We start from the raw sequence: 56,143 nt of genomic DNA, 5'->3' as shown, positions 1-56,143 counted from the left end.
AAACTCCATCTAAAGAAACAAATAGCAGATTATCGTAAAAGACTAAACACATTAATTGAAAATGAGGCTTTTGAAGAAGCTGCTGTTGTAAGAGATGAAATAAAGGAATTAGAGTCTAAAGTTAAGGAAAAGAAAGATGGTGATGAAGCTTGACTTATGAACAGTTCATGGATAAGGCGACAAGCCCCTGGATGTTAAAGAATGGCCCAGATCACGATATCGTCTTAAGTAGTCGAATTCGCTTAGCTAGAAACTTAGCGGATAAGCGTTTTCCGACTGTCGCTCCTTCCGAAGAATTGGAAGAGATTATGGAATTTTTCCAAAGAGAATATGAGCATACTCCATATCATGATAATGAAACATTTCATTTCGTACCGATGAGTCAATTAAGCAGTATTGAAAAAAGGGTATTGATTGAAAAACATTTAATCAGTCCACTATTGACGAAAAATAAAGAAACAGCAGCATCCCTTATCTCCACAAATGAGCAAGTATCCATCATGATTAATGAAGAGGACCATCTACGAATACAACTTTATGATCCAGGTTTTCAATTGGAAAAGTCATTAAAGAAAACATTTGAAATTGATGATTGGATAGAAGAAAAGGTTAACTATGCCTTTGATGAATCAAGAGGTTATTTAACAAGCTGTCCGACAAATGTTGGTACGGGAATGCGTGCATCTGTTATGATGCATTTACCAGCACTTGTTCTTACAAAACAGATAAATCGTATGATTCCAGCAATTAACCATTTAGGTCTTGTTGTAAGAGGTATTTATGGTGAAGGGAGTGAAGCGTTAGGTAATTTGTTTCAAATCTCTAATCAAATTACACTTGGGAAATCAGAAGAGAATATTATTCGTGACCTAGAAGGGGTTGCGCAGCAATTAATCGAACATGAACGTCTCCAAAGAGGAAGGCTATTGGAAAACTTAGGTACAAGACTAGAAGATCGTATATTCCGTTCATTGGGACTTTTAACATACAGTAGAATTATGAATACAAAAGAAGTTGCAGGTCGATTGTCAAATGTTCGACTTGGAGTTGATCTAGGCCTTATTAAAAATGTTCCTCGAAATGTATTAACCGAATTAACAGTATTGACACAGCCTGGATTTTTACAATATCATGCACAAAAGACATTAACACCGACAGAACGTGACATCCTTCGTGCTTCAATTATTCGAGAAAAGCTACATGAGGTAGAATGAATAATGAATAAAATGGCTTATTAACGATTATGAATCATAAGATAGACAATAATAGTAGAATTATTAAATAATGAAAAGGATTTGCGTTCATTGAATGTGGGAGGTTATATTAATATGATGTTTGGACGTTTTACAGAAAGAGCACAAAAAGTTTTAGCTCTGTCACAAGAAGAAGCAGTAAGGCTAGGACATAATAATATTGGTACAGAACATATATTGCTAGGTCTTGTTCGAGAAGGTGATGGAATTGCTGCAAAAGCATTACAATCCCTTGGACTTGAAGTGAGTAAAATTCAAGAAGAGGTGCAAAAATTAATTGGGAAAGGTAAACACCCAATGCAATCAATTCATTATACTCCTAGAGCAAAAAAAGTTGTTGAACTTTCTCAAGATGAAGCAAGAAAGCTAGGCCATTCTTATGTTGGCACAGAACATATATTACTAGGATTAATTCGAGAAGGAGAAGGGGTTGCTGCTAGGGTATTAAATAATTTAGGTGTCAGTTTAAATAAGGCAAGACAACAAGTATTACAATTATTAGGTAGTAATGAATCACAGGCTGCTAAGCAAGGGCGTGGAAGATCTGCTAGTGTGAACACTCCAACACTTGATTCTTTAGCTAGAGATTTAACAGAAAGTGCAAAGGAAGGGAAAGTAGATCCAGTCATTGGCCGCAATAAAGAAATTGAACGAGTGATTCAAGTACTTAGTCGTCGGACAAAGAATAATCCGGTTTTAATTGGTGAACCAGGTGTAGGAAAAACAGCAGTTGCAGAAGGATTAGCGCAACAAATAGTAAATAATGAAGTTCCCGAAACATTACGGGATAAGCGTGTAATGACATTAGATATGGGAACAGTTGTCGCTGGCACGAAGTATCGTGGAGAATTTGAAGATCGATTGAAAAAAGTAATGGAAGAAATTCGGCAAGCAAATAATGTCATTTTATTTATAGATGAGTTGCATACATTAATTGGAGCAGGTGGAGCAGAGGGAGCGATTGATGCTTCCAATATTTTAAAACCTTCTTTATCGCGTGGTGAATTGCAGTGTATTGGAGCGACTACTTTAGATGAGTATCGGAAATATATTGAAAAGGATGCTGCATTAGAACGTAGATTTCAACCAATTCAAGTTGATGAGCCTTCCGTAGAAGAAACAATGCAAATTTTAAAAGGACTACGTGATCGCTATGAAGCACATCACCGTGTAACTATTACAGATGAGGCAATTGAAGCAGCAGTAGGTTTCTCTGATCGTTATATTACAGATCGCTTTTTACCAGATAAAGCAATTGATTTAATTGATGAGGCAGGTTCTAAAGTTCGACTACGTTCTTATACTATTCCGCCAAACTTAAAACAATTAGAACATAAGTTAGAAGAAGTTCGAAAAGAAAAAGATGCTGCTGTGCAGAGCCAGGAATTTGAAAAGGCAGCTTCCTTACGTGATTCAGAACAGCGTTTACGTGAAGAGTTAACAAATACGAGAGAAAAGTGGAAAGAAAAGCAAGGCCAAGAAGATTCGAAGGTAACGAAAGAAGATATTGCGGATGTGGTTTCTAGTTGGACTGGTGTACCTGTTAAAAGTATGACACAAGATGAATCAGAACGTCTACTTAATCTAGAAAAAGTTTTACATGAACGTTTGGTTGGTCAAGAAGAAGCGGTTAAGGCTGTTTCAACAGCCATTCGCCGTGCACGTGCAGGGTTAAAAGACCCGGAACGACCAATTGGTTCATTTATTTTCCTAGGGCCTACAGGTGTTGGTAAGACAGAGCTTGCACGTGCATTGGCAGAAGCAATGTTTGAAGATGAGGATGCCATGATTCGAATCGATATGTCTGAGTATATGGAAAAACATGCAACCTCACGTTTAGTTGGCTCTCCCCCAGGATATGTCGGGTATGAAGAGGGAGGTCAATTAACTGAAAAGGTCCGTAGAAAACCATATTCAGTTGTATTGTTAGATGAAGTTGAAAAGGCTCATCCAGAAGTATTTAATATCTTATTACAAGTATTGGAGGATGGGCGTTTAACAGATTCTAAAGGTAGACTTGTTGATTTCCGAAACACGGTATTAATTATGACATCGAATGTTGGGGCAAGTGAATTAAGGCGAAATAAATATGTTGGATTTACCTTAGATGATGAAGGTCAGGAATATAAAGATATGAAATCAAAAGTGTTGGAAGAATTGAAAAAGGCATTTCGCCCAGAATTTTTAAATCGAATTGATGAAACAATTGTTTTCCATACATTAGAGAGAAAGCATATGAATGATATTGTAATACGAATGATAAAACAATTAAAGGAACGATTGAAAGAGCAGGGAATAGACTTTACATTAACGGATAAGGCAATTGATAAAATCGCTGAAAAAGGATTTGAACCGGAGTATGGTGCACGTCCATTGCGTCGTTCCATACAGAAAAATATTGAAGATCTACTATCTGAAGAACTGTTAAAGGGAAATATTACGAAAGGCCAACATGTAAAAATTGGCTTAAATAATAAAGGTGATTTTATCGTTCTTCCATAGGATTAAGGTGTAAAGTTTAAAAACAGCTGGAAGCAGGTAAATTTCCAGCTGTTTTTTTATTCCTTTATTCATAAATGTGACATATAAAGTTGATTTGTGGCAAAAGTATGTGACTTAACCAAATAATTGATATGTAATTGTAACTTCATAGTAACGTATTTCGTATACAATAAAATTAAGGGAGTAAAAAGGAGGAAATTGATATTTTGTAGAAAGATATCAAGGAAACTTTTTTCTGCCTAGAAGGGAACGAGTAAAGTGGCAAAACGTAAGACGAAATTTGTTTGTCAAACATGTGGATATGAATCACCAAAATGGATGGGAAAATGTCCTAGCTGTAATAATTGGAATTCATTAGTGGAAGAAATAGAGAAGAAAAATAATGTAAAACGACCAACAACAGGGATTACTTCTGGAGAACCGGTCAAAATTACAGCTATTGAATCACAGAAAGAACCACGTGTAACAACCTCAATGAGAGAATTTAACCGTGTCCTTGGTGGAGGTATTGTGCCAGGCTCGCTTGTATTAATTGGTGGAGATCCGGGGATTGGTAAATCAACATTATTATTACAAATATCATCACAGCTTGCAGATAAAGAATTACCTGTTTTATATATATCTGGAGAAGAATCTACAAGGCAAACAAAGCTTCGGGCTGATCGACTTGGCGTTTCTTCCGACTTATTATATGTTTTAGCAGAAACAAATCTATTTGATATTGCTAATCAAATTGAATTACTAAAACCAGCATTAGTGGTTGTCGATTCTATTCAAACTATATTCCGTGATGAAGTTGCTAGTGCTCCGGGCAGTGTATCACAAGTGAGGGAATGTACAAGTGAACTAATGCGTATTGCTAAGACAAATAATATCCCTATTTTTATCGTTGGTCATGTAACGAAAGAAGGAGCAATTGCTGGACCAAGAATTTTAGAACATATGGTTGATGCTGTTCTTTATTTTGAAGGGGAACGTCATCATACATATCGGATTTTAAGAAGTGTGAAAAATCGATTTGGTAGTACAAATGAAATGGGAATTTTTGAAATGAAGGAAGCAGGCCTTCGGGAAGTAATGAATCCATCGGAAATTTTCCTAGAAGAACGTTCAAAAGGTGCTGCAGGTTCAACTGTTGTAGCATCCATGGAAGGAACACGCCCCGTCTTAGTGGAAATTCAAGCATTGATTTCACCAACAAGTTTTGGAAATCCTCGTCGTATGGCTACAGGGGTAGACAATAATCGAATTCCATTATTAATGGCTGTTTTAGAAAAACGGGTTGGATTAATGCTTCAAAATCAAGATGCCTATGTAAAAGTAGCAGGTGGAGTAAAATTAGATGAACCAGCTATTGATCTCGCAATTAGCATTAGCATTGCATCTAGTTTCCGCAACCAGCCAACTAGACCAGATGATATTTTCATAGGAGAAGTAGGGTTGACAGGTGAAGTAAGACGTGTTTCTAGAATAGAACAACGTGTACAAGAAGCAGCTAAATTAGGATTTAAAAGAGTGATTTGTCCACAGAAAAACTTGGATGGTTGGGTCGTTCCAAATACGATTCAAGTAATCGGGGTAAATACGGTGCAAGAAGCCCTGAATGTTGGCCTTGCACGATAATAGCCACTCCCTTTTATTTTATTGACAAACATAATTCAATGTGATAAAATTTACTATTTTGCTAAATTGAATGTTTTATAGACCTATGCTATTATTTATTTGAAATCATATAAAGAATTTTAAGATAAAGGTTATTTTTTATAAGAAAGGGCAATAATATGCTTAGGAGGTGACGAAATGCTAAGGAAAATTGTCCATTTATTTTTTATCATTACTGGTGCGACAGTTGGTTATGTGTATGTACCTGAAATCATTCATTTATTAGGAATTACAGATGTAGCCTGGCTACAGTCTGCTTATCTAGGATTGGTTGTCGGTGCAGTAATTTTCTTTGTTATTTCGTATTTAATTACAGACTATATTATTGGATTTTTAAAATGGGTAGAGGAAGCACTTATTAAAATTCCTTTAGGAGATTTAGCCTTTGGGACGCTCGGATTAATAGTCGGTTTATTTGTTGCGTATTTAATTAATATCACTATACAAGATATTAATATTCGGGTCGTGTCTCAAGTTATTCCACCATTCATTATGATTACTCTTGGTTATCTAGGATTCCAAGTAGGCTTTCGTAGACGTGAAGAATTTGTACAGTTATTAAGTACGAAAAAGGATCGTGAGAAAAAACGTGCCACACCTGAAGAACGAGTAGAAAAAACGTACCAAAAACCGAAGATCTTAGATACAAGTGTTATTATTGATGGCCGGATTGCAGATATTTGTCAAACAGAATTTCTGGAAGGTACATTGGTTATTCCGCAATTTGTGCTTGGAGAATTACAACATATTGCAGATTCATCAGATGTATTAAAAAGAAATCGAGGGCGACGTGGTTTAGATGTTTTAAATCGAATCCAGAAGGAATTACCTATTGAAGTAAAGATTTATGAAGGTGATTTCGAGGATATTCCAGAAGTAGATAGTAAATTAATTAAACTAGCTAAAGTAATCGATGGAACCGTTGTAACAAATGATTTTAATTTAAATAAGGTATGTGATCTTCAAGGTGTGCATGTATTAAATATTAATGATTTAGCAAATGCGGTGAAACCAGTAGTTTTACCAGGTGAAGAATTAGCTGTTCAAGTCATTAAAGACGGTAAAGAACATAATCAAGGTATTGCTTACTTGGATGATGGTACAATGATTGTTGTAGAAGAAGGTATGCGTTATATCGGAAAGAAAATAGAGGTAATCATAACAAGTGTGTTACAAACATCTGCAGGTAGAATGATTTTTGCAAAACCAAAACTACTTGAAAAAGCATTGTAAAAAAGGTATAACATATATTAGATGTATTCAGACAGAAAGTGATAACAGTTTTTGTTATCGCTTTTTGTTATACTGAGGAAGAACACTTTTTAGAGAAGACTGTTTGAATTTATATTTTAGGAAGGGGTACCACCATGACAAAAGAAGTTCGTGTACGTTATGCACCAAGTCCAACTGGGCATTTACATATTGGAAATGCACGTACAGCTTTATTTAATTACTTATTTGCAAGACACTTTGATGGGAAATTTATTATTCGTATTGAGGATACAGATCAAAAGCGAAATGTTGCTGGAGGGGAAGAAAGCCAGTTAAAATATTTAAAGTGGCTCGGTTTGGATTGGGATGAAGGTGCAGATGTCGGTGGTGATGTTGGGCCATATCGACAAATGGAACGCCTTGATATTTATAATAAGTATATCAATGAATTGCTAGAAAAGGGATTAGTATATAAATGTTATATGACAGAAGAGGAATTAGAAGAGGAACGTGAAGAGCAGCGGGCACGTGGAGAAATGCCGAAGTATTCTGGTGCCCACCGTGACTTAACAGACGAGCAGATTGCTCAATTTGAAAGTGAAGGAAGAAAACCGAGTATTCGTATTCGTGTCCCTGAAAATGTAACCTATACATTTAATGATATTGTGCGAGGGCAAATATCCTTTGAATCAAATGATATTGGAGACTGGGTCATAGTAAAGAAAAATGGGATTCCTACATATAATTTTGCAGTAGTAGTGGATGACCATTTAATGGGAATTTCGCATGTTCTCCGTGGAGAAGAACATATTTCTAACACACCACGTCAAATGATGATTTATGAAGCATTTGGTTGGGAGCCTCCTAAGTTTGGGCATATGACTCTTATTTTAAATGAAGAGCGTAAGAAATTAAGTAAACGAGACCAACATATCGTGCAATTTATTGAACAGTATAAAGATATGGGATATTTACCAGAGAGCTTATTTAACTTCATTACATTACTTGGTTGGTCACCCGTTGGTGAAGAGGAAATTTTTGATCAAAAAACATTGATTGAGATTTTTGACCCTGAGCGTTTGTCTACATCTGCGGCTATTTTTGATCAACAAAAACTCAAATGGATGAATGGGGAATATATTAAAAAACTCACTCCAGAAGCAGCCGTTTCTTTAGCGTTACCATATTTAATAGAAGAAGGTAAATTACCAGAAGAAATGGATGAAGAAAAGAAAAGATGGGCAGAGAAGATTATTCACTTGTATCAAGAACAATTGCACTATGGACAAGAAATTGTTTCTCTAACAGAGATGTTTTTCAAAGACTCTATTGCCTATGATGAAGCAGCGATGGAAGTATTAAAGGAAGAACAAGTACCAGAAGTATTACAAGTATTTGCCGATAAGTTAATTCATTTAGATGATTTTCAACATGATGCAATTAAAGGAGAAATCAAAGCAACACAGAAAGAAACAGGGTATCGTGGTAAAAAATTATTTATGCCGATCCGTGTAGCAACAACCGGTCAAAAACATGGTCCAGAATTACCATTAGCAATTGAATTACTGGGAAAAGATGTTGTTGTGGGTCGTTTAGATGAAGTATTGAGCAAATTAAATGCATAATCTAAAGGAAATAGATGAATTCAAATCTATTTGTTCACATATATCAAAAAATGTAATATAGTATTATACAATACAGAGCATGGATGAGGGAAAGTAGGAAATAAAAAGGTTACCCAGAGAGAATCACCTTGGCTGGAAGTGATTTTAACCATTATTTTTGAAATGCTCCTCAGAGCCCGTCATGGAATTAAAGTATATGGCGGCGGCACTCTACCGTTATAAAGAGATAAAGATGGGGAGGTATCTCCCTAATCAGAGTGGAACCGCGCTTCATAAGCGCCTCTGTGTATATATTACACAGAGGTGTTTTTTTATTCTTAAAAACTAAATAAAAAAAAGGGAGGTAGGAAAAATACATGGGAATCTTTAAGCGAATGAAGGAAGATATGGATGTTGTTTTTGAACAGGATCCAGCAGCTCGGACATATTTTGAAGTGTTTTTAACGTATTCTGGTCTACATGCCGTATGGTGGCACCGGATTGCCCATGCCTTTTTTAAGCGAAAAATGTTTTTTATTGCCCGGGCTATATCACAATTCAGCAGATTTCTTACAGGAATTGAAATCCATCCAGGTGCAAAAATAGGAAGGCGTTTTTTTATAGACCATGGTATGGGAGTTGTTATAGGTGAAACATGCGAAATTGGGGATGATGTTACGGTCTTCCAGGGAGTAACCTTAGGTGGTACTGGAAAAGAAAAGGGAAAGAGACACCCAACCGTTCATGATCATGCGTTAATTGCTACAGGAGCAAAAGTGCTTGGCTCCATTACAATTGGCGAATATGCTCGAATTGGTGCAGGATCAGTTGTCTTAAAAGATGTCCCAGAACATTCGACAGTTGTTGGTATTCCGGGTCGAGTTGTAAGACAATATGGTAAAAAAGTGCAACATACAAAATTAGATCACCATAAATTACCTGACCCAGTGGAAGACCGTTGTGACCGACTGCAAAAAGAAATTGATGCATTGAGAGAGGAACTTGCGAAGAGAAAGGATGGGGAAATAGATGACAATTAAAATTTATAACACATTAACAAGAGAAAAAGAGGACTTCAAACCAATTGAAGACAGAAAGGTTCGTATGTATGTTTGTGGTCCGACTGTTTATAATTATATCCATATCGGAAATGCAAGACCTGCTATCGTTTTTGATACAGTAAGAAGATATCTGGAGTACCGCGATTATGAAGTGACCTATGTACTTAATTTTACAGATGTGGACGATAAGATTATTAAAGCGGCAAATGATATGAGTGAAGATGTAAAAGTAGTAGCAGATCGCTTTATTAAAGCGTATATGGAAGATGTAGAAGCACTTGGAGTTAAAAAAGCAACATACCATCCACGTGTAACGGAAACAATTGATGATATAATTACATTTATTGAAGGGTTAATTGAAAAGGAATTTGCGTATGAAGTAGATGGAGATGTCTATTTTAAACCACGTGCATTTGAGGATTATGGAAAACTATCTCACCAGTCTATAGATGAATTACGGGCAGGTGCAAGAATTCAAGTTGGGGAGAAGAAAAATGATCCGTTAGATTTTGCATTATGGAAAAAAGCAAAAGCGAATGAAGTAGCATGGGATTCACCATGGGGGAAAGGACGTCCTGGTTGGCATATTGAATGTTCAACAATGGCAAAGAAATATCTAGGAGAAACCATTGATATTCATGCCGGAGGACAAGATTTATCATTTCCACATCATGAAAATGAAATTGCTCAATCTGAAGCAAAAACGGGAAAAACTTTTGCAAATTATTGGATGCATAATGGATATATTAATATCAATAATGAGAAAATGTCTAAGTCCCTAGGTAATTTTGTATTAACAAGGGAATTATTGCAGAAGCATGATCCACGAGTAATTCGCTTTTTTATGCTTAGTGTGCATTATCGTCATCCAATTAATTTTTCAGAAGAACTACTAAACGGTGCAAAAAATAGTTTTGAGCGGATTCAAACAACTTATTTTAATTTAGAACATCGCAAACAAACTAGTATGAATCTAACACAAGATAATGAACAATGGCTACAGAAAATAGATGAATTTAACCATCAATTTACAAATGTAATGGATGATGACTTTAATACAGCAAATGCTATTTCTGTTTTATTTGATGTAACAAAAACTGCTAATCTTTATCTAGAAGAAGCTCAAACTTCATCAGAAGTATTAGAATCCTTCCAAACAACGATAGAAACGATTCTACATGTTCTAGGAATTTCATTAGAAAAAGAAACAGATTTACTAGATGAAGATATTGAAGCATTAATTGTGGAAAGAAATGAAGCGCGTAAAAATCGTAATTTCGAGAGAGCCGATGAGATACGTGATTTATTAAAGGATAAAAATATTATATTAGAAGATACGCCTCAAGGTGTGCGCTGGAAAAGAGGATAAAGATGTCTCTAGATGTTAAGCAGATGAAAAGTCTTGCACTTGCCTATATGGGTGATGCTGTTTACGAAGTATTTGTAAGAGAACATTTATTACAAAGTGGTGAAGTGAAACCTAATCAACTCCATCAGCAAGCAATTACATTTGTCTCAGCAAAGGCCCAGGCTAAGGTAATGCTAGCCTGGCTTGAGACAGATTTTCTGACTGAAGAAGAACAGAAGGTAGCAAATCGTGGTCGAAATGCTAAATCTGGCTCTATACCGAAAAACACAAGTGTACAAGTTTACCGATATGGAACAGCCTTTGAAACATTAATCGGTTACCATTACTTATTAAAAAATAAAGAACGTGTCGAAATGTTAATGCGTCATGCAGTTGAATACCTAGAAAATCATTAGGATGATAACTAGAAGGGAGGAAGCTAGAGGGTGGAAGAAATTATTATTGGAAGAAACCCAGTGATGGAAGCTTTGAAATCTGGAAGAACCATTCATAAAATACTTTTATCAGAACAGGTAAATCCAAACATTAGAAAAAAAATACAGCAAATGAGTAAACAAGCAAATGCAGTTGTTCAACAAGTACCCAAGCATAAATTAAATCAAATGACAAAGGGAAATCACCAAGGAATCATCGCATATGTTGCTTCCTATCATTATGCACAATTAGACGATTTATTTGCCATAGCAAAAGAGAGAGAGGAAGCACCGTTCTTCATAATTTTAGATGAATTAGAGGACCCACATAATCTTGGTTCTATTTTAAGAACAGCTGATGCAACCGGTGCTCATGGGGTAATTATTCCTAAGCGGCGTGCAGTAGGATTAACAGCTACTGTTGCGAAAACATCTGCTGGAGCGATTGAATATATACCAGTTGTTCGTGTTACAAATATTGCCCAGACAATTGACATGCTAAAGGAACAAAACGTATGGGTTATCGGTACTGCAGGTGAAACAAAAGAGGACTATCGTTCCATTGATGGGAAGCTGCCACTCGCAATTGTTATTGGCAACGAGGGAAAAGGAATTAGTCGATTGGTAAAGAAGAAATGTGATTGGTTAGTAAATTTACCAATGGTTGGACAAGTTTCATCTTTAAACGCATCTGTAGCTTGTAGCTTATTACTTTATGAAGTGTTTAGACATAGAAATCCTCTTGGCGCAGGAAAATGATTTACCTTGTTGTGGACGGTTATAATATTATTGGTGCCTGGGAGGAGTTAAAAAAGCTAAAAGAAAAAGACATGGCCCAAGCGCGTGATCGTTTAATCGATATAATGGCAGAATACCAAGCATATTTTGGTTATCAAGTAATTATTGTCTTTGATGCCTATTATATTAAGGGAAAAGAATCGAAGTATCGTAAATACAAACTAGATGTTGTTTTTACAAAAGAAAAAGAGACAGCTGATGAATGTATTGAAAGACTTGTGAAAGAATTACAGAATGTGCGAGATAAAGTATATGTTGCAACTTCTGATTATGATGAACAACGAACAATCTTTGGTAGTGGTGCATTGCGTAAATCTGCTCGGGAACTATTAATTGAAATAGAGAGCATGGATCAGGAAATACATGACCACTTGCAAGTTCAGAAACAAATGAAACCAACATCGACTATCCCTCTTGAGCCAGAAGTACAAGCAATATTTGAAAAATGGCGTCGTGATGTAAAGTGAGTAATGCTAAATTTTCACGAGTATATCACGTTATTATTATAAATTTTTCAAATTGATAGAAAATACCCACAAAATTTCATTGAAGAATTGTCGGGCGTATTGTATAATAGTCACATAATTGCAAACATCCTGGTCAGGAGGTCATTATGGGTGAGGACAAAGCAACTTAAAGCACATTCTGAACATATCAATGGACTTACTGATGAAGAAATTATAATGCTAATCCATCAAGGGAGTGGACAAGCATTAGATTACTTAATTCATAAATATAAAAACTTCGTTCGTGCGAAGTCACGCGCATACTTTCTTATTGGTGCAGACAGAGAAGATATTATTCAAGAGGGTATGATTGGATTATATAAAGCAATTCGTGATTACGATGGGAAAAAATTGGCCTCTTTTAGAGGGTTTGCTGAGCTGTGTATTACAAGGCAAATGATAACTGCTATTAAGTCAGCAACAAGAAAGAAACATACTCCATTGAATTCATCTATCTCATTAGATAAACCGATTTATGACGAGGAATCTGAACGAACATTGTTGGATATTATTGCAGGACAGGCGGCAACAGACCCCCAGGATCTTCTCGTTAAAAGAGAAAAACAAGGGTATGTTCAATTGAAAATCATGGAATCATTGAGTGACTTAGAAAGAAAGGTACTTCATTTATACCTCGATGGGAAAACCTACGAAGAGATTTCAGTAGAGTTGAAAAGGCATGTCAAATCAATTGATAATGCACTACAGCGTGTAAAACGAAAACTCGAACAATTCAATGATACAAATGAGATTCTCTTATCTTTCATAGAGTATGAGGACTATTGACAATTATAGGAAGGCCATGCTACATTTATAAAGAGAAACTCCCGAAATCGGGGTGACAAAATGGGTGAAAAAGTAACTTTAGCGTGTGAAAATTGTGCGAGTCGAAATTATACGACAAACAAAAATGTATCTAAGCAATCTACACGCTTGGAAGTTAGAAAGTTTTGTAAAACATGCGGTAAACACACATTACATCGTGAAACAAAATGATAAACTGCTTACTTCAGGCGAAGATTGGGGAGGTACAATGGATTATGATTAAGTTTTTAAAAGAAGTATCGCGGGAAATGAAAAAGGTTTCCTGGCCAAAAAGTCGTGAACTAACAAGCTACACTATTACTGTAATTGCAACAGTAGCGTTTGTGTCGATCTTCTTTTTTCTTGTTGATTTAGGCATTACACAAATAATTGAGCTGATTCGCTAAAGGTAGAATACTTATTTGAATAAAATAAATAGGAATATGTTATAATGATAATATACATTTTAGAAAAACCCGACTTAACGGGTTTTTTAAATTGCTTAAAAATAATAATGGATATTTATCGCAGATTAACAGCCAGTAAAGGCCCGATTCGTTCAACTAACAATCAGTGAGAGAAGAAGAAAACTCCCACTGATTGAAGTTTCACTTTATATCGATATTGACTTTTATCGCTGGTTAATTAGCTGTAGGATCCTATTTTTAATAATTCAAGGATAGCCTAACTGGAGAATAAACAACAGTAAACGTTCGATTTATTCAACTAACAATCAATGATGGATGAAAAAAGTCCAAAGATTGGAAGTTTCACATTATAAATAAGGGGGGAAGGACAAGGCGTTGTCCGGTTTAATATGGAAAAAAACTGGTATGTGATTCATACGTATTCTGGATATGAAAATAAAGTAAAAACAAATCTTGAAAAACGTGTAGAAACAATGGGAATGGAAGATAAGATATTTCGGGTAATTGTACCAGAAGAAGAAAAGACAGAAGTGAAAGATGGCAAAAAGAAAGTAGCTAAAAAGAAAGTTTTTCCTGGTTATGTCATAACAGAGATGATTATGACAGATGATTCTTGGTATGTTGTTAGAAATACACCTGGTGTAACTGGATTTATTGGCTCAAGTGGTGGAGGAACAAAACCAACTCCGCTTTTACCACATGAGGTAGACCATATTTTAAAACAAATGGGATTAGCAGATAAAGTATACCAAGTAGACTTTGAAGTAAAAGAGAATGTTCGTGTGACAGATGGCCCATTTGCAAACTTTACGGGGACCATTGAAAATATAGATACAGATAAACAAAAAGTAAAAGTACATGTGAATATGTTTGGGAGAGATACTCCCGTGGAATTAGATTTTGGACAAATTGAGAAATTATAGATTTTATGTTAAATAGTAATGCTTGCATAAATGGTGAAATCATGCTAAAATTCTCTTGTTATTCATGTTCTATGAAGTAGATCTGAATAGAAGAGTGGGAGGGGATATATCACCCCTATTACCACATCACGGACTTTAAGGAGGTGTGTCTCGTGGCTAAAAAAGTTATTCAAGTTGTTAAATTACAAATTCCAGCTGGTAAAGCTAACCCAGCACCACCGGTAGGACCTGCATTAGGTCAAGCGGGTATTAATATCATGGGATTTTGTAAAGAATTTAATGCGCGTACTCAAGAACAAACAGGATTAATTATCCCTGTTGAAATTACAGTATTTGAAGACCGTTCATTCACATTTATTACTAAAACTCCACCTGCTGCAGTGTTACTTAAAAAAGAAGCGGGTATCGATAAAGCTTCTGGTGAGCCGAACCGTAATAAAGTAGCAACGGTAAAACGCGATAAAGTCAAAGAAATTGCTGAAATGAAAATGCAAGACCTTAACGCGGCTGATGTAGAAGCGGCAATGCGGATGGTTGAAGGTACAGCACGTAGCATGGGTATTACGATTGAAGACTAATTTTGGAGTCTATCAGGTTGCGACATAAAAAATTCGCAACCTTTTCGTATGAACATGTAACATCGAGCAAATTCGATGCAAAATACGGATATAAAAAACCCTATAGATGATGAATCGCTCATCTACATTATAAAAGTCTAGAGTGGCTTTTATAAGTGGGAGGTCAAACCGTTATAACCACAATAGAGGAGGAAACAAAATGGCTAAAAGAGGTAAAAAGTATCAAGAAGCTACGAAATTAGTTGATCGCTCAAAAAGCTACCAAATTGAAGAAGCTGTTGAGCTTTTAAAACAAATGCCAAAAGCAAAGTTTGATGAAACAGTTGAAGTTGCCTTTCGCTTAGGAGTGGATCCGAAGAAAGCGGATCAACAAATTCGCGGTGCAATGGTTCTGCCGCATGGAACTGGTAAAACACAACGAGTACTTGTGTTTGCGAAAGGTGAAAAAGCAAAAGAAGCAGAAGCTGCAGGTGCAGACTATGTGGGAGAACAAGATTTTATTGAAAAAATTAACCAAGGTTGGTTAGAGTTCGATGTAATTGTTGCAACTCCTGATATGATGGCAGAAGTGGGTAAATTAGGGCGAGTTCTTGGACCAAAAGGATTAATGCCTAACCCTAAAACAGGCACAGTTACTTTTGAAGTCGAGAAAGCTGTGAAAGAAATCAAAGCAGGTAAAGTTGAATACCGCGTTGATAAAGCTTCTAACTTACATGTTCCAGTTGGTAAACTGTCATTCGACACAGAAAAGCTTGTTGAAAACTTTGAAGCATTGGCAGAAACAATTGTGAAAGTTAGACCACAATCAGTTAAAGGGAAATATTTACTAAATATGGCGATTTCTAAAACAATGGGTCCTGGTATCAAAATTGACGTTTCTAATTATCGTCCATAAGGCTTGACATTTATAAAATAAGCCGATATAATAAATCAGGTTTTAAAATTAAATACGTTATACCGTAGACAGTAGGGGCGTTTGCTTAATCATCCTGCCGAGGTTTTTTTCTAATAAATTGGATAATGCGTGATTATTATCTTTTATGAAGGGAGCCTCCGCCTAAAGGCTCCCTTATTTTATAAGCTTTTTTACGGTATGATGATCCTTTTAGGGGGTGGAATAATGTCTAAAGTAATGGAAAGTAAAAAACAAATCGTTGAAGAAATTACAGAAAAATTTCGTTCAAGCCAATCAACTGTTCTTGTAAACTACCGTGGACTTGATGTTTCAGAAGTGACAGAACTTCGTAAACAACTTCGTGAAGCAGGTGTAGATTATAAAGTTTATAAAAACACCATGGCACGTCGCGCGGCAGAGGCAGCTGGCCTGGAAGAATTAACAGATACTTTAGTTGGTCCAACAGCAATCGCGTTTAGTGATGAGGATGTTGTTGCGCCAGCACGTATTTTAAATGACTTCGCTAAAGATCATGAAGCATTAGAAATTAAAGGCGGTGTCATCGAAGGGAATATTGCATCCCTAGATGAAATTACAGAACTTGCAAGCCTACCGAACTACGAAGGTATGGTTTCTATGTTGCTTAGTGTTCTACAAGCTCCAATCCGCAACTTTGCGTACGCTACAAAAGCCGTGGCAGAACAAAAAGAAGAACAAGGTGCTTAATTTTTATAGATTCGTTGTATAAATAAAACTATAGGAGGAAATAACATGACTAAAGAACAAATTATTGATGCAATTAAAGAAATGTCTGTTTTAGAATTAAATGACTTAGTAAAAGCAATTGAAGAGGAATTTGGTGTAACAGCTGCAGCTCCAGTAGCAGTTGCTGGTGGCGCAGGTGGCGGAGATGCTGCTGAAGAACAATCAGAATTTGATGTAGTACTTGCAGGTGCTGGATCATCAAAAATTAAAGTTATCAAAGTTGTTCGTGAAATCACAGGCCTTGGCTTGAAAGATGCGAAAGAACTAGTTGATAATGCTCCAAAAGCAGTAAAAGAAGGCGTTGCAAAAGAAGAAGCAGAAGAAATTAAAGAAAAATTAGAAGAAGTTGGCGCATCTGTAGAATTAAAATAAGTTAATTGTTAAAAATTCATTATATAAGCTCGTCGTAAAACGGCGAGCTTTAAATTTACACCTAGGATATTTCTTTTATTTCAGAAAAAAGAAAGGTGTTAAAACATGTCAGAACATTACTTTTCTCAAAAACCTCAATCAAAAAGTTCACCCAAGACATGGAAGTACAGATTACGGCAAAAAGAATTTACTTTCATAAGTGATTATGGCGTATTTTCAAAAGGAGAAGTAGATTATGGTACTAGGCTTCTAATTGAACATTTTAATCCACCTTCTGTTAAGGGAGATATCTTAGATTTAGGGTGTGGATATGGACCAATTGGAATTGCGCTAGCATCCAGTTTTCCAGATTGCCAAGTAACTATGGTAGATGTTAATGAAAGGGCAATATTATTAGCTAAACAAAATGCTCATCTTAATGATGTGAAGAACGTGGAAATTTTAAAGAGTGATCGCTTAAAACAATTAAATGAACGCATGTTTGCATCTATCTTAACAAATCCACCTATTAGAGCAGGAAAAAAAGTCGTGCATGCTATGTTCGAGGAAAGCGCATTGTCATTATATTCTGGTGGAGAATTGTGGATTGTTATTCAAAAAAAGCAAGGTGCACCGTCAGCGAAGAAAAAGCTAGAGCAGTTGTTTGGTAATGTAGAAGTGGTAGTGAAAAGCAAAGGATACTATATTTTACGTTCGATAAAAATTTGACGATAGTCTTATGTTATGATAGTATTATTAAATGCTAACATGGGATTTCTTTTGTCAAGCATTTTTTATAAAAATACATGAGGTATAATCTATCAAGAATCGGAAACAATGATAAAATGGTTGGAAATAATTTGTTTTCCGATTTTTTATTCAGTACCTTTACGAAAAATTCTTTTTTATTTTAAGATAACTCATTACGGAGTGGATAGCAAGTATATTTTCCTTTGCTCCAATGAGAATTTTAAAAGGATAAAGTATTTTATATGTGGGGAATCCCTTTAATAGTGCATCATATTGCATGTTTTAGATTTGTATCATTTGTTATAAAGGAAAACCAAAATGATTATATGTATCGGTTTTTCTGAAAATATATTATACATTTTTGTATGTATACATAGTTTACATGCAAACAATGCAAGATTTGAGAGGTGAAGCAGTTGGCAGGTCAACTAGTTCAGTATGGGCAACATCGCAAGCGTAGAAGTTATGCTCGAATCAGTGAAGTATTAGAATTACCGAATTTAATTGAGATTCAAACCGCTTCTTACCAATGGTTTTTAGAAGAGGGAATGCGAGAGATGTTTCGTGATATCTCTCCTATTGAGGATTTTACGGGAAATCTTTCATTAGAATTTGTCGATTATACAATGGCTGATCCAAAGTATCCTGTAGAAGAATCGAAAGAAAGGGATGTAACCTATGACGCACCCCTTCGTGTTAAAGTTCGATTGATTAACAATGAAACAGGTGAAGTAAAAGAACAGGAAGTTTTTATGGGCGATTTTCCATTGATGACAGATACAGGGACATTTATCATCAATGGTGCAGAACGTGTCATCGTTTCACAGTTAGTACGTTCTCCTAGTGTTTATTACAACGAAAAAATAGACAAAAATGGGAAAAGAGGTTTAACTGCAACCGTTATACCTAACCGTGGTGCATGGCTTGAATTTGAAACAGATGCCAAAGATGTTGTGCACGTCAGAATAGATCGCACAAGGAAATTGCCGATTACCGTTTTATTACGTGCACTTGGGTTTAATTCTGATGAGGAGATTATCGATTTAATAGGAGACAATGAATACCTATTAAATACATTAGAAAAAGATAATACCGAAACAACTGAAAAAGCCTTGCTAGAAATATATGAACGTTTGCGACCAGGTGAACCACCTACAGTAGAAAATGCAAAAAGTTTGCTTGTATCACGATTTTTCGATCCGAAACGTTATGATCTTGCGTATGTTGGTCGATATAAAATAAATAAAAAGTTACATTTACAGAACAGATTATTCAATCAGGTGCTTGCAGAACCGATTGTTGATCCAGAAACAGGGGAAGTTTTAGCACAAAAAGGGGATAAGCTAGAGCGAAAACTACTCAATAAAATCATCCCGTATTTAGATGATGAAACGTCATTGGTAGGGGAAAAAGTTTTTGATTCAGAAGAAGCTATCCTAGATGAACCTGTTAGACTTCAATCTATTAAAATCTTTGACCCGACAGATCCTGAAAGGGAACGTATCTTAAATGTAATTGGTAATGGAAATGTAGGATCAGATGTGAAAAATATTACACCTGCAGATATTTTATCATCTATTGGCTACTTTTTTAATTTATTACATCAGGTAGGATACACAGATGATATTGACCATTTAGGAAACCGTCGACTACGTTCAGTAGGTGAACTATTACAAAATCAATTTCGAATCGGTTTGTCCCGTATGGAACGTGTTGTAAGAGAAAGAATGTCCATTCAGGATACTTCAAGTATTACACCACAACAACTGATTAATATTCGACCAGTTATTGCATCGATTAAAGAATTTTTCGGAAGTTCTCAGTTATCTCAGTTTATGGATCAAACAAATCCATTAGCTGAATTAACTCATAAACGTCGTTTATCAGCACTTGGACCAGGTGGTTTAACTCGTGAGCGGGCAGGATTTGAAGTGCGAGACGTTCACTACTCACACTATGGGAGAATGTGTCCGATCGAAACGCCAGAAGGTCCAAACATCGGTTTAATTAACTCACTGTCATCCTATGCGAAGGTAAATAAGTTTGGATTTATCGAAACACCTTATCGCCGAGTTGATCCGGAAACAGGAAAAGTAACTGGCCATATTGATTATTTGACAGCTGATGAAGAAGATAATTACGTTGTTGCGCAAGCGAACGCACCACTCGATGAAAATGGCGTTTTCATTGATGAAGAAGTAATTGCCAGATTTCGTGGAGAGAACATTGAGGTGAAATATACTCAAATCGATTATATGGACGTATCACCTAAGCAGGTAGTATCAGCTGCAACCGCTTGTGTACCGTTCTTAGAAAATGATGACTCGAACCGTGCTCTAATGGGTGCAAACATGCAACGCCAGGCAGTACCACTGTTGGAGCCTGAATCTCCAATTGTAGGAACAGGAATGGAATATGTGTCTGGAAAGGACTCTGGTGCTGCTATTATTTGCCGTCATGCTGGAATTGTTGAGAGTGTAGAAGCGAAAGAAGTTGTTGTTCGTCGGATTTCAGAAGTTGATGGAAAAGAAGTAAAAGGCGATGTAGATCGATATGGTTTACGGAAATATGAACGTTCTAACCAAGGTTCATGCTATAATCAACGCCCAATTGTAAAAGCGGGAGATCGTGTGGCAAAAGGAGAAATCCTTGCAGATGGTCCGTCTATGGAAAAAGGTGAATTAGCATTAGGACGTAATATCTTAATCGGCTTTATGGCATGGGAAGGATATAACTATGAGGACGCGATTATTATGAGTGAGCGTCTTGTTAAAGATGATGTGTATACATCAATTCATATTGAAGAATATGAATCAGAATCCCGTGATACAAAATTAGGGCCTGAAGAAATTACAAGAGATATACCTAATGTTGGTGAAGATGCACTGAAAAACTTAAATGAGCAAGGAATTATCCGTATTGGTGCAGAAGTAAAGGATGGCGATATCCTAGTTGGGAAAGTAACACCAAAAGGAGTAACAGAACTCTCAGCAGAAGAACGTTTATTACATGCTATTTTTGGTGAAAAGGCTCGCGAGGTTCGTGATACTTCATTGCGTGTACCACATGGTGCAGGTGGAATTGTATTAGACGTTAAAGTATTCAACCGTGAAGACGGTGACGAATTACCTCCAGGTGTAAATAAACTTGTTCGTGTATATATTGTTCAAAAGCGTAAAATCAAAGAAGGAGACAAGATGGCAGGTAGACACGGAAACAAAGGTGTTATATCCAGAATTCTACCAGAAGAAGATATGCCATATTTACCAGATGGAAATCCAATCGATATTATGTTGAATCCACTTGGAGTTCCTTCACGAATGAACATTGGGCAAGTTTTTGAATTGCATCTAGGAATGGCAGCTCGTAAACTAGGTATTCATGTTGCTTCTCCGGTATTTGATGGAGCGACAGAACAAGATGTTTGGGAAGCACTGGATGAAGCGGGAATGCCAAGAGATGCCAAAACGGTTCTCTATGATGGAAGGACAGGTGAACCGTTTGACAATCGTGTATCTGTAGGTGTAATGTACATGATTAAATTAGCACATATGGTTGATGACAAACTACATGCTCGTTCAACTGGACCATATTCTTTAGTTACACAACAGCCATTGGGTGGTAAGGCCCAATTTGGTGGACAACGTTTTGGTGAAATGGAGGTATGGGCTCTAGAGGCATATGGAGCGGCATACACGTTACAAGAATTACTAACCGTTAAATCAGATGACGTTGTTGGGCGTGTGCAAACATATGAGTCAATTGTAAAAGGCGAAAATGCCCCAGAACCAGGTATACCAGAATCTTTTAAAGTTCTAATTAAAGAATTACAAAGTTTAGGGATTGATGTGAAAATCCTTTCAAGTGATAAGGAAGAAATTGAACTTCGCGAATTGGAAAAGGAAGACTCACAGCAAGCAAGTAAGCTTAACTTAGACTTAGAACAAAGTAAGAAATAAAGATGAATTAAACAAAATATGATAATTCCACTGATGAGATGACTTTTCCCATCAGTGGATAACCAATTTCAATGGGTAAAATCATACATTAAAAAGGGAGGTAGCCCCTTGTTAGATGTAAATAATTTTGAGTATATGAAAATAGGATTGGCTTCACCAGAAAAAATTCGTTCCTGGTCATACGGTGAGGTAAAGAAACCAGAAACAATTAATTACCGTACATTGAAACCAGAGAAAGATGGGCTCTTTTGTGAGCGGATTTTTGGACCTGCGAAAGACTGGGAATGTCATTGTGGAAAATATAAACGAATTCGTTATAAAGGTATTGTATGTGATCGTTGCGGGGTTGAGGTAACCAAAGCATCTGTGCGTCGTGAACGCATGGGACATATTGAACTTGCTGCACCCGTATCACATATATGGTATTTCAAAGGGATTCCGAGTAGAATGGGACTTCTTTTAGATATGTCGCCAAGAGCATTAGAAGAGGTTATTTATTTTGCGGCATACATTGTAACAGAATCAGGTAATACTCCGTTAGAGAAAAAACAATTATTATCTGAAAAAGAGTTCCGCTCTTATTATGATAAATACGGAAACACCTTTCATGCACAAATGGGAGCAGAAGCGATTCGTAAATTACTTCAAGATATTGATTTAGATAAAGAAGTAAACACAATCAAAGAAGAATTAAAAACTATTCAAGGTCAACGTAGAACGCGTGCAATCAGACGACTAGAAGTGTTAGAGGCATTTCGTAATTCTGGAAATGACCCATCGTGGATGGTATTGGATGTTCTTCCAGTTATTCCGCCAGAAATTCGCCCAATGGTGCAATTAGATGGTGGTCGATTTGCAACTTCCGATTTAAATGATTTATATCGTCGTGTTATTAATCGTAATAATCGATTAAAACGATTACTTGATCTTGGTGCTCCAGGAATCATTGTCCAAAACGAAAAAAGAATGCTTCAAGAAGCGGTTGATGCATTAATTGATAACGGACGTCGTGGTCGTCCAGTAACTGGTCCAGGTAACCGACCATTGAAATCACTGTCCCATATGTTAAAAGGGAAGCAAGGTCGTTTTCGTCAGAACTTACTTGGAAAACGTGTTGACTATTCCGGTAGATCAGTTATTGTTGTAGGACCAAATTTAAAAATGTATCAATGTGGACTACCTAAAGAAATGGCTCTAGAATTATTTAAACCATTTGTTATGAAGGAGCTTGTTGAAAAAGGGATTGCTCATAATATAAAGTCTTCTAAACGTAAAATTGAGCGTATGCATCCAGATGTTTGGGGTGTTTTAGAAGAGGTAATTAAGGAACATCCGGTACTCCTAAATAGGGCACCAACCTTACACCGCTTGGGTATTCAAGCGTTTGAACCGACATTGGTTGAAGGACGTGCCATCCACTTACATCCACTTGTTTGTACGGCGTATAACGCGGACTTCGATGGAGATCAGATGGCTGTTCACGTTCCTTTATCAGCTGAGGCACAGGCGGAAGCGCGTATTTTAATGCTAGCTGCTCAAAATATTTTGAATCCGAAAGATGGAAAACCTGTTGTTACACCTTCACAAGACATGGTTTTAGGTAACTATTACTTAACACTCGAACGAGAAGGTGCTCTTGGAGAAGGGAAAGTTTTTAAAGACATAAACGAAGCTTTGATGGCTTATCAAGCAAATTATGTACATTTACACACAAGAGTAGCAGTAAGAGCATCCAGTTTTAATAATGAAACATTCACAGAAGAACAAAATAATCAATTGTTATTAACAACAATTGGAAAGTTGATCTTTAATGAGATGCTTCCAAACTCATTCCCATACATTAATGAACCAACAAGGATGAATCTGGAAGTACAAACCCCTGAAAAATACTTTGTCGAGCGTGGGGCGAATATCCATGAAGAGATTCAATCAAGGGAATTGGTAAAACCATTTAAAAAAGGTTTCTTAGGTGATATTATCGCTGAGGTCTTTAAACGCTTTAAAATTAGCGAAACATCTCGAATGCTAGACTTAATGAAAGATTTAGGCTTCCATTATGCGACTGTTGCTGGTATGACTGTCGGGATATCTGATGTTGTTGTTCTTGCAGAAAAAGAAGAATTATTAAATGAAGCTCAGGAGAAAGTGGACCGTGTGTTGAAACAATTTAGACGCGGACTAATTACAGAAGAAGAACGTTATGAGCGTGTCATTTCAATTTGGTCAGATGTAAAAGATGTTGTTCAGGACAAATTAATGGACTCCTTAGATCGCATGAATCCAATCTTTATGATGAGTGATTCTGGTGCAAGGGGTAACCCATCTAACTTTACACAGCTTGCAGGTATGCGTGGTCTAATGGCGAACCCGTCAGGTCGTATTATTGAGCTACCAATTAAATCAAGTTTCCGTGAAGGTTTAACTGTATTAGAATACTTTATCTCAACACACGGGGCACGAAAAGGACTTGCGGATACAGCATTGAAAACTGCTGACTCGGGATATTTAACCCGTCGTCTTGTTGATGTTGCGCAAGATGTTATTATTCGTGAGAATGATTGTGGAACAGATCGTGGTTCCAGAGTTGCTGCCCTTACAGAAGGCGCAGAAGTCATTGAACCACTATATGACCGCTTAGTTGGAAGGACTGCATTTGAAAATGTAATAATGCCGGACACAGATGAAGTCATTGTTGCTGTAAATGAGGTTATTTCAGAAGATCAAGCAAAACAAATTGTTGAGGCGGGAATTGAATCGGTTGTGATTCGAACAGCCTTTAATTGTAATACACGTCACGGTGTATGTAAAAAATGTTATGGTCGAAACCTTGCTACAGGATCTGAAGTGGAGGTTGGTGAAGCAGTTGGAATCATTGCTGCTCAATCCATCGGTGAACCAGGTACACAGTTAACCATGCGTACATTCCACACAGGTGGTGTAGCTGGAGATGACATTACCCAAGGTTTACCACGTATTCAAGAATTGTTTGAAGCGCGTAATCCGAAAGGTAAGGCAACCATTACTGAAATTCACGGATTTGTTCATGATATTACAACCGAAAAGGACAAACAAGAAATTATCGTAAAAAGCGATATAGAAGAAAAATCATATAATGTTCCGTATAATGCACGATTAAAGGTATCCGTCGGTGATGAGGTCACTGCAGGACAAGAATTAAATGAAGGATCGATAGACCCGAAAGAACTCATAAAAGTACAAGGTGTAGAAGGAGTTCAAAATTACTTACTTCGAGAAGTACAACGTGTATACCGTTTGCAAGGTGTAGAAATTGGTGACAAACACGTCGAAGTAATGGTTCGTCAAATGCTTCGTAAAATCCGTGTTCTAGATGCTGGTGAAACAGATCTACTGCCGGGATCATTGATGGAAATCCATCAATTTAAAGATGCAAACCGAAAATCACTAGAAGAAGGTAAGCAACTTGCAGTAGGAAAACCAGTATTATTAGGAATTACGAAAGCTTCCTTGGAAACAGATTCATTCTTATCTGCAGCTTCTTTCCAAGAAACAACTCGAGTGCTAACAGATGCCACTATAAAGGGAAAAGTGGATGAATTATTAGGATTAAAAGAAAATGTTATTATTGGAAAGCTTGTCCCAGCTGGAACTGGTATCGAGCGATATCGTAAAATTGAAGCTCCTGTATTTGAAGAAGAAAAAGAAGAAGTAGAGGAAACAGTATAACTCAAGGAATATAATTGATAGGAGAACAGGAAACTGGCATATAAAGCTGGTTTCCCCTGTCCTATCACTTTTCTTCTGTTAATTTTGATATAAAAGTAAATAAACACATAAATATAGTTGACAACAAAAAAAGAGAATGATAATATATTCAAGGTGATTCAGTTTTAGACTTGTTGCTTTGGAGGATATGAAAGAAATGTCTTATGAAAAAGTAACTCAAGTTAAATCGCGTTTAATTATTGGAACAAAGCAATCGTTAAAAGCTTTGAAAACTGGTATAATTAGCGAAGTTTTTATTGCTGTAGATGCTGACCAAGAAGTCACACAAGGGGTTGTTGATATAGCGAATGAATTAGAAGTCCCCGTTCACTATGTAAACTCTAAGGAAGATTTAGGTCGAGCGTGTGGAATAGATGTCCATGCAGCAACGGTTTCCATTAAGAAACCATAGTTTTGTGGAGGATTACACAAAACATTTTGTTTTTTGTCAAAAGATGAACCACCTGGATGTGTGGGATTAGAAAACACATCCTTTATTGTGGATTATAATCTTAAAGAAGGAAGGGGGAAAAAACATGCCTACAATTAATCAGTTAATTCGTAAAGGCCGTACAAGCAAACCAAAGAAATACGGTTCACCAGCATTGAGCAGAAACTATAACAGTTTCAAAAAGCAATTTACACGCGTTAACTCACCACAAAAACGTGGAGTTTGTACACGTGTTGGTACATTAACACCGAAAAAACCAAACTCAGCTTTACGTAAATATGCTCGTGTTCGTTTGTCAAATAACATGGAAGTAACTGCATATATCCCGGGAATCGGACACAACCTTCAAGAGCACAACGTTGTGCTACTTCGTGGAGGACGTGTTAAAGACTTACCTGGTGTTCGTTATCACGTTGTTCGTGGTGCATTGGATACCGCAGGGGTAGAAGGACGTATGCAAGGACGTTCTAAATACGGTGCAAAAAAACCTAAAAAATAATAAATAAGAAATTTCAACAGAAGGGAGGACTATAAATGCCACGTAAAGGACCAGTACCAAAAAGAGATGTGCTACCAGATCCAATGTATGATTCAAAATTAGTAACTCGTCTAATTAACCAAATCATGGTTGACGGTAAACGAGGGAAAGCACAAAAAATTCTTTATAATGCATTTGAGTTAGTGAAAGAAAGAAGCGACCAACAACCAATGGACGTTTTTGAAGAAGCAATGAAAAATATTATGCCAGTACTAGAAGTTCGCGCACGCCGAGTTGGGGGTTCAAACTACCTTGTTCCAATGGAAGTTCGCCCTGAACGACGTCAAGCACTAGGTCTTCGTTTCCTTGTAAGCTATTCTCGCTTACGCGGAGAAAAATCAATGGAAGAACGTTTAGCAAATGAAATTCTAGATGCTTCCAACAACACAGGTGCAGCAGTGAAAAGACGTGAAGAATTGCATAAACAAGCAGAAGCTAACAAAGCATTCGCACACTATCGCTGGTAATAATATTATATTATTTATAATAAAAGATTTCACATAGGAAGGAGAAAAATATATGGCTAGAAAGTTCTCCTTGGAAAAGACGCGGAATATTGGTATTATGGCACATATAGATGCTGGTAAAACCACTACTACAGAGCGTATTCTTTTCTACACAGGACGTATCCATAAGCTTGGTGAAACACATGAAGGTGCTTCCCAAATGGACTGGATGGAACAGGAACAAGAACGCGGAATTACAATTACTTCCGCAGCAACCACTGCTGAGTGGGATGGCCATCGTATCAACATCATTGATACACCGGGACACGTAGACTTCACTGTAGAGGTTGAGCGTTCGTTACGTGTACTTGATGGAGCAGTTACTGTACTTGATGCACAATCAGGTGTAGAACCGCAAACAGAAACAGTATGGCGTCAAGCAACAACATATGGGGTACCTAGAATTGTCTTTATCAACAAAATGGATAAAACTGGTGCAGACTTTCTATATGCTACAAGCACACTGAAAGACCGCCTTGGAGCGAATGCTCACCCAGTACAATTACCAATTGGTGCTGAGGATCAATTTGAAGGTATTATTGACTTAATTGAAATGGAAGCACATTTCTATCTCGACGATTTAGGTACAAAATCAGATTCTGGTGAAATTCCTGCTGAATACCAAGATAAAGCACAGGAACTTCGTGAATCGTTAGTTGAAGCAGTAGCTGAACTTGACGAAGAATTAATGATGAAGTACTTAGAGGGAGAAGAAATCTCCAATGAAGAACTAAGAAATGCTATTCGTAATGCAACATTAAGTGTTGAATTTTACCCGGTATTTTGTGGGTCAGCATTTAAAAACAAGGGTGTTCAATTATTATTAAACGGTGTTATTAGCTATCTACCAGCACCAACAGATATTCCTCCGATCCAAGGTATTACACCTGATACAGAGGAAGAGGTAGAGAGACCATCTGATGATAACGCACCATTTTCAGCATTAGCATTTAAAGTAATGACTGACCCATATGTTGGTAAATTAACATTCTTCCGTGTATATTCAGGTACATTGAATGCAGGATCATATGTTCAAAACCCAACGAAGGATAAAAGAGAACGTGTTGGACGTATCCTACAGATGCATGCGAACCACCGTGAAGAGATCCCAGTAATCCACAGTGGTGAAATTGCTGCTGCAGTTGGTTTGAAAGATACTGGAACAGGGGATACACTATGTGATGCAGATAATTTAGTTATCTTAGAATCCATGGAATTTCCAGAACCAGTTATTTCAGTTGCTATTGAACCGAAAACAAAAGCTGACCAAGATAAAATGGGTACTGCACTAGGTAAGCTAGCTGAGGAAGATCCAACATTCAGAACAGAAATGAACCCTGAAACTGGTCAAACAATTATTTCAGGAATGGGTGAACTCCACCTTGATGTAATCGTGGATCGTTTGAAACGTGAATTTAAAGTAGAAGCGAATGTTGGTGCACCACAAGTTGCTTATCGTGAGACATTCCGTCAAGAAGCAGAAGTTGAAGGTAAATTCATTCGTCAATCTGGTGGACGTGGACAGTACGGTCATGTTTGGGTTAAATTTGAACCACTTGAACAAGGTTCAGGTTTCGAATTTGAAAACAAAATTGTTGGTGGTGTCGTCCCACGTGAATACGTACCTGCTGTTGAAGCTGGTATTAAAGAAGCAATGGAAAATGGTGTCCTAGCAGGATATCCATTAATTGATGTTAGAGCATCTCTTTATGATGGAAGTTACCATGATGTTGACTCAAATGAGATGGCATTTAAAATCGCAGCATCTATGGCATTAAAAGCAGCGAAAAATAAATGTAACCCAGTTCTTTTAGAACCAATGATGAAAGTTGAAATTGTGATTCCAGAAGAATATATGGGTGATATCATGGGTGATGTAACATCACGTCGTGGTAGAGTAGAAGGTATGGAAGCACGTGGAAATGCACAATTAGTAAAAGCATTTGTACCACTTGCAGAAATGTTTGGCTATGCCACAGCGCTTCGTTCTAATACACAAGGTCGTGGAACATATACCATGTACTTTGATCATTATGAAGAAGTACCTAAAAGCATTTCGGAAGAAATTATTGAAAAAAATACAGGTGAATAATTGATTTTTTCGCCAATGTCAAGTATAACTTTTAGTGAAGACTTAGATATTCTAAGTTAAAATATAAAAAACATTCTTTTTAATTTGAAGGAGGAATTATAAATGGCTAAAGAAAAATTTGACCGCTCTAAACAGCACGTTAATATTGGTACTATTGGACACGTTGACCATGGTAAAACAACATTAACTGCTGCAATCACAAACGTTATGAACAAAAAAAATGGTTCTGGTGAAGCAAAAGCATATGATGAAATTGACGGTGCACCAGAAGAAAGAGAACGTGGAATCACAATCGCTACTTCTCACGTAGAGTACGAAACTGAAACACGTCACTATGCACACGTTGACTGCCCAGGACACGCTGACTATGTTAAAAACATGATCACAGGTGCTGCACAAATGGATGGTGCTATTCTAGTAGTATCAGCTGCAGATGGCCCAATGCCACAAACTCGTGAGCATATCCTTTTATCCCGTAACGTAGGTGTTCCTGCAATCGTAGTATTCATGAACAAAGTAGATATGGTTGACGATGAAGAGCTACTAGAACTAGTAGAAATGGAAATCCGTGAACTATTATCAGAATATGACTTCCCAGGTGACGATATTCCAATCGTAGCTGGTTCTGCACTTAAAGCATTAGAAGGTGTAGAAGAATACGAAGAAAAAATCGTTGAATTAATGAAGGAAGTTGACCAATATGTACCAACTCCAGAACGTGATACAGACAAACCATTCATGATGCCAGTTGAAGACGTATTCTCTATCACTGGTCGTGGAACTGTTGCAACTGGTCGTGTTGAACGCGGTCAAGTTAAAGTTGGAGATGAAGTTGATATTATCGGTCTAGCTGAAGATGCTAAGAAAACAACTGTTACTGGTGTTGAAATGTTCCGTAAGCTTCTTGACTATGCAGAAGCAGGAGATAACATCGGTGCACTACTTCGTGGGGTAGAGCGTGAAGATATTAAACGTGGTCAAGTACTTGCAAAGCCAGGTACAATTACACCACATACAAAATTTAAAGCTGAAGTATATGTTCTTTCTAAAGAAGAAGGTGGACGTCACACTGCATTTTTCTCTAACTACCGTCCACAATTCTACTTCCGTACAACAGACGTAACAGGCGTTGTTAGCCTACCAGAAGGTGTTGAAATGGTTATGCCTGGAGATAACGTAGAAATGGAAGTTGATCTAATCGCACCAATCGCTATTGAAGACGGTACACGTTTCTCTATCCGTGAGGGTGGACGTACTGTAGGATCAGGCGTTGTAACTGAAATCATTAAGTAATTAATTTACAACGAATAGAAATATAAAAGACAGGTGGCAAACCCGGGAAATGCCACCTGTCTTTTTTAATAAAAGATTTACTTTAATAGCATTTTGGTATGAATATAGAAAATATTATTTAAGCTAGAAAACTTGAATTAAACCTTGCATTTTATATTAATAGTTTGTATAATAAGTAAATGTGCAATCCGATATAATGTATTAAAAAGGTTGCATTACCAACATCACTTATGTATAATGGTACCGTTGGTCTAAAGATAGGCAATGAAACGGAAGGTTGTTGGCACACCCGGCCCCTTTGCCATGGCGGTGGGCTAAGAAATTTTCGTGGAGCAAGTCTATTAAAAAATGGACGAAAAGGAGGGAAAATAATGGCAAAAGAAAAAATCAGAATCCGTTTGAAAGCATATGATCACAGAGTTTTAGATCAATCATCAGAAAAAATTGTAAACACTGCAAAACGCTCTGGTGCGAAGGTATCTGGACCAATTCCATTACCTACGGAAAAATCCGTTTATACAATATTACGAGCAGTTCACAAGTATAAAGACTCTCGTGAACAATTCGAAATGCGCACACATAAACGATTAATTGATATTGTCAACCCAACACCACAAACAGTTGATTCGCTAATGCGTCTTGATTTACCATCTGGTGTTGATATAGAAATTAAATTGTAATTCAGATATATATATAGGAGGTGTAACGGATGACGAAAGGAATCTTAGGCCGCAAAATCGGCATGACTCAATTGTTTACAGAAAACGGAGAACTAATCCCAGTAACCGTTGTTCAAGCTGAACCTAACATCGTGCTACAGAAACGCACAGAGGAAAATGACGGCTACAAAGCAATTCAACTCGGTTTTGCAGATCAAAAGGAATCACGTACAAATAAAGCCGCAAAGGGCCATGCTGAAAAAGCAAACACAACCCCTAAGCGCTACATTCGTGAGATCCGTAACGCAAATCTCGATGAATATGAAGTGGGTCAAGAAATTAAAGTAGATACATTTGAAGCTGGTGAAAAAATCGACGTAACAGGAACATCCAAAGGGAAAGGGTTCCAAGGATCCATTAAACGTCACAACTATTCACGTGGTTTAATGACACACGGTTCTAGATATCATAGAGGCCACGGTACAATGGGACCAGTTGACCCGGCGCGTGTTTTGCCTGGTAAAAAACTTCCAGGGCAAATGGGATCAGAACAAGTAACTATTCAAAATCTGGAAATTGCAAAAGTAGATGTTGAACGTAATCTACTATTAATCAAAGGGAATGTTCCAGGTGCAAAAAAATCATTCGTGAAAATTACGAGTGCAATTAAGGCTAACTAATCACTATATACGAAGGGAGGAAATGTCATGCCTAAAGTAGCACTATATAAACAAGACGGTACACAAGCAGGAGATATTGAATTAAATGATGCCGTGTTTGGTATCGAACCAAATAAACATGTTTTACATGAAGCAGTAGCTATGCAACGTGCATCACAACGACAAGGTACACATAAAGTGAAAAACCGTTCTGATGTACGAGGAGGCGGACGTAAACCATGGCGTCAAAAAGGAACTGGTCGTGCACGTCAAGGTTCCATTCGCTCACCACAATGGGTTGGAGGCGGAGTTGTCTTTGGACCGACACCACGTAGCTACAGCTATAAACTTCCTAAGAAAGTACGCCGTCTAGCATTGAAATCTGCTTTATCTACAAAAACAAAAGGTGAAAACCTCATTGTTTTAGATGCTTTATCATTTGAGGCACCAAAAACAAAGCAACTTGTTGAAATGCTAAACAAATTAGACGTTGACACTAAAACATTAATTGTGACAACAGAGAAAGATGAAAATGTAACACGCTCAGCAAATAACCTTCAAGGAGTAAAAGTGCTTACAGTTAATGAAGTAAATGTATATGATTTGCTGGCGCATGACAAATTGGTCTTAACTAAAGACGCAGCGGAAAAAGCAGGGGAGGTGTTCGCGTAATGAAAGACCCTCGTGACATTATTAAACGCCCTGTCATTACAGAACATTCTGCTGATATGATGGCAGACAAAAAATACACATTTGAAGTAAGTCCAAAAGCAAACAAAGCTGAAATTAAGCATGCAATTGAGGTTATCTTCGATGTGAAAGTTGATAAAGTAAATACAATGAATCTAAAAGGAAAGTTCAAACGAATGGGCCGCTATGGCGGATATCGCCCAAATCGTAAAAAAGCGGTTGTTCAACTTTCTGAGGATAGTAAAGAACTAGATTTCTTATAATCAAGAGAAGGAGGGAAAACAATGGCGATTAAAAAATTCAGACCTACCACTGGTGGTAGACGTACAATGACGGTATCAACTTTTTCAGACATCACAACAGATCAGTCTGAAAAATCATTACTAAGCTCTTTGAATAAACGTGCTGGCCGTAACAACCAAGGAAGAACAACTGCACGTTTTAGAGGAGGCGGCCACAAACGTAAATATCGTTTGATTGATTTTAAACGTAATAAAGATGGAATACCAGGACGCGTTGCTACGATTGAGTATGATCCAAACCGTTCTGCAAACATCGCACTTGTTCACTATGCAGATGGTGAAAAACGTTATATTTTAGCACCAAAAGGTCTAAAAGTAGGCGATGCAATCGAATCTGGTGAACAAGCAGACATTAAAGTGGGAAATGCTTTACCGCTAAAAAGCATTCCAGTTGGAACAATCATTCATAACGTGGAATTAAAACCAGGTCGTGGTGGTCAGCTTGCGCGTTCTGCTGGAGCTGAAGCACAAATTCTTGGTCGTGAAGATAAATATGTACTTGTTCGTTTGTCTTCAGGAGAAGTTCGTTTGATCCTAGATACTTGCCGCGCAACAGTAGGCCAAGTTGGAAATATCGAACATGAACTTATTCGCATAGGTAAGGCGGGTCGTTCACGTTGGTTAGGAAGACGTCCATCTGTTCGTGGTTCTGTTATGAACCCAGTAGATCACCCACACGGTGGTGGGGAAGGACGTACGCCAATCGGTCTTAAATCACCTGTTACGCCATGGGGTAAGCCTACAATTGGCTATAAGACACGTAAAGCGAAAAAATCTGATGATTATATTGTACGTAGACGTAAAAAATAACTGAAACAGAATAGGATGACGGGATCAACTGTCCCCGTCTCTTAACTGTGAAAGGAGGTTTACACATGGGTCGTAGCTTAAAAAAAGGACCTTTTGCAGATGATCACTTGATGAAGAAAGTTGATGAATTAAATGAACAAGATAAAAAACGAGTAATTAAAACTTGGTCACGTCGTTCAACAATCTTCCCATCATTTGTTGGTCACACAATCGCAGTATACGACGGTCGTAAACATGTACCAGTTTATATTACAGAAGATATGGTAGGACATAAACTGGGTGAATTTGCACCAACTCGTACATTTAAAGGACATTCAAGAAGTGAAAAAGTCACAGCAAAATAATGAGAGGAGGCACTTCGTATGCAAGCAAAAGCCGTTGCGAAATCAGTACGCATAGCTCCTCGTAAAGTACGTTTAGTAATTGATTTGATTCGAGGAAAAAATGCTCAAGAAGCAGTCGCTATTTTGAAACATACACAGCGTAGCGCTTCACCAGTAGTTGAAAAATTACTACACTCTGCTATGGCAAATGCGGAACATAATTATGAGATGGATCTAGATAACTTGATCGTTTCAGAAGCATTTGTAAATGAAGGAGTTACATTAAAAAGATTCCGTCCTCGCGCACAAGGTCGAGCAAGCGGAATTAATAAACGCACAAGCCACATTACAGTGGTTTTAACAGAACAGAAGGAGGGGTAATTAGTGGGCCAAAAAATTAATCCGACAGGTCTTCGTATCGGTGTTATAAAAGACTGGGAGTCTAAATGGTATGCCGATGACAAAGATTATGCAAACTTGCTACATGAAGATATTAAAATTAGAGAATATCTTGAAAAACGCCTAGAAAAAGCTGCGTTATCATCTATTGAAATTGAGCGTGCAGCAAACCGTGTTAATATTACGATCCACACAGGTAAACCTGGAATGGTGATTGGTAAAGGTGGTTCTGAAGTAGAAGCTTTACGTAAATCACTAAACAAGCTAACAGGTAAAAAAGTTCATATTAATATTGTAGAAGTGAAAAAAGTTGATTTAGATGCTAAGTTAGTTGCAGATAACATTGCACGTCAACTAGAAGGACGTATTTCTTTCCGTCGTGCACAAAAACAATCTATCCAACGTGTAATGAGAGCAGGAGCTAAAGGTGTAAGAACCATCGTTTCTGGTCGTCTAGGTGGAGCAGATATTGCACGTGCAGAACAATACAGTGAAGGAACAGTACCACTACACACATTACGTGCTGACATCGACTATGCAAACGTAGAAGCAGATACAACATACGGTAAGCTCGGTGTTAAAGTATGGATCTATCGTGGGGAAGTCCTTCCAGAAAAACCAAAAAAATAAGGAAGGGGGCAAAGAATTATGTTAATGCCTAAACGTGTAAAATACCGTAAACAACATCGTGGTAGAATGAAAGGCCAAGCAAAAGGTGGAAAAACGATTGCTTTTGGTGAATATGGATTACAAGCATTGGAACCAACATGGATTACAGCTCGCCAAATCGAGGCAGCTCGTATTGCAATGACTCGTTCCATGAAACGTGGTGGTAAAGTTTGGGTTAAAATTTTCCCAAACAAACCATATACAGCAAAACCTCTAGAAGTACGAATGGGTTCTGGTAAAGGTGCCCCAGAAGCGTGGGTGGCTGTTGTAAAACCAGGTAAGATTTTATTTGAAATAGCTGGTGTAGATGAAGAGGTTGCACGTGAAGCGTTGCGCCTTGCCTCTCATAAACTGCCAATAAGAACAAAATTTGTAAAACGTGAAGAAATTGGTGGTGAAAGCAATGAAGGCTAATGAGATTAGAGAATTAACCACTGCCGAAATTGAAGAAAAAGTACAATCATTAAAAGAAGAATTATTTAATCTTCGTTTCCAACTTGCGACAGGACAATTGGAAAACACTGCACGTATCCGTCAAGTGAAAAAGTCTATCGCACGCATGAAAACAGTTATGCGTCAACGTGAACTAAGTGTCACTAACTGATAATGAGAGGAGGTTTACCTCAGAATGACTGAACGTAATAATCGAAAAGTTTACACAGGTCGTGTTGTTTCAGATAAAATGGATAAAACAATTACTGTTTTAGTAGAAACATACAAAGTACATCCTTTGTATAAAAAGCGTATTAAAGATTCTAAGAAATTTAAAGCACATGACGAAAAAAATCAGGCTAAAGAAGGCGATATCGTTCGCGTTATGGAAACTCGTCCATTATCAGCGACAAAACGTTTCCGTCTGGTAGAAATCGTCGAAGAAGCGGTTATTATATAATAAAATTCGCTTGAAAGGTATCCGAAGGGAGGTCATAGCGATATGATTCAACAAGAAACGAATTTAAAAGTTGCAGATAACTCTGGTGCTCGTATAGTAAAAGCGATTAAAGTACTAGGTGGAACTGGTCGTAAGACAGCAAATATTGGTGATGTGATTGTTTGTTCTGTTCAACAAGCTACACCAGGGGGCGTTGTCAAAAAAGGTGAAATTGTAAAAGCGGTAATTGTTCGCACAAAAACAGGTGTACGTCGTAAAGATGGATCATACATCCGTTTTGATGAAAATGCTGCCGTTGTCGTACGTGATGATAAGAGTCCACGTGGAACACGTATTTTTGGACCAGTTGCACGCGAATTACGTGATGAAAAATTCATGAAAATTATTTCTCTAGCACCAGAAGTATTGTAAGTAATTGAATTGACCTTGTAAGGAGGTGCATCAAGTATGCATGTAAAAAAAGGCGATAATGTAAAAGTGATTTCCGGAAAAGACCGCGGAAAACAAGGTACAGTATTAGAAGCATTTCCTAAAAAGGATCGTGTACTCGTAGAAGGTATAAATATGGTGCAAAAGCACGCTAAACCTTCACAAGAAAATCCGCAAGGCGGAATTATCAATCAAGAAGCACCGATCCATGTTTCCAATGTAATGCCAATCGACCCTAAATCCGGCGAACCAACTCGTGTTGGCTATGAAGTACATGATGGGAAGAAAGTTCGCATTGCAAAAAAATCCGGTGAACCTTTAGATAAATAAATTGTTGGTGAAAGGAGGGCGACATGATGAACCAGTTGAAAGAAAAATATCAAGAAGAAGTTGTTCCATCTCTAGTTGAGAAGTTTAATTATAAATCTGTTATGGAAGTACCAGGAATCGAGAAAATTGTAATCAACATGGGTGTAGGTGATGCAGTTCAAAATGCAAAAGCACTAGATAGTGCAGTTGAAGAACTAACACTAATTTCTGGACAGAAACCAGTAATCACTCGTGCAAAGAAATCAATTGCCGGTTTTCGCCTTCGTGAAGGAATGCCAATCGGAGCGAAAGTAACACTTCGAGGCACACGTATGTACGAATTCTTACAAAAGTTAATTGGTGTTGCTTTACCAAGGGTTCGTGACTTCCGTGGTATCTCTAAAAAGGCATTTGATGGCCGTGGTAACTATACATTAGGTATCAAAGAACAATTGATTTTCCCAGAAATTGATTATGATAAAGTGAATAAAGTCCGTGGAATGGATATCGTAATTGTAACTACTTCTAATACGGATGAAGAAGCTCGTGAACTTTTAGCTCAACTAGGAATGCCATTTAAAAAGTAAATCCTATAATTGTTCGGATATAAAACAAGTGATAGATAATCAAATTTTGTTATCTAATATGGTATATTTCGACCCCGTTTTGAGAGCTAAATAAGGAGGGAAAATTGTGGCTAAAAAATCAATGATCGCAAAACAAAAACGTCCACAAAAGTTTAAAGTTCGTGAATATACACGTTGTGAACGTTGTGGTCGTCCGCATTCTGTAATTCGTAAATTTAAACTTTGCCGTATTTGTTTCCGTGAACTTGCCCATAAAGGTCAAATTCCTGGTGTCAAAAAAGCAAGCTGGTAAACCCCGGTTAGAAAAGGAGGTAATGAGTAATGGTTATGACAGATCCAATTGCTGATATGTTAACTCGTATTCGTAATGCGAGCTCAGTAAAACATGATAAATTAGAGCTTCCTGCTTCTAAAATGAAAAAGGAAATTGCTGATATTCTTAAACGAGAAGGTTTCGTTCGAGACTACGAATATGTAGAAGATAACAAACAAGGTATTCTTCGTATTTTTCTAAAATACGGACCGAGTGAAGAACGTGTCATTACAGGTCTAAGAAGAATCAGTAAGCCAGGACTTCGTGTATATGCAAAAGCAACAGAAGTACCTCGTGTATTAAACGGACTTGGCATTGCAATCGTATCAACATCAAAAGGTGTACTATCTGATAAAGAAGCTCGCGCACAAGCTGTTGGTGGCGAAGTTCTTGCATATGTTTGGTAAGGAATAATTAGGTTGAGGAGGTGCAAGTAATGTCTCGTACAGGATTAAGCCCAATTAAGCTTCCAGAAGGTGTAGAAGTTACACTTAACGGAAATAATGTTCAAGTAAAAGGGCCAAAAGGTGAATTAACAAAAACAATCAGTGAAAAGATGAACGTTAAAATAGAAGACAACACTCTCTTCGTTGAACGTCCTAGTGACTCAAAAGAGAATTGTTCCCTACACGGAACAACACGCAGCATCATTGCTAATATGGTGGAAGGTGTTTCTAAAGGATATCAAAAAGAATTAGAAATTACTGGTGTTGGTTATCGTGCTCAAAAGCAGGGAAATAAAGTTATTATTAATGCAGGATATTCACATCCTGTAGAAATCGAACCACAAGACGGTATCGAAGTGGATGTACCTAAAAACACGCACATTATTGTTAAAGGTATTGACAAAGAAGCAGTAGGTGCACTTGCCGCTAATATTCGTGCAATCAGACCACCTGAACCTTATAAAGGAAAAGGTATTAAATATGTTGGTGAATATGTGCAACGTAAAGAAGGAAAGACTGCTAAATAACGTTGGTAAGAGCAGAAAGGAGTGACGTTAATGATCACTAAAACTAGCAAAAACGTAACACGCAAAAGAAGACATGCACGTGTTCGTCGTACATTGTCAGGTACAGAACAACAACCACGTTTAAACGTGTTTCGTTCCAATAAACATATCTACGCACAGTTGATTGATGATACAGAAGGAAAAACTTTAGTAGAAGCATCAACTGTAGATAAAGAGCTATCACTTGATTCAACGAGCTCAGTAGAAGCTGCCAAGCAAGTTGGAGAGTTGGTCGCAAAACGTGCTCAAGAAAAAGGATATAAATCAGTAGTATTTGACCGCGGTGGTTACCTTTTTCATGGGCGTATAAAAGCTTTAGCAGAGGCTGCTCGAGAAGCAGGTCTTGAATTTTAATTGATAAAGGAGGGTACCTATAGATGCGTAAAAGCATTGATTCAAATAAAATAGAACTCGAAGAACGTGTTGTAACGGTCAATCGTGTAGCAAAAGTAGTAAAAGGTGGACGTAATTTTCGTTTCACAGCATTAGTTGTTGTTGGCGATAAAAATGGCCACGTAGGTTTTGGTACTGGAAAAGCATTAGAAGTACCAGATGCTATTAAGAAAGCAATTGAAGATGCGAAGAAAAATTTAGTTAAAGTACCTATTGTTGGAACAACTATTCCACATGAAATTCACGGTCAATTTGGTTCTGGTAATGTATTAATGAAGCCAGCTGCTGAAGGTACAGGAGTTATTTCAGGTGGACCGGTTCGTGCGGTTCTTGAGCTAGCAGGAATTGGTGACATTTTAACAAAATCCCTAGGTTCAAATACACCGATTAACGTTGTTCGTGCTACTATTAACGGTTTAGCGAGCCTAAAACGTGCGGAAGATGTAGCAAAACTACGCGGTAAATCTGTAGAAGAACTGTTAGGATAAGGGAGGGAAGCCACATGTCCAATAAAATTAAAATCACCCTCAAACGCAGTGTTATTGGTGCTCAAAAAGGACAGTTACAAACAATTGAAGCACTTGGTTTGAAAAAAGTATATCAATCTGTTGAAAGAGATGACACACCATCTGTTCGTGGAATGATCAACAAAGTGTCTCACCTTGTAACAGTAGAAGAAATTTAATAAATATTTAGCGTAAAGAGGAGGTGCTCGAATGAAACTTCATGAATTGAAACCAGAACAAGGATCTCGTAAAAAACGTAATCGCGTTGGACGTGGTATGGCTTCAGGAAATGGTAAAACATCAGGAAAAGGTCATAAAGGACAGAAGGCGCGTAGTGGTGGACTATTACGCCCAGGTTTTGAAGGTGGTCAAACTCCATTATTCCAACGCCTTCCAAAACGTGGATTTACAAATATCAATCGTAAAGAATATGCGATTGTAAACTTAAGTACATTAAATCTATTTAAAGATGGTACAGAAATCACACCAGAGCTCTTACTTCAAGAAGGTATCGTGAATAACCTAAAATCAGGTATTAAAATTTTAGGTAATGGAACACTTGAAAATCAATATACTGTAAAAGCTCACAAGTTCTCAGCTTCAGCTAAAGAAGCAATTGAGGCAGCGGGCGGTAAGGCAGAGGTGATTTAATGTTTCGCACAATCTCCAATTTTATGCGCGTGGGTGACATTAGACGGAAAATTATCTTCACCCTGCTTATGCTTGTTGTATTCCGTCTGGGTACATTTATTCCTGTACCATTTACAGATAAGCAGGCTATTGATTTTATGAACCAGCAAAATGTCTTTGGATTTTTAAATACATTTGGTGGTGGGGCATTGCAAAATTTCTCGATCTTTGCAATGGGGATTATGCCTTATATTACAGCATCAATTATTATGCAACTCCTTCAAATGGATGTTGTCCCTAAGTTTACAGAGTGGAAAGACCAAGGAGAAGCTGGACGTAAAAAACTAGCACAGGTTACTAGGTATGGAACAGTTGTGCTGGCATTTGTTCAAGCTATTGCAATGTCCATTGGCTTTAACACAATGGCTGGGGGTTTATTGATTGCTAATCCAGGTGTTTTAAAATTCGTTGTTATTGCTTTAGTATTAACTGCAGGAACGACATTTCTGATGTGGTTAGGGGAACAAATAACCGCACATGGGGTAGGTAATGGGATTTCCATACTTATCTTTGCTGGGATTGTTGCTGCTGTACCAGATGGAGTAAAACAGTTATATATTCAGTATTTTGATAATCCTGGTGATGAATTATTTTTAAACATTGTAACAGTTGCACTGATTGTCTTGGTTGTTATTGCTGTTACAGTCGGTGTCATTTTCATCCAACAGGCATTACGTAAAATACCGATACAATATGCGAAAAAACTGGTAAATCGCTCACCAGTGGGTGGCCATTCTACACATTTACCACTTAAAGTAAATGCTGCAGGAGTTATTCCGGTTATCTTTGCAATAGCCTTCATTATTGCACCACGAACGGTAGCAGGATTTTTTGAAGGAAAGGTTGCAGGAGTAATTGAATATGTCTTTGATTATACACAACCTGCAGGTATGGTTATTTATGTAGCATTAATTATTGCCTTTACGTATTTCTATACATTTGTTCAAGTAAATCCTGAACAAATGGCAGAGAATTTACAAAAGCAAGGTGGATATATTCCAGGAATTCGACCTGGTAAAAATACAGAGACATATTTAACTCGAGTAATGAATCGTTTGACATTTGTTGGGGCTATTTTCTTAGCAGCAGTTTCTGTTCTTCCTATTTTATTAGGTGGATTGGCAGGACTTCCATCCGGTATTCAAATTGGTGGAACAAGTCTACTTATTGTTGTAGGGGTAGCACTTCAAACAATGAAACAGCTTGAAAGCCAGTTAGTTAAACGTCATTACAGAGGTTTTATCAGGTAATAACGGCCAGATGAAAGCGAGGGGAAGGTAATGAATTTAATCTTGATGGGTCTACCTGGTGCTGGAAAAGGCACACAGGCAGAGAAAATTAATGAAACATATGACATCCCTCATATTTCAACAGGAGATATGTTCCGTTTAGCCATAAAAGAAGGGACAGAGCTCGGGAAACAAGCCAAATCTTTCATGGATCAAGGAAACCTTGTTCCAGATGAGGTAACAATTGGTATTGTGAAAGAACGTCTAGCGAAAGATGATTGTAAAGATGGATTTTTGTTAGATGGCTTTCCAAGAACTATAGCTCAAGCAGAAGCATTACAACAGCTATTAACGGAAATGAACGAGAAAATCGATTATGTAATACATGTAAATGTACCAAAAGATAAATTGGTCGAGCGTCTAACAGGTCGTCGTGTTTGTCCAACTTGTGGTGCAACTTATCATGTCTTATATAATCCCCCTAAACAAGAGGGAGTATGTGATAAAGACGGCTCTAAGTTAGACCAACGAGATGATGACACAGAAGAAACCGTCAAAAATCGCTTAAAGATTAATATTGAACAGAGCCAACCATTATTGGATTTCTATAAAGAGAAAAATTATCTTGTAGATGTGAATGGCGATCAAGATATTAATCAGGTATTTAAAGATATTCAAGCAATTCTTGATTAATAAGGATAGAATGTAAATCTTTATTTGATAATATATAATGAATGTCGAAGTGTTATCAATGATAAACGTGACACACAACTCGCAGTAAATCGTATAGGTGTTACAAAACATTAAAAAACCTAAATGAAGGTGATCGTTGTTGAGCGAAGTGGATGGTATTCCGCGAATAGGTCAAGTTGTCCGTATTCTGCAAGGACGTGAAGCAGGTCAATATGCAATCATATTAAAAACGATTGATGATCGATTTGTATTACTTGCTGATGGAGAAAAACGCAAATATGACTCTCCGAAGAAGAAAAATCGGAGTCATGTCGAATTAATCGATTACGTCTCTCCGGAAGTCCAAAACAGCCTTCTAGAAACTGGTCGTGTCACAAATGGAAAATTACGATTTGCTTTAGATAAATTTGTAAGTGAGATTGTGACTGATTAAAGAAGGGAGATCAACACGATGGCAAAAGAAGACGTTATTGAAGTAGAAGGTACTGTTAAAGAAACATTACCGAATGCTATGTTTAATGTGGAGTTAGAAAATGGTCATACCGTTTTGGCACATGTTTCTGGTAAAATTCGTATGCACTTCATTCGTATCTTACCAGGTGATAAAGTGACTGTAGAACTTTCACCGTATGATTTGACTAAAGGACGAATTACGTATCGTTATAAATAAGTGCACAAGCTCCGATATAAAAGGAGGTAAAGAAAATGAAAGTCAGAGCATCCGTTAAACCAATTTGTGAAAAGTGTAAAGTAATCAAACGAAAAGGTAAAGTAATGGTGATTTGTGAAAATCCTAAACATAAGCAAAAACAAGGATAAAATTTGAGGAGGTGCAATCTAAAAATGGCTCGTATAGCAGGTATTGATATTCCACGTGATAAACGTATTGTTATTTCATTAACATATATTTATGGAATTGGTAAGTCAACAGCACAAAACATTCTCCAAGAAGCAGGCGTTTCTGAAGATACACGTGTTCGTGACTTAACAGAAGAAGAACTTGGTAAAATTCGCCAGGCGGTAAACGAGTATACGATTGAAGGGGATCTTCGTCGTGAAAAATCATTAAACATTAAACGTTTAATTGAAATTGGCTCATATAGAGGTATGCGTCATCGCCGGGGACTTCCTGTACGTGGACAAAGCACAAAAAACAATGCTCGTACTCGTAAAGGACCACGTCAATCAATTAGATAAAAAATAAGTACGTAAAGGAGGAAAGTTAGCAAATGGCTCGTCAAAAAACTACTAATCGTAAACGTCGTGTGAAAAAAGTAATTGACTCTGGAGTAGCACATATTCGTTCAACATTCAATAATACCATTGTAACAATCACAGATACACATGGTAATGTCGTTTCATGGAGTTCTGCAGGTGCATTAGGATTTAAAGGTTCACGTAAATCAACTCCTTTTGCTGCCCAGATGGCTGCTGAAACTGCAGCAAAGCCAGCTTTAGAAACTGGTATGAAAACATTGGAAGTAACTGTTAAAGGTCCTGGTGCTGGTCGTGAGGCAGCAATTCGTTCTCTTCAAGCAGCTGGATTGGACATTACTGCAATTCGTGACGTAACTCCAGTTCCACATAATGGTTGCCGCCCACCAAAACGTCGTCGTGTTTAAGTATTAGAGCGTATAGAATTTGTCAGCCTGTCAATAATGGGTTATGATGGCTAAAGATAGAAATTTTTAACATGGACCTATTAAACAACATCGCATAGACAATATGTACGGAAACTAATAGCGCAGAGACGTAAACTGCCTATTTGGGGAATTTCGGTTAAACATTGTGTTTAACCGGGGTTTCGACGTTTTTAAGGAGGGGTTTTTAGGAATGATCGAAATTGAAAAGCCGAAGATAGAAACGGTAGAGATCAGCGAGGATGCTACTTTTGGGAAGTTCGTTGTTGAACCGCTTGAACGTGGATATGGTACTACATTAGGAAACTCCTTGCGTCGTATCCTACTATCCTCACTTCCAGGAGCTGCTGTTACATCAGTTCAAATCGATGGAGCTCTACATGAATTTTCAACAATCGATGGAGTTGTTGAAGATGTGACAACGATTGTTTTAAATTTAAAAAATCTAGCTCTAAAAATTTATTCCGATGAAGTAAAAACATTGGAAATAGATGTGCAAGGAGAGGGGACAGTTACCGCTGCAGACTTGATTTATGATAGTGATGTAGAAGTATTGAATCCTGATCTCCATATAGCAACACTCAATGAAAAAGGCAACTTGCATATGAAGTTGTCTGCGGAACGTGGCCGGGGTTATCGTCCTGCAGAGGAAAATAAAAAGGATGACTTACCAATTGGAGTTGTTCCAATTGATTCGATATTTACGCCCGTTTCACGTGCTAACTATCAAGTTGAGAACACCCGAGTAGGTCAAAGTGCAAACTATGACAAATTAACTCTAGATGTTTGGACAGATGGAAGCATTCGACCAGAGGAAGCTGTTTCCCTTGGTGCTAAAATCCTAACAGAACATCTTAACATATTTGTTGGTTTAACAGAAGAAGCTCAAACAGCAGAAATTATGGTTGAAAAAGAAGAAGATCAGAAAGAAAAGGTCATGGAGATGACTGTTGAGGAACTTGACTTATCTGTAAGGTCATATAACTGCTTAAAGCGTGCGGGTATTAATACTGTACAAGAGCTTACAACAAAATCTGAAGAAGATATGATGAAAGTTCGGAATTTAGGGCGAAAATCACTAGATGAAGTTAAATCTAAATTAGCAGATTTAAATTTAGGTTTGCGTAAAGATGACTAATACGGACGACATCATTAGAAAAAGTTTGTTCAAAAAGAGTAATGGATTACTAATGTAGTTCTGGTAATATAATTCCCTTTTAATTGTAAGGTAGATACGAGAAATTATGTTGTCAATCTACTACTTTTTGAGCAATTACATTTAAATAAGGGAGGGACTTTCCATGCCAAGAAAGCTAGGTCGTACTACAGACGCACGTATGGCATTACTTCGCAACCTTGCATCTGATTTAATTCTTCACGAACGTATTGAAACAACAGAAGCAAAAGCGAAGGAACTAAAAAAAGTAGTAGAGAAAATGATTACGCTTGGTAAACGTGGCGATCTACATGCCCGTCGTCAAGCAGCAGCTTTTCTTTACAATAAAACAAATGATGAAGATAAAAAAGTTATTCAAAAACTTTTTGATGATATCGCACCACGTTACGAAGAACGACAAGGTGGATATACTCGCATACTTAAATTGGGTACTCGTCAAGGTGACGGAGCCAAAAGTGCGATTATTGAACTTGTGTAACGAACCATACAAGCTAAGGGCAGGACTGAATCTCTTTCATGAGGTGAATCCAGGCCCTTTTTTTGCATGAAAAATGATGGTATGATTGATTAAGATATCCAAAAAATGTGAAAATGCCCAAGCAGTTGAGCGAAGGTTTTAGGGGAGGAAGAATAGGGATGAAAAAGAAGTTAATAGAGTTTAGAAATGTGTCCTTCAGGTACACAGATGAGGGTCCTTGGGTATTGAAGAACGTTTCATTTGATATATATGATAATGAATGGGTTGCAATTATCGGTCATAATGGGTCTGGTAAATCTACCATTGCAAAATTAATGAACGGTCTTTTGTTTCCTCAAGAAGGGGAAATTTTAATTGATGGACAGGCTGTTAACGAAGAAACAGTTTGGAATATTCGCCGAGATGTAGGTATGGTTTTTCAAAATCCGGATAATCAATTTGTCGGAACAACCGTGCAAGATGATGTTGCTTTCGGTATGGAGAATCGAGGGTTTCCTAGGGAAGTCATGGTTCACCGAATTCGTAAGTCCCTACATGCTGTGGGTATGGAGGATTACCTTTTAGCTGAACCATATAGACTATCTGGCGGGCAGAAGCAACGAGTTGCCATTGCTGGTGTATTAGCTATATCACCACATGTACTTATTTTAGATGAAGCAACTTCTATGCTTGACCCAAGAGGGAGACTAGAGATTATGGATACGGTTCAGTCCATTCAAAAAGAGCATGATTTATCACTGATTACGATTACACATGATTTAAATGAGGTTGTCCAAGCAGAGCGAGTCATTGTGATGAACAAAGGGGAAATATGGAGAGAAGCTACACCGAAAGAAATATTTTCAGAAAGTGCTGCGCTACGGAAGATAGGCCTTGATGTTCCCTTTACAACGATAATGGCAGATGAATTACGAAAGTGTCAAATACCAATAGAAAATGAACCATTAAATCATGAAGAATTATTGGAGGAACTATGGACATTACATTCAAAGATGTGAGCTATATTTATCAAAAAAACACACCATTTGCTCATCAAGCACTTGATGATATTTCTTTTTCTATCCCATCCGGTTCATTTGTTGCCATTATTGGTCATACGGGTTCAGGTAAATCAACATTAATTCAGCATTTAAATGGATTAGCAGCTCCTACTGAAGGAGAGGTTATGATCGGTGATTTCCGTATCACAAATAAAGAAAAACCAAAAGACATGAAGAAGTTACGAAGTCAAGTTGGTGTTGTTTTCCAATATCCAGAACACCAATTATTTGAAGAAACAATCGCGAAAGATATTGCTTTTGGTCCCCAGAACTTTGGTGTGGCTGATAGGGAAATAGAAAAGCGGATTCAAGAAATTATACCAATGGTAGGCCTTTCCGAAGATTTACTAGAACGATCACCATTTGATTTAAGTGGTGGACAAATGCGCCGAGTGGCCATAGCTGGAGTGTTAGCAGTGAAACCACGTATTCTCGTATTAGATGAACCAACAGCTGGTTTAGATCCACGAGGCCAAAAGGAAATAATGGATATGTTCTATCATTTGCATCAGAAGGAGAACATGACCACTGTATTAGTCACACATAGTATGGAAGATGCGGTGAAATATGCGGACCATATTATAATCCTAAATAAAGGAAAGAAATATATGGAAGGCCGACCTGAAGAAGTATTTACACAGGTGGAGGCATTAAATAAAGTACAGTTGGACACACCTGAGATGATTCAGTTTCTGGATAAGTTTGCGCGTAAATTTAAGCGAGAAATTCCGTTCCAGAAGCAAACTTCTGATCAGTTAGCAAAAGAGATTCAACAGGTTTTAAGAGGAGTTGAATCACCATGAATAACACGCTGATTATAGGTCAATATGTACCTGGAAATTCAGTTGTTCATCGGTTAGACCCACGGACAAAAATTACAATTATTTTCTTTTTTGTAATTATCGTTTTTTTTGCGAATTCATTTTGGAGCTACGCTGTTTTAACCTTATTTGGCCTATTAAGCATGTTTGCATCCAAAGTGCCGATTCGCTTTGTAATGAAGGGCTTAATGCCTATCTGGTTCTTAATCGTATTCACCTTTCTCTTACATCTTTTTATTAATAAAGATGGGATACTATTATTGGAGTGGTCTTTTATTAAAATTTACACGGGTGGTGTCATCCAAGGGATTGCTATTTCAATGCGCTTTTTCTTGCTTATTTTAATTACATCCCTACTTACACTGACAACAACACCAATTGCCATCACAGATGCAGTAGAACAGATACTTCACCCATTAAAGAAAATTAAGTTTCCTGTTCATGAATTGGCTTTAATGATGTCAATTTCACTACGGTTTATTCCAACATTACTGCAAGAGACAGATAAAATTTCAAAAGCTCAAGCATCAAGAGGTGTCGACTTTCGGACAGGACCTGTTAAAGAACGTTTAAAAGCTGTTATTCCATTACTTGTACCGCTTTTTGTCAGTGCATTTAAGCGAGCAGAAGAGTTAGCAATGGCAATGGAGGCAAGAGGATATCAAGGTGGAGAAGGGCGAACGAAATTACGTGAGTTGAAAATAAGTAAACTAGATATTTGGATTTATATATTATTTATTTGTGTGATCATTGGTTTATTTTTAACGAGAAATTATGGATAAGGGGCATGTGGGCAATGGAAAAGATAAAATGTACGATTAGTTATGATGGGACAAACTTTTCTGGATTCCAAATTCAGCCCCATAAACGGACTGTACAAGGGGAAATAGAAAAGGCATTGCAAAAAATACATAAAGGGCAAGCTATTCGTCTATATCCTTCTGGTAGAACAGATGCAGGAGTCCATGCGGTGGCCCAAACTATCCATTTTGAGACACCCCTTCAGTTAGATGTAGAAAGTTGGAAGAAAGCCCTAAATGCCCTCCTAAAGAAGGATATTTATATTAAACAAGCAGAGAAAGCCCCCGCATCATTTCACGCTCGTTTCTCGGCACTCGAGAAGGAGTATCACTACATTGTTTTAAATGAAGCGGAATTAAACCCATTTAGGAGAAATTATGTATATCAATTCCCTTACTATTTAAATGTCCTAAAGATGGAAGAAGCATGCAAGTATTTAGAGGGAAAACATGATTTCACATCCTTTTCTTCTGCAAGATCAACGGCAAAAGGGAGTAAAGTAAGAACGATTTATGAAGCAACGTGTAAAAGGAATGGCTCAGAAGTTATTTTTACGTTCCGTGGTAATGGATTTTTATATCATATGGTTCGTATTTTAGTAGGAACATTACTAGAGGTTGGTCAAGGAAAACGAGAACCTTCAAGTATATCGGATATCTTGGCAAAAAAAGACCGCCAACAAAGTGGAAAAACAGCTCCAGCCCAAGGGTTATATTTATGGAATGTAATATATGGAGCAGAATGAATAAAAAAAAAGAAAACACGTGGAAAAGTTGTTTAAACCTTGACATTATCTTCACTTTTGTTATATAATTTTTTATGGCGTTTTATTTCTAATACCATGATTAGCCCCGAAACTAATTATGTTTATAAATAGGAATAACAAAATGATTCGAACTTGAAATTGGAGGGAAAATGATATGCGTACAACATTCATGGCGAATGAAGGTAATATCGAACGCAAATGGTTAATTGTTGATGCTGAAGGCAAGCGTCTTGGACGTTTATCTAGTGAAGTTGCAAAAATCCTTCGTGGAAAACATAAACCAACATACACACCACATGCTGACACAGGTGATTATGTTATTGTGATCAACGCTGAAAAAATAGAATTAACAGGAAATAAAGAAATGAATAAAAAATATTATCATCACAGTGGTTACGCAGGTGGACTAAAAGAACGTTCTGCTGCAGAAATGCGCGAAAAATACCCAGAACGAATGATTGAAACTGCTGTAAAAGGCATGCTACCTAAAGGTACACTTGGACGTAAAATGGGTAAGAAACTATTCGTTTATAAAGGTTCTGAACATAACCAACAAGCACAAAAACCAGAAGTTTACGAGCTTCGTGGATAATTAAAGGGAGGTAAATCAATTGGCACAAGTACAATACTATGGCACAGGTCGTCGTAAAAAATCAACAGCACGTGTACGTTTAGTTCCTGGAACTGGCCGTATCGTGATTAACGATCGTGATGCAAAAGACTATTTTCCATATGAAACACAATTGCTTATTATGAACCAACCATTAGCAGCAACTGAAACACAAGGAACATACGATGTTTTAGTAAATGTTCATGGTGGAGGATTAACTGGCCAAGCTGGTGCAATCCGTCACGGAATTTCCCGTGCACTTCTAGAAGCAAACCCAGAATTCCGTGCTACTCTAAAACGCGAAGGATTCTTAACACGTGACGCACGTATGAAAGAGCGTAAGAAATACGGTCTTAAGAAAGCTCGTCGTGCACCACAGTTCTCAAAACGTTAATAGAAACATTGATATATCAGTGTTTACAGAGCTTTTTTGGTTCAAGTTGGTTCAAATCAGCTTGAACCTTATAAAGCACTTAACAGATTTAAAGCATCGGCATCTTGCTGGTGCTTTTTTTCTGGCATTAATTCCAGATAATAATTCTGTGTGGTTTGAATATTGATGTGACCTAATCGCTTTGATACATAAGCAATATCTATGTCTTGAGAAAATAAAAATGATGCATGAGTGTCTCTTAAACCGTGAAACGTTGTTTTCTTAATATCTAATTTCTTCAATAACTCCGCTAATTGTTCCGACTGTTTAAAACCACCAAAGCTGAAAATATAACCATTCTCTTTAACAGGAATTTTACGAATGAGTTCATATACTTCTTTGTTAATAGAAAAATCACGTTTTGCATTTTGTGTCTTTAACGAAGTGTCATCAGAAGTAGGACTGATTGAATGTCTAACTTTTATTCCGTATTCATAAAGATTCTCTGGGCGTATTGCTAGCAATTCTCCACGTCGCATCCCCGTTTCTAATGCCAGTAATACAAGTAAGTTAAACTCGTCTTCTGGATGCTGTAAAACGTAATTACGAAGCTTTCTAAAGTCGGTGATAGATAATGCTTTATTACGTTTAGGTGGATTCTCTCCACGTGTTTTTACTAAACGTGCAAAATCATTTGCAATATAGCCACGAGCATATGCATCACGTAAAGATGTTTTTATTTTAAGAAGAACCTCATGTGTTGTTTTTCGTGAATGTGTCTTGGCATACTCATCAATCTTTTTCTGAACAACAATATCATTTAAATCTTTTAATTGGATATCCTGAAATAAATTTCTTATAACTCCTAAAGTACGAACATAATTTTGAAATGTCGTTTCTTTAACGTCATTAACCTTTACAAGATAAATCCAATTTTCGAAGAAGTCCGCAAATGTTGTTGTTCTGTGAGCAAGTTCTTTTCCTTCTCCTTTCGCTAATTCCATTTCTAAAGCCCAAAGTTTTGCTTCCTTCTTAGTCGGAAATGTTTTAGTTAGTTTTTTGTGTTCTCCATATTTGTACAAAGAAATTTGTGCTCGATATGACTTTCCTCTTTTTACAATACTAGCCATGCTATCAATCCCTTTCAAAAATAAAGTTGATAGATGCTAGTTGAATACATCTGTATTGTATTCTGAAACTAACATCTTATCAACTGTCGACATTTTAAACGGAGTGTTTTTCGATAAAGTGTATTAAAGACTTCATTGTGTAGCGTTCACGCTTACCAATCATGAAACGATCTAGCTCTTCATGTGGGCGAATATATTTATCAAAAGACTTTGGGTCTATACCTAAAAAATCTGATGCTTGTTCCCTTGTTAAAAGATATGGATAATCCTTTGTAGCCATGTTTATGCTCATGTGGCATCATCTCCTTTATGCTGAGATTTAATTTTAAAATTTATTTAGTTCTTTTAGTGCTTGTTCAGCATCATATTTGATTTGTCCTAAAATATCTTCTGGTGTATAGTAGCTATTTTGGTAATCAGAATGATTATCCGTTTTATTAATCGTTCCTTTACCGTTCTGGAAAAAGTCTACTATTTCGACAATGTGTTGTATATGTTCTTTTAATTTTGGAAAACTCATTTAAATATCATCCTTTCCATGGCTTACCTTCTAATTGGTAAAGTACCTTGTATTTATTTAACCAAGATATATGGTCATCATTGGGTTCGAATTCTTCATAGTACTGTTTATATAAATAATCAATTAATTCTTTTGCTGTGTTGCCTCCCCATATTTGTTGAACTTTCCACAATGTGGGGAGTAGACCAGACCCCTTAATTAAATGGTCTATCGACTGTTCTAATAAGTTATTTCGTGGAGATGGTGATTCAAAGTGAAAGTTCTTTTCATCTAACAATTCAAGCATTAATCTAGTTATCTTATGAGGTCGATTAGAATTAACATAAAAGAACATGTAGCGATCAAGTAGAGAACTAATAATTAAATTTTTAAGCTGTTCATCTGTACTACATTCTTTAATTGCATCTGTTAATTGATGGGCGTAATCACCTGAAAACTCTGCTTCAACACGTGTCCAGTCATCCACTTCTTTAGCGATATGGCGCATGTGTTTCATGACAGTTGTTCCTCTTTTTTATCATAAATGCGTAAATGCACTTTTGTATTTCTGCTTTTTGCCCCGATATACAATGTTTGTGCTTGAAAATCTTTCGATACGTCGGACACTTTCGAGTTGTTTCTTTTGTATGGTTTTTCTTTGTTGTCATCAATAACCTTTTGTAGATAACTTTTATTAGTACTTGCCATAGCGCAATTCAGTCCTCTTTTCTTCAATTGAGCGTTTTAATTTAGCAATATCAATACCTTCATTAATAAAGTCACAACAGATATCAATTCGTGAAAGTCTAAAACTATATTCATCCGAATCAATCATTTTTAAAAAGGTGTGTAAATGAATAGGTTCATTAAATTCTGCTTCATATCGCTTTCGATACTCATGCCATGCATATGCACTATATTTGACAATCACACCCATTTTCGTAAATGCTTCATGATAAGCGATACAGAAATAAAAAGGTGCATTGATGAATGAGTAACCTATTGTGTAGCCTTCTGGTAGCTTAACGTCAGCTTTACCGAAGTTGTCAAATAGCTTATGCATCTTAGATTTAATTAAGAAGGTACTTATTAGACTTTTTGCTACCCAGTCACGCCATTCATCAAAGTCAAACACGCCTGTTGTTTGTAATACGAGTGTAAACTGGTCAATATCTGGTTTAATCATGTTCTATTCACTCCTTTTGCTAAGAAAACTTTAGGTAAAGTATTCTTGGTGTAAAAGCCTATAAGAATAGGCTTTGGTGTGGGTTTTACTCCTGACTGGAGCTGGGGTGATTACCTGCACCCCAGCTCTCCTAAAGGTGTAAAGCACGGAGCGGAACCTTCCCCGCCTGAACGGCGGGTCCCCTTCCGCTCTTTGTGTCGTCGCTCCTTAAGGAAAAGCTAGGTGCTTCAATTCAAAAAGCTACAGTAAGGAACGGTCAACAACCGTGGCTTGTCTGCACTTGCTAGCCCTGGATAACTGTAAATCCCTTGACCAGCAGTAAATTGAACTGGCGGTATATCCACACCAGAAGAAAACAGAGTTCTATAGGTTTGCTCATCACTATCACCTAAAGCAATCTTCAAAACGAGCTGTTCTCTAATCGCTGTTGGCATAGTCTGTGCGTTCATTTGTTGCGTAGCGACCCACAGAATACACCCTAGTTGACGACCCATGAAAGCAACATCAGATAGTATGCTATCGACTTCATCACGTTCTTTTTTCGCTAAAGTCTTCCATGACTCTCTTAATGCCCCGAATTCATCTATAAGCAAAATTAAAGCCGGTAAACCAGCATCCCTATACGTTTTGTTACGATTTGATATGAAATAATCTTGTAATTCATCTTGTCGTTTTTTCATACGCTCATGAAACTGTTTAATCAATTCAATCGCATTTGTTTTATCGGCTGTTCGCTCATCGCCAACGGTACGTTTAGCCATTTGGTACATGTCAGTACGCTTTGGATCAATTATGAATAACTCATGACTGACCTTTTTTGATAATACTTGTTCAACTAGCATTTGAATAAAAAACGATTTACCACTACCTGTTTGCCCAACTAATCCCATATGATGAAACGGTACAGTTGCACGCTCATCTAAACGTAGGGCGTAATCGTCAGTTTTCTTGTTTGACCACTCAATCAAGTCACTTGCTGATTTAATCTCAAGTTGTTTTTGTGAATCTACAGCATAGAACTCATAGATGTACCAATTACGGTCTTTAGACAAATATTGACGTTCACTTACGTATCCTTCTAACGCTGCATCAATTCTCATGTCTTCTAACTTCTTGTCGAATTTAATTGAGTTTTGAATAAACACTTTTCCTGATTTCCTTGCGCGATTATCATCAAATTCAATTTTGATTATCGGTAATTTAACTAAACGATTATCAAACTCACGTTCATCCTCGAATCTAGCATCTTTAACATGTCTTCTAATTCTTTTTACCATCAAATAATAATGTACAGAAAAAAATAGACCGAACCATAATTTATTGCGAAATGACCAACTAACGAGCAAACCAACTACCACCAAGCCTACAGGAAACAAGAAGATATTTGACTCAATATGTGGGAGCTGTATGATCGTTATTTGTTCAAGAATCAATGGATACAGTTTAGAAAAGAAAAACCATAAAATAAGAAAAAATCCAATGAATAAAAATGAAATAAAACCACGTTGCATCCGATACGTTTTCTTCACATAATACACGTCCTAATATTGTGGTTCCGCCCCCTGATAAGGGGCGGTCACAGGTATAAAAGTGTATTTGACGATAGAAAGGGAACTGACTACCGTTCGTTCTTTATTTTGGTTGAACAATGTCTACATCATCTGCCTTGACAGAAAGTTCACTCATGAACGTTCCATACACAGAAGCTGTCGGATTCACAAACGTGATTCTACTAAATTTCTTATAACTCTTTGGCGGTTGTGGCACTTTCACATCAATTTGCTCACCGGCATTAAGGTCTGGTTGAACGTCATCACCTTCGTACTTTGTGTTATCTGTCGCAATAACGCACTTGTATTTAGTCCCTAACTGTTTTGTGACTTGACCGTCTTCATACTCGTTCCACGGTTCATGAGCCATCACTCGTACGTCCTTATCCTTGAAAAAACCCTCGGCATCGAACTTATTAAACTGTCTTAATTTCTTCATAGTGTTTTGCACTCCTTTATTTTTGATCTACCTATATTTTAGCTAATACTTGCCGCTTTATCAAGACATGTCATCATGACAAATAATAAAATATGTTGCACTTATAATATGTTAATGATATTATATTTTATAACGACATTTAATAATTGATAACGACATTTATGGAGGAATGTTAAAGTGTTAAATGATAAAGCTGATGATATGTTAAATGAAGAGGTTGCACAAAATGAAATATTAGATTTTATAGATATGAAATATGGTGTAAACCAACTAGTGACTCAAAGGACAATACAAAGATGGTTAGAAGAGTTAGGGATTGACTGCATACAACCTCGTCCAAAGAGAAATAGGGATATAAGGTATAGGAAATCTGATGTCTTAAAGCTAGAAGAAATTAAGAGAACCAATTTATTGAGGAAAAAGAACAAGGAATTAGCACGTAAAGATAAAGAAAAAATAGCAACCGATATGCAGAAAAAAGAAATAGAGTATAACCAATGGTTAGCTAGCATGACGGATGTTGATAGAAGACAGCAAGAGATTGATGACATGTATGATTATAAAGTACCTGCATTAAATAAAATTAGAGAAGACAAATTGGAAATGTGTTTTAGAAAGTTGTTTCCCGATGTTAAGTTTGATATGGAACACTTAGAAAAGATTTTGTTTACCATAAACGAACCATCCATGCATTCAGATTTAGAATACGGACAAGCAATAGTTGATTTAAAGGAAAAGGCTTATATAAAAAATTATAAAGATTGAAAGACTTATAAAAGAAAGGGAGCAAACTCGTTAATATTTATGACAATAAAGTAGGATAAAAATTTATTTGAATTTCTAATAGGGCAAGTGCAGATAGGGAGTAGGTGCATCCGTCAGATTTTACCTTTTCAGCTCTACCAATTATAATCTTCTAATTCGTCTGTAAAGCAGAGACGAATTATCGATTATGTAAAGGGTCTTCGTTCTTCGAATGTTCTGAGTCAGCCAAGTAGGATAAGGGTGCGTAAGAAAGCAAATTAACGCTTTTAACGCACCCTAATTCATTGGGCTTCCTCATAACATATACGAATCACTTGATAGCTTTGCTACTTACGCCACTTGACAATAATCGATGCGAAGATTCTCTCTTTGGTGACCAAAAAGGTCAAAAAAATAATAGAGAGGTTGATCTAGATGGAAACCATTTTAGAAGTAGTTCGCATTGAACAAATTATCAGAGAAGCAGAAGAAGGTGTTGATTATATCATTCGTAATCCAGAAGACGGAGCAAAGATAGCATCTCGCTTTATTGGTCGTGATGATCGTGAAGTGTTTTTTGTTATGTGTTTAAATACGAAAAATAATGTTGTTGCAGTTCATCGTTGTCATGTTGGTTCGTTGAATGCCTCACTCGTTCATCCGCGCGAGGTGTTTAAATCAGCAATACTTAATAATGCAGCAAGTGTAATTGTTGCACATCAGCATCCAAGTGGTGACATATTAACCATAGTATAATAAATAATAGTAGTTAAAGTAGTTTAGGAGGAGATGTTAAAGGGAGATTTTACTTTAAATAAAAATTAACAAGGTTTATAATTTGTAGTACTTAAAGTGTTTAAAGAGGGGG

The 56,143-nt window shown here is 37.1% G+C and carries 71 protein-coding genes, 2 pseudogenes and 2 other annotated features (1 of these 75 cut by a window edge); of the genes and pseudogenes, 65 read left to right on the top strand and 8 right to left on the bottom strand.

Annotation, left to right across the window (positions count from 1 at the left end; translation table 11 throughout):
* From FHP05_RS13950 to rpsI, 63 genes and pseudogenes are all read left to right on the top strand, one after another.
* Nucleotides 1–153 carry the final stretch of a UvrB/UvrC motif-containing protein gene (locus tag FHP05_RS13950; protein ID WP_147670373.1) on the top strand. 396 nt of this gene lie to the left of the window's left edge, so the window shows 153 of its 549 coding nt (coding positions 397–549); the start codon falls outside the window, past its left edge; its stop codon occupies nt 151–153.
* Nucleotides 150–1,214 carry a protein arginine kinase gene (locus tag FHP05_RS13945; protein ID WP_147670371.1) on the top strand — a complete coding sequence of 355 codons (1,065 nt, stop codon included), beginning with the start codon at nt 150–152 and terminating at the stop codon, nt 1,212–1,214. The genes FHP05_RS13950 and FHP05_RS13945 overlap by 4 nt, the downstream gene beginning before the upstream one ends.
* A gap of 114 nt (nt 1,215–1,328) precedes the next feature.
* Nucleotides 1,329–3,755 (top strand): ATP-dependent protease ATP-binding subunit ClpC, encoded by a 2,427-nt coding sequence (clpC, locus tag FHP05_RS13940; RefSeq protein WP_147670369.1) that lies wholly within the window; start codon nt 1,329–1,331, stop codon nt 3,753–3,755.
* Nucleotides 3,756–4,013: 258 nt separating this feature from the next.
* The gene (radA, locus tag FHP05_RS13935; RefSeq protein ID WP_147670367.1) at nt 4,014–5,378 is read left to right on the top strand and encodes a DNA repair protein RadA; all 1,365 of its coding nucleotides are present in this window, start codon (nt 4,014–4,016) and stop codon (nt 5,376–5,378) included.
* A gap of 177 nt (nt 5,379–5,555) precedes the next feature.
* Entirely contained in the window at nt 5,556–6,650 is a 1,095-nt protein-coding gene (locus tag FHP05_RS13930) for a PIN/TRAM domain-containing protein (protein WP_147670365.1), read from the top strand.
* A gap of 134 nt (nt 6,651–6,784) precedes the next feature.
* A complete protein-coding gene (gltX, locus tag FHP05_RS13925; protein WP_147670363.1) occupies nt 6,785–8,254 on the top strand; it encodes a glutamate--tRNA ligase in 1,470 nt (489 codons plus the stop codon).
* Nucleotides 8,255–8,325: 71 nt separating this feature from the next.
* Nucleotides 8,326–8,541 (top strand) — a binding site (T-box leader).
* Between the two features lie 69 nt (nt 8,542–8,610).
* Nucleotides 8,611–9,273, top strand: a complete 663-nt coding sequence (gene cysE / locus FHP05_RS13920) for a serine O-acetyltransferase (RefSeq protein WP_191126362.1) — start codon at nt 8,611–8,613, stop codon at nt 9,271–9,273.
* Nucleotides 9,263–10,663: a cysteine--tRNA ligase gene (cysS, locus tag FHP05_RS13915; protein WP_147670361.1), complete on the top strand. Its 1,401-nt coding sequence runs from the start codon at nt 9,263–9,265 to the stop codon at nt 10,661–10,663. The genes cysE and cysS overlap by 11 nt, the downstream gene beginning before the upstream one ends.
* 2 nt (nt 10,664–10,665) lie before the next feature.
* A complete protein-coding gene (locus tag FHP05_RS13910) occupies nt 10,666–11,058 on the top strand; it encodes a Mini-ribonuclease 3 (protein WP_147670360.1) in 393 nt (130 codons plus the stop codon).
* A 30-nt stretch (nt 11,059–11,088) separates the two neighbouring features.
* The gene (gene rlmB / locus FHP05_RS13905) at nt 11,089–11,835 is read left to right on the top strand and encodes a 23S rRNA (guanosine(2251)-2'-O)-methyltransferase RlmB (RefSeq protein WP_269144285.1); all 747 of its coding nucleotides are present in this window, start codon (nt 11,089–11,091) and stop codon (nt 11,833–11,835) included.
* Nucleotides 11,832–12,341 (top strand): NYN domain-containing protein, encoded by a 510-nt coding sequence (locus FHP05_RS13900; RefSeq protein ID WP_147670358.1) that lies wholly within the window; start codon nt 11,832–11,834, stop codon nt 12,339–12,341. Before rlmB ends, FHP05_RS13900 begins: the two co-directional genes overlap by 4 nt.
* 150 nt (nt 12,342–12,491) lie before the next feature.
* The gene (gene sigH / locus FHP05_RS13895; protein ID WP_147670356.1) at nt 12,492–13,166 is read left to right on the top strand and encodes an RNA polymerase sporulation sigma factor SigH; all 675 of its coding nucleotides are present in this window, start codon (nt 12,492–12,494) and stop codon (nt 13,164–13,166) included.
* A gap of 60 nt (nt 13,167–13,226) precedes the next feature.
* Nucleotides 13,227–13,376 (top strand): 50S ribosomal protein L33, encoded by a 150-nt coding sequence (gene rpmG / locus FHP05_RS13890; RefSeq protein ID WP_147670354.1) that lies wholly within the window; start codon nt 13,227–13,229, stop codon nt 13,374–13,376.
* A 44-nt stretch (nt 13,377–13,420) separates the two neighbouring features.
* Entirely contained in the window at nt 13,421–13,591 is a 171-nt protein-coding gene (gene secE / locus FHP05_RS13885) for a preprotein translocase subunit SecE (RefSeq protein WP_147670352.1), read from the top strand.
* Nucleotides 13,592–14,001: 410 nt separating this feature from the next.
* The gene (gene nusG, locus FHP05_RS13880) at nt 14,002–14,535 is read left to right on the top strand and encodes a transcription termination/antitermination protein NusG (protein WP_147670350.1); all 534 of its coding nucleotides are present in this window, start codon (nt 14,002–14,004) and stop codon (nt 14,533–14,535) included.
* Nucleotides 14,536–14,687: 152 nt separating this feature from the next.
* Nucleotides 14,688–15,113: a 50S ribosomal protein L11 gene (gene rplK, locus FHP05_RS13875; RefSeq protein ID WP_147670348.1), complete on the top strand. Its 426-nt coding sequence runs from the start codon at nt 14,688–14,690 to the stop codon at nt 15,111–15,113.
* Nucleotides 15,114–15,312: 199 nt separating this feature from the next.
* The gene (rplA, locus tag FHP05_RS13870; RefSeq protein ID WP_147670346.1) at nt 15,313–16,008 is read left to right on the top strand and encodes a 50S ribosomal protein L1; all 696 of its coding nucleotides are present in this window, start codon (nt 15,313–15,315) and stop codon (nt 16,006–16,008) included.
* Between the two features lie 44 nt (nt 16,009–16,052).
* Nucleotides 16,053–16,199: a sequence feature (ribosomal protein L10 leader region), on the top strand.
* A gap of 34 nt (nt 16,200–16,233) precedes the next feature.
* Nucleotides 16,234–16,734, top strand: coding sequence for a 50S ribosomal protein L10 (rplJ, locus tag FHP05_RS13865; protein WP_147670344.1), 501 nt, complete (start codon nt 16,234–16,236; stop codon nt 16,732–16,734).
* 45 nt (nt 16,735–16,779) lie between these two features.
* The gene (gene rplL, locus FHP05_RS13860) at nt 16,780–17,145 is read left to right on the top strand and encodes a 50S ribosomal protein L7/L12 (RefSeq protein WP_147670342.1); all 366 of its coding nucleotides are present in this window, start codon (nt 16,780–16,782) and stop codon (nt 17,143–17,145) included.
* Nucleotides 17,146–17,250: 105 nt separating this feature from the next.
* Entirely contained in the window at nt 17,251–17,853 is a 603-nt protein-coding gene (locus FHP05_RS13855) for a class I SAM-dependent methyltransferase (RefSeq protein ID WP_147670340.1), read from the top strand.
* Between the two features lie 437 nt (nt 17,854–18,290).
* Entirely contained in the window at nt 18,291–21,833 is a 3,543-nt protein-coding gene (gene rpoB / locus FHP05_RS13850; RefSeq protein ID WP_147670338.1) for a DNA-directed RNA polymerase subunit beta, read from the top strand.
* Nucleotides 21,834–21,941: 108 nt separating this feature from the next.
* Nucleotides 21,942–25,538, top strand: coding sequence for a DNA-directed RNA polymerase subunit beta' (gene rpoC / locus FHP05_RS13845; RefSeq protein WP_147670336.1), 3,597 nt, complete (start codon nt 21,942–21,944; stop codon nt 25,536–25,538).
* Between the two features lie 196 nt (nt 25,539–25,734).
* On the top strand, nt 25,735–25,989 hold the full coding sequence (locus FHP05_RS13840; RefSeq protein WP_147670334.1) for a ribosomal L7Ae/L30e/S12e/Gadd45 family protein: 255 nt from the start codon (nt 25,735–25,737) through the stop codon (nt 25,987–25,989).
* Nucleotides 25,990–26,113: 124 nt separating this feature from the next.
* Nucleotides 26,114–26,527: a 30S ribosomal protein S12 gene (gene rpsL / locus FHP05_RS13835; protein WP_147670333.1), complete on the top strand. Its 414-nt coding sequence runs from the start codon at nt 26,114–26,116 to the stop codon at nt 26,525–26,527.
* A 35-nt stretch (nt 26,528–26,562) separates the two neighbouring features.
* On the top strand, nt 26,563–27,033 hold the full coding sequence (gene rpsG, locus FHP05_RS13830) for a 30S ribosomal protein S7 (RefSeq protein WP_147670331.1): 471 nt from the start codon (nt 26,563–26,565) through the stop codon (nt 27,031–27,033).
* Between the two features lie 52 nt (nt 27,034–27,085).
* The gene (gene fusA / locus FHP05_RS13825; protein WP_147670329.1) at nt 27,086–29,164 is read left to right on the top strand and encodes an elongation factor G; all 2,079 of its coding nucleotides are present in this window, start codon (nt 27,086–27,088) and stop codon (nt 29,162–29,164) included.
* A 102-nt stretch (nt 29,165–29,266) separates the two neighbouring features.
* Nucleotides 29,267–30,457 carry an elongation factor Tu gene (tuf, locus tag FHP05_RS13820; protein ID WP_147670327.1) on the top strand — a complete coding sequence of 397 codons (1,191 nt, stop codon included), beginning with the start codon at nt 29,267–29,269 and terminating at the stop codon, nt 30,455–30,457.
* A 371-nt stretch (nt 30,458–30,828) separates the two neighbouring features.
* Entirely contained in the window at nt 30,829–31,137 is a 309-nt protein-coding gene (gene rpsJ / locus FHP05_RS13815) for a 30S ribosomal protein S10 (RefSeq protein ID WP_147670325.1), read from the top strand.
* A 29-nt stretch (nt 31,138–31,166) separates the two neighbouring features.
* Nucleotides 31,167–31,796 (top strand): 50S ribosomal protein L3, encoded by a 630-nt coding sequence (rplC, locus tag FHP05_RS13810; RefSeq protein WP_147670323.1) that lies wholly within the window; start codon nt 31,167–31,169, stop codon nt 31,794–31,796.
* 27 nt (nt 31,797–31,823) lie between these two features.
* The gene (gene rplD, locus FHP05_RS13805) at nt 31,824–32,447 is read left to right on the top strand and encodes a 50S ribosomal protein L4 (protein ID WP_147670321.1); all 624 of its coding nucleotides are present in this window, start codon (nt 31,824–31,826) and stop codon (nt 32,445–32,447) included.
* Nucleotides 32,447–32,728, top strand: coding sequence for a 50S ribosomal protein L23 (gene rplW, locus FHP05_RS13800; protein ID WP_147670319.1), 282 nt, complete (start codon nt 32,447–32,449; stop codon nt 32,726–32,728). The genes rplD and rplW overlap by 1 nt, the downstream gene beginning before the upstream one ends.
* 21 nt (nt 32,729–32,749) lie before the next feature.
* Nucleotides 32,750–33,577: a 50S ribosomal protein L2 gene (gene rplB / locus FHP05_RS13795; RefSeq protein WP_147670317.1), complete on the top strand. Its 828-nt coding sequence runs from the start codon at nt 32,750–32,752 to the stop codon at nt 33,575–33,577.
* A gap of 65 nt (nt 33,578–33,642) precedes the next feature.
* On the top strand, nt 33,643–33,921 hold the full coding sequence (gene rpsS, locus FHP05_RS13790) for a 30S ribosomal protein S19 (RefSeq protein WP_147670315.1): 279 nt from the start codon (nt 33,643–33,645) through the stop codon (nt 33,919–33,921).
* An 18-nt stretch (nt 33,922–33,939) separates the two neighbouring features.
* Nucleotides 33,940–34,281, top strand: coding sequence for a 50S ribosomal protein L22 (rplV, locus tag FHP05_RS13785; RefSeq protein WP_147670313.1), 342 nt, complete (start codon nt 33,940–33,942; stop codon nt 34,279–34,281).
* A gap of 3 nt (nt 34,282–34,284) precedes the next feature.
* A complete protein-coding gene (rpsC, locus tag FHP05_RS13780) occupies nt 34,285–34,929 on the top strand; it encodes a 30S ribosomal protein S3 (protein WP_147670311.1) in 645 nt (214 codons plus the stop codon).
* Nucleotides 34,930–34,947: 18 nt separating this feature from the next.
* On the top strand, nt 34,948–35,382 hold the full coding sequence (gene rplP, locus FHP05_RS13775; RefSeq protein WP_147670309.1) for a 50S ribosomal protein L16: 435 nt from the start codon (nt 34,948–34,950) through the stop codon (nt 35,380–35,382).
* The gene (rpmC, locus tag FHP05_RS13770; protein ID WP_147670307.1) at nt 35,372–35,572 is read left to right on the top strand and encodes a 50S ribosomal protein L29; all 201 of its coding nucleotides are present in this window, start codon (nt 35,372–35,374) and stop codon (nt 35,570–35,572) included. The genes rplP and rpmC overlap by 11 nt, the downstream gene beginning before the upstream one ends.
* A gap of 24 nt (nt 35,573–35,596) precedes the next feature.
* Nucleotides 35,597–35,860: a 30S ribosomal protein S17 gene (gene rpsQ, locus FHP05_RS13765; protein WP_147670305.1), complete on the top strand. Its 264-nt coding sequence runs from the start codon at nt 35,597–35,599 to the stop codon at nt 35,858–35,860.
* Between the two features lie 42 nt (nt 35,861–35,902).
* The gene (gene rplN, locus FHP05_RS13760; protein ID WP_147670303.1) at nt 35,903–36,271 is read left to right on the top strand and encodes a 50S ribosomal protein L14; all 369 of its coding nucleotides are present in this window, start codon (nt 35,903–35,905) and stop codon (nt 36,269–36,271) included.
* A 36-nt stretch (nt 36,272–36,307) separates the two neighbouring features.
* Entirely contained in the window at nt 36,308–36,619 is a 312-nt protein-coding gene (gene rplX, locus FHP05_RS13755) for a 50S ribosomal protein L24 (RefSeq protein ID WP_147670301.1), read from the top strand.
* Between the two features lie 26 nt (nt 36,620–36,645).
* On the top strand, nt 36,646–37,185 hold the full coding sequence (gene rplE / locus FHP05_RS13750) for a 50S ribosomal protein L5 (protein ID WP_147670299.1): 540 nt from the start codon (nt 36,646–36,648) through the stop codon (nt 37,183–37,185).
* Between the two features lie 106 nt (nt 37,186–37,291).
* Nucleotides 37,292–37,477: a type Z 30S ribosomal protein S14 gene (locus FHP05_RS13745; RefSeq protein WP_147670297.1), complete on the top strand. Its 186-nt coding sequence runs from the start codon at nt 37,292–37,294 to the stop codon at nt 37,475–37,477.
* Between the two features lie 29 nt (nt 37,478–37,506).
* A complete protein-coding gene (gene rpsH / locus FHP05_RS13740) occupies nt 37,507–37,905 on the top strand; it encodes a 30S ribosomal protein S8 (RefSeq protein WP_147670295.1) in 399 nt (132 codons plus the stop codon).
* A gap of 29 nt (nt 37,906–37,934) precedes the next feature.
* Complete coding sequence (rplF, locus tag FHP05_RS13735; RefSeq protein WP_147670293.1) at nt 37,935–38,471, top strand: 50S ribosomal protein L6; 537 nt, start codon at nt 37,935–37,937, stop codon at nt 38,469–38,471.
* Between the two features lie 30 nt (nt 38,472–38,501).
* Nucleotides 38,502–38,864, top strand: coding sequence for a 50S ribosomal protein L18 (gene rplR, locus FHP05_RS13730; RefSeq protein WP_147670291.1), 363 nt, complete (start codon nt 38,502–38,504; stop codon nt 38,862–38,864).
* Nucleotides 38,865–38,887: 23 nt separating this feature from the next.
* Nucleotides 38,888–39,391, top strand: a complete 504-nt coding sequence (gene rpsE, locus FHP05_RS13725) for a 30S ribosomal protein S5 (RefSeq protein ID WP_147670289.1) — start codon at nt 38,888–38,890, stop codon at nt 39,389–39,391.
* 14 nt (nt 39,392–39,405) lie between these two features.
* Entirely contained in the window at nt 39,406–39,588 is a 183-nt protein-coding gene (gene rpmD / locus FHP05_RS13720) for a 50S ribosomal protein L30 (protein ID WP_147670287.1), read from the top strand.
* Nucleotides 39,589–39,619: 31 nt separating this feature from the next.
* A complete protein-coding gene (gene rplO / locus FHP05_RS13715; RefSeq protein ID WP_147670285.1) occupies nt 39,620–40,060 on the top strand; it encodes a 50S ribosomal protein L15 in 441 nt (146 codons plus the stop codon).
* Nucleotides 40,060–41,349, top strand: a complete 1,290-nt coding sequence (gene secY / locus FHP05_RS13710) for a preprotein translocase subunit SecY (RefSeq protein WP_147670283.1) — start codon at nt 40,060–40,062, stop codon at nt 41,347–41,349. Before rplO ends, secY begins: the two co-directional genes overlap by 1 nt.
* 30 nt (nt 41,350–41,379) lie before the next feature.
* Nucleotides 41,380–42,021 carry an adenylate kinase gene (locus tag FHP05_RS13705; RefSeq protein ID WP_147670281.1) on the top strand — a complete coding sequence of 214 codons (642 nt, stop codon included), beginning with the start codon at nt 41,380–41,382 and terminating at the stop codon, nt 42,019–42,021.
* A 139-nt stretch (nt 42,022–42,160) separates the two neighbouring features.
* Nucleotides 42,161–42,495 (top strand): annotated as a pseudogene (locus FHP05_RS13700) (KOW motif-containing protein).
* Nucleotides 42,473–42,691, top strand: coding sequence for a translation initiation factor IF-1 (gene infA, locus FHP05_RS13695; RefSeq protein ID WP_147670279.1), 219 nt, complete (start codon nt 42,473–42,475; stop codon nt 42,689–42,691). The pseudogene FHP05_RS13700 and the gene infA overlap by 23 nt, the downstream one beginning before the upstream one ends.
* Nucleotides 42,692–42,726: 35 nt before the next feature.
* A complete protein-coding gene (gene rpmJ / locus FHP05_RS13690) occupies nt 42,727–42,840 on the top strand; it encodes a 50S ribosomal protein L36 (RefSeq protein WP_010095733.1) in 114 nt (37 codons plus the stop codon).
* 24 nt (nt 42,841–42,864) lie between these two features.
* Nucleotides 42,865–43,218, top strand: a complete 354-nt coding sequence (rpsM, locus tag FHP05_RS13685; RefSeq protein WP_147670277.1) for a 30S ribosomal protein S13 — start codon at nt 42,865–42,867, stop codon at nt 43,216–43,218.
* Nucleotides 43,219–43,250: 32 nt separating this feature from the next.
* Nucleotides 43,251–43,643: a 30S ribosomal protein S11 gene (gene rpsK, locus FHP05_RS13680; protein ID WP_147670276.1), complete on the top strand. Its 393-nt coding sequence runs from the start codon at nt 43,251–43,253 to the stop codon at nt 43,641–43,643.
* Nucleotides 43,644–43,854: 211 nt separating this feature from the next.
* Complete coding sequence (locus tag FHP05_RS13675; protein ID WP_147670274.1) at nt 43,855–44,799, top strand: DNA-directed RNA polymerase subunit alpha; 945 nt, start codon at nt 43,855–43,857, stop codon at nt 44,797–44,799.
* Nucleotides 44,800–44,962: 163 nt separating this feature from the next.
* Nucleotides 44,963–45,316 carry a 50S ribosomal protein L17 gene (gene rplQ, locus FHP05_RS13670; protein WP_147670272.1) on the top strand — a complete coding sequence of 118 codons (354 nt, stop codon included), beginning with the start codon at nt 44,963–44,965 and terminating at the stop codon, nt 45,314–45,316.
* A 158-nt stretch (nt 45,317–45,474) separates the two neighbouring features.
* A complete protein-coding gene (locus FHP05_RS13665; RefSeq protein WP_147670270.1) occupies nt 45,475–46,314 on the top strand; it encodes an energy-coupling factor ABC transporter ATP-binding protein in 840 nt (279 codons plus the stop codon).
* Nucleotides 46,290–47,159, top strand: a complete 870-nt coding sequence (locus FHP05_RS13660; RefSeq protein ID WP_147670268.1) for an energy-coupling factor ABC transporter ATP-binding protein — start codon at nt 46,290–46,292, stop codon at nt 47,157–47,159. The genes FHP05_RS13665 and FHP05_RS13660 overlap by 25 nt, the downstream gene beginning before the upstream one ends.
* Complete coding sequence (locus FHP05_RS13655; protein ID WP_147670266.1) at nt 47,156–47,959, top strand: energy-coupling factor transporter transmembrane component T family protein; 804 nt, start codon at nt 47,156–47,158, stop codon at nt 47,957–47,959. Before FHP05_RS13660 ends, FHP05_RS13655 begins: the two co-directional genes overlap by 4 nt.
* Before the next feature lie 14 nt (nt 47,960–47,973).
* Nucleotides 47,974–48,723: a tRNA pseudouridine(38-40) synthase TruA gene (gene truA / locus FHP05_RS13650; RefSeq protein WP_147670264.1), complete on the top strand. Its 750-nt coding sequence runs from the start codon at nt 47,974–47,976 to the stop codon at nt 48,721–48,723.
* A 175-nt stretch (nt 48,724–48,898) separates the two neighbouring features.
* Complete coding sequence (rplM, locus tag FHP05_RS13645; RefSeq protein ID WP_147670262.1) at nt 48,899–49,336, top strand: 50S ribosomal protein L13; 438 nt, start codon at nt 48,899–48,901, stop codon at nt 49,334–49,336.
* Nucleotides 49,337–49,355: 19 nt separating this feature from the next.
* Complete coding sequence (gene rpsI, locus FHP05_RS13640) at nt 49,356–49,748, top strand: 30S ribosomal protein S9 (protein ID WP_147670260.1); 393 nt, start codon at nt 49,356–49,358, stop codon at nt 49,746–49,748.
* 68 nt (nt 49,749–49,816) lie between these two features.
* Here rpsI and FHP05_RS13635 read toward each other — a convergent pair whose 3' ends face one another.
* The 8 genes from FHP05_RS13635 to FHP05_RS13600 form a co-directional block, all read right to left on the bottom strand.
* A complete protein-coding gene (locus FHP05_RS13635; protein WP_147670258.1) occupies nt 49,817–50,857 on the bottom strand; it encodes a tyrosine-type recombinase/integrase in 1,041 nt (346 codons plus the stop codon).
* 94 nt (nt 50,858–50,951) lie between these two features.
* Complete coding sequence (locus FHP05_RS13630) at nt 50,952–51,149, bottom strand: MerR family transcriptional regulator (RefSeq protein ID WP_147670256.1); 198 nt, start codon at nt 51,147–51,149, stop codon at nt 50,952–50,954.
* Nucleotides 51,150–51,182: 33 nt separating this feature from the next.
* Nucleotides 51,183–51,377 (bottom strand): hypothetical protein, encoded by a 195-nt coding sequence (locus tag FHP05_RS13625; protein WP_147670254.1) that lies wholly within the window; start codon nt 51,375–51,377, stop codon nt 51,183–51,185.
* Between the two features lie 7 nt (nt 51,378–51,384).
* Nucleotides 51,385–51,873: a replication initiation factor domain-containing protein gene (locus tag FHP05_RS13620; RefSeq protein ID WP_147670252.1), complete on the bottom strand. Its 489-nt coding sequence runs from the start codon at nt 51,871–51,873 to the stop codon at nt 51,385–51,387.
* Entirely contained in the window at nt 51,870–52,064 is a 195-nt protein-coding gene (locus tag FHP05_RS13615; protein WP_144519932.1) for a replication initiation factor domain-containing protein, read from the bottom strand. The genes FHP05_RS13620 and FHP05_RS13615 overlap by 4 nt, the downstream gene beginning before the upstream one ends.
* Nucleotides 52,051–52,542 (bottom strand): hypothetical protein, encoded by a 492-nt coding sequence (locus tag FHP05_RS13610; RefSeq protein ID WP_147670250.1) that lies wholly within the window; start codon nt 52,540–52,542, stop codon nt 52,051–52,053. Before FHP05_RS13610 ends, FHP05_RS13615 begins: the two co-directional genes overlap by 14 nt.
* 227 nt (nt 52,543–52,769) lie before the next feature.
* Nucleotides 52,770–54,071 (bottom strand): FtsK/SpoIIIE domain-containing protein, encoded by a 1,302-nt coding sequence (locus FHP05_RS13605; protein WP_147670248.1) that lies wholly within the window; start codon nt 54,069–54,071, stop codon nt 52,770–52,772.
* Between the two features lie 103 nt (nt 54,072–54,174).
* Nucleotides 54,175–54,462: a hypothetical protein gene (locus FHP05_RS13600; RefSeq protein ID WP_147670246.1), complete on the bottom strand. Its 288-nt coding sequence runs from the start codon at nt 54,460–54,462 to the stop codon at nt 54,175–54,177.
* 246 nt (nt 54,463–54,708) lie between these two features.
* On the opposite strand from FHP05_RS13600, the gene FHP05_RS15475 reads away from it, so the two are divergent.
* Both FHP05_RS15475 and FHP05_RS13590 read left to right on the top strand, forming a co-directional pair.
* Nucleotides 54,709–55,296 (top strand): MerR family transcriptional regulator, encoded by a 588-nt coding sequence (locus FHP05_RS15475; protein WP_210766939.1) that lies wholly within the window; start codon nt 54,709–54,711, stop codon nt 55,294–55,296.
* Between the two features lie 414 nt (nt 55,297–55,710).
* A pseudogene (locus FHP05_RS13590) lies at nt 55,711–56,016 on the top strand (JAB domain-containing protein); the annotation flags it as partial.
* Nucleotides 56,017–56,143: the final 127 nt, after the last annotated feature.

Source organism: Cerasibacillus terrae, assembly GCF_008039555.1.
Classification (GTDB): domain Bacteria; phylum Bacillota; class Bacilli; order Bacillales; family Amphibacillaceae; genus Cerasibacillus; species Cerasibacillus terrae.
This window is presented reverse-complemented; position numbering and strand designations above follow the sequence as displayed.

Bases quoted from the DNA above. Each gene is read 5' to 3' on its own strand.
- clpC (WP_147670369.1), top strand. From the start codon at position 1,329: ATGATGTTTGGACGTTTTACAGAAAGAGCACAAAAAGTTTTAGCTCTG.
- FHP05_RS13930 (WP_147670365.1), top strand. From the start codon at position 5,556: ATGCTAAGGAAAATTGTCCATTTATTTTTTATCATTACTGGTGCGACA.
- gltX (WP_147670363.1), top strand. From the start codon at position 6,785: ATGACAAAAGAAGTTCGTGTACGTTATGCACCAAGTCCAACTGGGCAT.
- cysE (WP_191126362.1), top strand. From the start codon at position 8,611: ATGGGAATCTTTAAGCGAATGAAGGAAGATATGGATGTTGTTTTTGAA.
- cysS (WP_147670361.1), top strand. From the start codon at position 9,263: ATGACAATTAAAATTTATAACACATTAACAAGAGAAAAAGAGGACTTC.
- FHP05_RS13910 (WP_147670360.1), top strand. From the start codon at position 10,666: ATGTCTCTAGATGTTAAGCAGATGAAAAGTCTTGCACTTGCCTATATG.
- FHP05_RS13900 (WP_147670358.1), top strand. From the start codon at position 11,832: ATGATTTACCTTGTTGTGGACGGTTATAATATTATTGGTGCCTGGGAG.
- rpmG (WP_147670354.1), top strand. From the start codon at position 13,227: ATGGGTGAAAAAGTAACTTTAGCGTGTGAAAATTGTGCGAGTCGAAAT.
- secE (WP_147670352.1), top strand. From the start codon at position 13,421: ATGATTAAGTTTTTAAAAGAAGTATCGCGGGAAATGAAAAAGGTTTCC.
- nusG (WP_147670350.1), top strand. From the start codon at position 14,002: ATGGAAAAAAACTGGTATGTGATTCATACGTATTCTGGATATGAAAAT.
- rplA (WP_147670346.1), top strand. From the start codon at position 15,313: ATGGCTAAAAGAGGTAAAAAGTATCAAGAAGCTACGAAATTAGTTGAT.
- rplJ (WP_147670344.1), top strand. From the start codon at position 16,234: ATGTCTAAAGTAATGGAAAGTAAAAAACAAATCGTTGAAGAAATTACA.
- rplL (WP_147670342.1), top strand. From the start codon at position 16,780: ATGACTAAAGAACAAATTATTGATGCAATTAAAGAAATGTCTGTTTTA.
- FHP05_RS13855 (WP_147670340.1), top strand. From the start codon at position 17,251: ATGTCAGAACATTACTTTTCTCAAAAACCTCAATCAAAAAGTTCACCC.
- FHP05_RS13840 (WP_147670334.1), top strand. From the start codon at position 25,735: ATGTCTTATGAAAAAGTAACTCAAGTTAAATCGCGTTTAATTATTGGA.
- rpsL (WP_147670333.1), top strand. From the start codon at position 26,114: ATGCCTACAATTAATCAGTTAATTCGTAAAGGCCGTACAAGCAAACCA.
- rpsG (WP_147670331.1), top strand. From the start codon at position 26,563: ATGCCACGTAAAGGACCAGTACCAAAAAGAGATGTGCTACCAGATCCA.
- fusA (WP_147670329.1), top strand. From the start codon at position 27,086: ATGGCTAGAAAGTTCTCCTTGGAAAAGACGCGGAATATTGGTATTATG.
- tuf (WP_147670327.1), top strand. From the start codon at position 29,267: ATGGCTAAAGAAAAATTTGACCGCTCTAAACAGCACGTTAATATTGGT.
- rpsJ (WP_147670325.1), top strand. From the start codon at position 30,829: ATGGCAAAAGAAAAAATCAGAATCCGTTTGAAAGCATATGATCACAGA.
- rplC (WP_147670323.1), top strand. From the start codon at position 31,167: ATGACGAAAGGAATCTTAGGCCGCAAAATCGGCATGACTCAATTGTTT.
- rplD (WP_147670321.1), top strand. From the start codon at position 31,824: ATGCCTAAAGTAGCACTATATAAACAAGACGGTACACAAGCAGGAGAT.
- rplW (WP_147670319.1), top strand. From the start codon at position 32,447: ATGAAAGACCCTCGTGACATTATTAAACGCCCTGTCATTACAGAACAT.
- rplB (WP_147670317.1), top strand. From the start codon at position 32,750: ATGGCGATTAAAAAATTCAGACCTACCACTGGTGGTAGACGTACAATG.
- rpsS (WP_147670315.1), top strand. From the start codon at position 33,643: ATGGGTCGTAGCTTAAAAAAAGGACCTTTTGCAGATGATCACTTGATG.
- rplV (WP_147670313.1), top strand. From the start codon at position 33,940: ATGCAAGCAAAAGCCGTTGCGAAATCAGTACGCATAGCTCCTCGTAAA.
- rplP (WP_147670309.1), top strand. From the start codon at position 34,948: ATGTTAATGCCTAAACGTGTAAAATACCGTAAACAACATCGTGGTAGA.
- rpmC (WP_147670307.1), top strand. From the start codon at position 35,372: ATGAAGGCTAATGAGATTAGAGAATTAACCACTGCCGAAATTGAAGAA.
- rpsQ (WP_147670305.1), top strand. From the start codon at position 35,597: ATGACTGAACGTAATAATCGAAAAGTTTACACAGGTCGTGTTGTTTCA.
- rplN (WP_147670303.1), top strand. From the start codon at position 35,903: ATGATTCAACAAGAAACGAATTTAAAAGTTGCAGATAACTCTGGTGCT.
- rplX (WP_147670301.1), top strand. From the start codon at position 36,308: ATGCATGTAAAAAAAGGCGATAATGTAAAAGTGATTTCCGGAAAAGAC.
- rplE (WP_147670299.1), top strand. From the start codon at position 36,646: ATGAACCAGTTGAAAGAAAAATATCAAGAAGAAGTTGTTCCATCTCTA.
- rpsH (WP_147670295.1), top strand. From the start codon at position 37,507: ATGGTTATGACAGATCCAATTGCTGATATGTTAACTCGTATTCGTAAT.
- rplF (WP_147670293.1), top strand. From the start codon at position 37,935: ATGTCTCGTACAGGATTAAGCCCAATTAAGCTTCCAGAAGGTGTAGAA.
- rplR (WP_147670291.1), top strand. From the start codon at position 38,502: ATGATCACTAAAACTAGCAAAAACGTAACACGCAAAAGAAGACATGCA.
- rpsE (WP_147670289.1), top strand. From the start codon at position 38,888: ATGCGTAAAAGCATTGATTCAAATAAAATAGAACTCGAAGAACGTGTT.
- rpmD (WP_147670287.1), top strand. From the start codon at position 39,406: ATGTCCAATAAAATTAAAATCACCCTCAAACGCAGTGTTATTGGTGCT.
- rplO (WP_147670285.1), top strand. From the start codon at position 39,620: ATGAAACTTCATGAATTGAAACCAGAACAAGGATCTCGTAAAAAACGT.
- secY (WP_147670283.1), top strand. From the start codon at position 40,060: ATGTTTCGCACAATCTCCAATTTTATGCGCGTGGGTGACATTAGACGG.
- FHP05_RS13705 (WP_147670281.1), top strand. From the start codon at position 41,380: ATGAATTTAATCTTGATGGGTCTACCTGGTGCTGGAAAAGGCACACAG.
- infA (WP_147670279.1), top strand. From the start codon at position 42,473: ATGGCAAAAGAAGACGTTATTGAAGTAGAAGGTACTGTTAAAGAAACA.
- rpmJ (WP_010095733.1), top strand. From the start codon at position 42,727: ATGAAAGTCAGAGCATCCGTTAAACCAATTTGTGAAAAGTGTAAAGTA.
- rpsM (WP_147670277.1), top strand. From the start codon at position 42,865: ATGGCTCGTATAGCAGGTATTGATATTCCACGTGATAAACGTATTGTT.
- rpsK (WP_147670276.1), top strand. From the start codon at position 43,251: ATGGCTCGTCAAAAAACTACTAATCGTAAACGTCGTGTGAAAAAAGTA.
- FHP05_RS13675 (WP_147670274.1), top strand. From the start codon at position 43,855: ATGATCGAAATTGAAAAGCCGAAGATAGAAACGGTAGAGATCAGCGAG.
- rplQ (WP_147670272.1), top strand. From the start codon at position 44,963: ATGCCAAGAAAGCTAGGTCGTACTACAGACGCACGTATGGCATTACTT.
- FHP05_RS13665 (WP_147670270.1), top strand. From the start codon at position 45,475: ATGAAAAAGAAGTTAATAGAGTTTAGAAATGTGTCCTTCAGGTACACA.
- FHP05_RS13660 (WP_147670268.1), top strand. From the start codon at position 46,290: ATGGACATTACATTCAAAGATGTGAGCTATATTTATCAAAAAAACACA.
- FHP05_RS13655 (WP_147670266.1), top strand. From the start codon at position 47,156: ATGAATAACACGCTGATTATAGGTCAATATGTACCTGGAAATTCAGTT.
- truA (WP_147670264.1), top strand. From the start codon at position 47,974: ATGGAAAAGATAAAATGTACGATTAGTTATGATGGGACAAACTTTTCT.
- rplM (WP_147670262.1), top strand. From the start codon at position 48,899: ATGCGTACAACATTCATGGCGAATGAAGGTAATATCGAACGCAAATGG.
- FHP05_RS13635 (WP_147670258.1), bottom strand. From the start codon at position 50,857: ATGGCTAGTATTGTAAAAAGAGGAAAGTCATATCGAGCACAAATTTCT.
- FHP05_RS13630 (WP_147670256.1), bottom strand. From the start codon at position 51,149: ATGAGCATAAACATGGCTACAAAGGATTATCCATATCTTTTAACAAGG.
- FHP05_RS13625 (WP_147670254.1), bottom strand. From the start codon at position 51,377: ATGAGTTTTCCAAAATTAAAAGAACATATACAACACATTGTCGAAATA.
- FHP05_RS13620 (WP_147670252.1), bottom strand. From the start codon at position 51,873: ATGAAACACATGCGCCATATCGCTAAAGAAGTGGATGACTGGACACGT.
- FHP05_RS13615 (WP_144519932.1), bottom strand. From the start codon at position 52,064: ATGGCAAGTACTAATAAAAGTTATCTACAAAAGGTTATTGATGACAAC.
- FHP05_RS13610 (WP_147670250.1), bottom strand. From the start codon at position 52,542: ATGATTAAACCAGATATTGACCAGTTTACACTCGTATTACAAACAACA.
- FHP05_RS13600 (WP_147670246.1), bottom strand. From the start codon at position 54,462: ATGGCTCATGAACCGTGGAACGAGTATGAAGACGGTCAAGTCACAAAA.